The 45,316-nt window shown below is 42.9% G+C and carries 41 protein-coding genes (1 of these 41 running past the window's edge); 26 read left to right on the top strand and 15 right to left on the bottom strand.

The window, feature by feature from the left end; all coding sequences use genetic code 11:
* Positions 1-112 precede the first annotated feature (112 nt).
* Genes gyrB through dnaA form a run of 4 tightly spaced genes read right to left on the bottom strand, consistent with a single transcriptional unit; the run spans position 113 to position 6,153 of the window.
* Positions 113-2,527, bottom strand: a complete 2,415-nt coding sequence (gene gyrB, locus ABR397_RS01670; protein ID WP_350304186.1) for a DNA topoisomerase (ATP-hydrolyzing) subunit B — start codon at positions 2,525-2,527, stop codon at positions 113-115.
* 19 nt (positions 2,528-2,546) lie between these two features.
* Positions 2,547-3,638: a DNA replication/repair protein RecF gene (gene recF, locus ABR397_RS01665; RefSeq protein ID WP_350304185.1), complete on the bottom strand. Its 1,092-nt coding sequence runs from the start codon at positions 3,636-3,638 to the stop codon at positions 2,547-2,549.
* A 21-nt stretch (positions 3,639-3,659) separates the two neighbouring features.
* Positions 3,660-4,760: a DNA polymerase III subunit beta gene (gene dnaN / locus ABR397_RS01660; protein ID WP_350304184.1), complete on the bottom strand. Its 1,101-nt coding sequence runs from the start codon at positions 4,758-4,760 to the stop codon at positions 3,660-3,662.
* A gap of 4 nt (positions 4,761-4,764) precedes the next feature.
* Complete coding sequence (gene dnaA / locus ABR397_RS01655; RefSeq protein WP_036845344.1) at positions 4,765-6,153, bottom strand: chromosomal replication initiator protein DnaA; 1,389 nt, start codon at positions 6,151-6,153, stop codon at positions 4,765-4,767.
* 641 nt (positions 6,154-6,794) lie between these two features.
* Between dnaA and rpmH the strand changes: the two genes are divergently transcribed.
* The 6 genes from rpmH to ABR397_RS01625 all read left to right on the top strand — a co-directional run bounded on the left by rpmH (position 6,795) and on the right by ABR397_RS01625 (position 11,005).
* Positions 6,795-6,935 (top strand): 50S ribosomal protein L34, encoded by a 141-nt coding sequence (gene rpmH / locus ABR397_RS01650; protein WP_000831330.1) that lies wholly within the window; start codon positions 6,795-6,797, stop codon positions 6,933-6,935.
* Between the two features lie 16 nt (positions 6,936-6,951).
* Entirely contained in the window at positions 6,952-7,311 is a 360-nt protein-coding gene (gene rnpA / locus ABR397_RS01645; RefSeq protein WP_071789434.1) for a ribonuclease P protein component, read from the top strand.
* Positions 7,275-7,535 (top strand): membrane protein insertion efficiency factor YidD, encoded by a 261-nt coding sequence (gene yidD / locus ABR397_RS01640; RefSeq protein WP_350304183.1) that lies wholly within the window; start codon positions 7,275-7,277, stop codon positions 7,533-7,535. The genes rnpA and yidD overlap by 37 nt, the downstream gene beginning before the upstream one ends.
* 2 nt (positions 7,536-7,537) lie before the next feature.
* Positions 7,538-9,181, top strand: a complete 1,644-nt coding sequence (gene yidC / locus ABR397_RS01635; protein ID WP_350304182.1) for a membrane protein insertase YidC — start codon at positions 7,538-7,540, stop codon at positions 9,179-9,181.
* 99 nt (positions 9,182-9,280) lie between these two features.
* On the top strand, positions 9,281-10,645 hold the full coding sequence (mnmE, locus tag ABR397_RS01630; RefSeq protein ID WP_350304181.1) for a tRNA uridine-5-carboxymethylaminomethyl(34) synthesis GTPase MnmE: 1,365 nt from the start codon (positions 9,281-9,283) through the stop codon (positions 10,643-10,645).
* A 78-nt stretch (positions 10,646-10,723) separates the two neighbouring features.
* The gene (locus tag ABR397_RS01625) at positions 10,724-11,005 is read left to right on the top strand and encodes a helix-turn-helix domain-containing protein (RefSeq protein ID WP_350304194.1); all 282 of its coding nucleotides are present in this window, start codon (positions 10,724-10,726) and stop codon (positions 11,003-11,005) included.
* Positions 11,006-11,067: 62 nt separating this feature from the next.
* Here the strand turns inward: ABR397_RS01625 and ABR397_RS01620 are convergent, their stop codons facing one another.
* Positions 11,068-11,586 carry a hypothetical protein gene (locus ABR397_RS01620; RefSeq protein ID WP_350304180.1) on the bottom strand — a complete coding sequence of 173 codons (519 nt, stop codon included), beginning with the start codon at positions 11,584-11,586 and terminating at the stop codon, positions 11,068-11,070.
* 322 nt (positions 11,587-11,908) lie between these two features.
* Between ABR397_RS01620 and ABR397_RS01615 the strand changes: the two genes are divergently transcribed.
* Complete coding sequence (locus tag ABR397_RS01615) at positions 11,909-12,676, top strand: transferase (protein WP_350304179.1); 768 nt, start codon at positions 11,909-11,911, stop codon at positions 12,674-12,676.
* Here ABR397_RS01615 and fdhD read toward each other — a convergent pair.
* Positions 12,673-13,503: a formate dehydrogenase accessory sulfurtransferase FdhD gene (gene fdhD / locus ABR397_RS01610; protein ID WP_350304178.1), complete on the bottom strand. Its 831-nt coding sequence runs from the start codon at positions 13,501-13,503 to the stop codon at positions 12,673-12,675. The two genes, ABR397_RS01615 and fdhD, sit on opposite strands and share 4 nt — an antisense overlap.
* A 184-nt stretch (positions 13,504-13,687) precedes the next feature.
* On the opposite strand from fdhD, the gene fdnG reads away from it, so the two are divergent.
* A complete protein-coding gene (gene fdnG / locus ABR397_RS01605) occupies positions 13,688-16,735 on the top strand; it encodes a formate dehydrogenase-N subunit alpha (protein ID WP_350304177.1) in 3,048 nt (1,015 codons plus the stop codon).
* A 296-nt stretch (positions 16,736-17,031) separates the two neighbouring features.
* Here fdnG and ABR397_RS01600 read toward each other — a convergent pair whose 3' ends face one another.
* From ABR397_RS01600 to ABR397_RS01590, 3 genes are all read right to left on the bottom strand, one after another.
* A complete protein-coding gene (locus tag ABR397_RS01600; RefSeq protein ID WP_350304176.1) occupies positions 17,032-17,985 on the bottom strand; it encodes a methyltransferase in 954 nt (317 codons plus the stop codon).
* 148 nt (positions 17,986-18,133) lie between these two features.
* The gene (locus ABR397_RS01595; protein WP_350304175.1) at positions 18,134-19,087 is read right to left on the bottom strand and encodes a methyltransferase; all 954 of its coding nucleotides are present in this window, start codon (positions 19,085-19,087) and stop codon (positions 18,134-18,136) included.
* Positions 19,088-19,505: 418 nt separating this feature from the next.
* On the bottom strand, positions 19,506-20,471 hold the full coding sequence (locus tag ABR397_RS01590) for a methyltransferase (protein WP_350304174.1): 966 nt from the start codon (positions 20,469-20,471) through the stop codon (positions 19,506-19,508).
* Between the two features lie 784 nt (positions 20,472-21,255).
* Here ABR397_RS01590 and fdhE point away from each other — a divergent pair.
* The 8 genes from fdhE (at position 21,256) to rhuM (ending at position 30,608) form a co-directional block, all read left to right on the top strand.
* Positions 21,256-22,185: a formate dehydrogenase accessory protein FdhE gene (fdhE, locus tag ABR397_RS01585; RefSeq protein ID WP_350304173.1), complete on the top strand. Its 930-nt coding sequence runs from the start codon at positions 21,256-21,258 to the stop codon at positions 22,183-22,185.
* Positions 22,186-22,206: 21 nt separating this feature from the next.
* A complete protein-coding gene (gene selA / locus ABR397_RS01580) occupies positions 22,207-23,598 on the top strand; it encodes an L-seryl-tRNA(Sec) selenium transferase (protein WP_350304172.1) in 1,392 nt (463 codons plus the stop codon).
* The gene (selB, locus tag ABR397_RS01575) at positions 23,598-25,457 is read left to right on the top strand and encodes a selenocysteine-specific translation elongation factor (protein WP_350304171.1); all 1,860 of its coding nucleotides are present in this window, start codon (positions 23,598-23,600) and stop codon (positions 25,455-25,457) included. The genes selA and selB overlap by 1 nt, the downstream gene beginning before the upstream one ends.
* Before the next feature lie 129 nt (positions 25,458-25,586).
* The gene (locus tag ABR397_RS01570; RefSeq protein ID WP_350304170.1) at positions 25,587-27,236 is read left to right on the top strand and encodes an LTA synthase family protein; all 1,650 of its coding nucleotides are present in this window, start codon (positions 25,587-25,589) and stop codon (positions 27,234-27,236) included.
* A 769-nt stretch (positions 27,237-28,005) separates the two neighbouring features.
* Positions 28,006-28,926, top strand: a complete 921-nt coding sequence (locus ABR397_RS01565) for a PfkB family carbohydrate kinase (protein WP_350304169.1) — start codon at positions 28,006-28,008, stop codon at positions 28,924-28,926.
* A gap of 47 nt (positions 28,927-28,973) precedes the next feature.
* Positions 28,974-30,191, top strand: a complete 1,218-nt coding sequence (locus ABR397_RS01560) for an MFS transporter (protein WP_350304168.1) — start codon at positions 28,974-28,976, stop codon at positions 30,189-30,191.
* 77 nt (positions 30,192-30,268) lie between these two features.
* A complete protein-coding gene (locus tag ABR397_RS01555) occupies positions 30,269-30,457 on the top strand; it encodes a hypothetical protein (RefSeq protein ID WP_350304167.1) in 189 nt (62 codons plus the stop codon).
* Positions 30,435-30,608: a RhuM family protein gene (rhuM, locus tag ABR397_RS01550; RefSeq protein ID WP_350304193.1), complete on the top strand. Its 174-nt coding sequence runs from the start codon at positions 30,435-30,437 to the stop codon at positions 30,606-30,608. The genes ABR397_RS01555 and rhuM overlap by 23 nt, the downstream gene beginning before the upstream one ends.
* Positions 30,609-30,703: 95 nt before the next feature.
* Here the strand turns inward: rhuM and ABR397_RS01545 are convergent, their stop codons facing one another.
* Together ABR397_RS01545 and ABR397_RS01540 are read right to left on the bottom strand one after the other, a co-directional pair.
* Positions 30,704-32,173, bottom strand: coding sequence for a DNA translocase FtsK (locus ABR397_RS01545; RefSeq protein ID WP_350304166.1), 1,470 nt, complete (start codon positions 32,171-32,173; stop codon positions 30,704-30,706).
* Between the two features lie 397 nt (positions 32,174-32,570).
* Positions 32,571-33,434: a YicC/YloC family endoribonuclease gene (locus ABR397_RS01540; protein ID WP_021324117.1), complete on the bottom strand. Its 864-nt coding sequence runs from the start codon at positions 33,432-33,434 to the stop codon at positions 32,571-32,573.
* 126 nt (positions 33,435-33,560) lie between these two features.
* On the opposite strand from ABR397_RS01540, the gene rph reads away from it, so the two are divergent.
* Both rph and pyrE read left to right on the top strand, forming a co-directional pair.
* Complete coding sequence (gene rph / locus ABR397_RS01535; protein ID WP_350304165.1) at positions 33,561-34,274, top strand: ribonuclease PH; 714 nt, start codon at positions 33,561-33,563, stop codon at positions 34,272-34,274.
* A gap of 88 nt (positions 34,275-34,362) precedes the next feature.
* Positions 34,363-35,004, top strand: a complete 642-nt coding sequence (gene pyrE, locus ABR397_RS01530; protein WP_021324115.1) for an orotate phosphoribosyltransferase — start codon at positions 34,363-34,365, stop codon at positions 35,002-35,004.
* Between the two features lie 59 nt (positions 35,005-35,063).
* On the opposite strand, the gene slmA is transcribed toward pyrE, so the two are convergent.
* The 3 genes from slmA to coaBC form a co-directional block, all read right to left on the bottom strand.
* A complete protein-coding gene (gene slmA, locus ABR397_RS01525) occupies positions 35,064-35,663 on the bottom strand; it encodes a nucleoid occlusion factor SlmA (protein WP_070974914.1) in 600 nt (199 codons plus the stop codon).
* Between the two features lie 116 nt (positions 35,664-35,779).
* Positions 35,780-36,238, bottom strand: coding sequence for a dUTP diphosphatase (dut, locus tag ABR397_RS01520; protein ID WP_036838854.1), 459 nt, complete (start codon positions 36,236-36,238; stop codon positions 35,780-35,782).
* A complete protein-coding gene (gene coaBC, locus ABR397_RS01515; RefSeq protein WP_350304164.1) occupies positions 36,216-37,430 on the bottom strand; it encodes a bifunctional phosphopantothenoylcysteine decarboxylase/phosphopantothenate--cysteine ligase CoaBC in 1,215 nt (404 codons plus the stop codon). Before coaBC ends, dut begins: the two co-directional genes overlap by 23 nt.
* Positions 37,431-37,631: 201 nt before the next feature.
* On the opposite strand from coaBC, the gene radC reads away from it, so the two are divergent.
* The 7 genes from radC (at position 37,632) to ABR397_RS01480 (ending at position 43,743) form a co-directional block, all read left to right on the top strand.
* The gene (gene radC, locus ABR397_RS01510; RefSeq protein ID WP_350304192.1) at positions 37,632-38,324 is read left to right on the top strand and encodes a RadC family protein; all 693 of its coding nucleotides are present in this window, start codon (positions 37,632-37,634) and stop codon (positions 38,322-38,324) included.
* Positions 38,325-38,563: 239 nt separating this feature from the next.
* The gene (rpmB, locus tag ABR397_RS01505; RefSeq protein WP_004265123.1) at positions 38,564-38,800 is read left to right on the top strand and encodes a 50S ribosomal protein L28; all 237 of its coding nucleotides are present in this window, start codon (positions 38,564-38,566) and stop codon (positions 38,798-38,800) included.
* An 11-nt stretch (positions 38,801-38,811) separates the two neighbouring features.
* Entirely contained in the window at positions 38,812-38,979 is a 168-nt protein-coding gene (gene rpmG / locus ABR397_RS01500) for a 50S ribosomal protein L33 (protein WP_010847629.1), read from the top strand.
* Positions 38,980-39,154: 175 nt separating this feature from the next.
* Positions 39,155-40,276, top strand: a complete 1,122-nt coding sequence (locus tag ABR397_RS01495) for a glycosyltransferase family 4 protein (RefSeq protein WP_350304163.1) — start codon at positions 39,155-39,157, stop codon at positions 40,274-40,276.
* Positions 40,277-40,462: 186 nt separating this feature from the next.
* Positions 40,463-41,461, top strand: coding sequence for a glycosyltransferase family 9 protein (locus ABR397_RS01490; RefSeq protein ID WP_350304162.1), 999 nt, complete (start codon positions 40,463-40,465; stop codon positions 41,459-41,461).
* Positions 41,462-41,468: 7 nt separating this feature from the next.
* Positions 41,469-42,587: a glycosyltransferase family 4 protein gene (locus tag ABR397_RS01485; RefSeq protein ID WP_350304161.1), complete on the top strand. Its 1,119-nt coding sequence runs from the start codon at positions 41,469-41,471 to the stop codon at positions 42,585-42,587.
* On the top strand, positions 42,568-43,743 hold the full coding sequence (locus ABR397_RS01480) for a glycosyltransferase (protein ID WP_350304160.1): 1,176 nt from the start codon (positions 42,568-42,570) through the stop codon (positions 43,741-43,743). The genes ABR397_RS01485 and ABR397_RS01480 overlap by 20 nt, the downstream gene beginning before the upstream one ends.
* 55 nt (positions 43,744-43,798) lie before the next feature.
* Here ABR397_RS01480 and rfaL read toward each other — a convergent pair whose 3' ends face one another.
* Positions 43,799-45,022, bottom strand: coding sequence for an O-antigen ligase RfaL (rfaL, locus tag ABR397_RS01475; RefSeq protein ID WP_350304159.1), 1,224 nt, complete (start codon positions 45,020-45,022; stop codon positions 43,799-43,801).
* Between the two features lie 115 nt (positions 45,023-45,137).
* On the opposite strand from rfaL, the gene mutM reads away from it, so the two are divergent.
* Positions 45,138-45,316, top strand: partial view of a bifunctional DNA-formamidopyrimidine glycosylase/DNA-(apurinic or apyrimidinic site) lyase gene (mutM, locus tag ABR397_RS01470; protein ID WP_350304158.1) — the 5' end (the start) only. It continues 631 nt past the right edge of the window; the window shows 179 of its 810 coding nt (coding positions 1-179); it begins with the start codon at positions 45,138-45,140; its stop codon lies beyond the right edge, outside the window.

Genomic DNA, 45,316 nt, shown 5'->3' with positions numbered 1-45,316 from the left:
AGTTCTTCTAAATTAAACATGCCTGAGGATCTCCACGATTTTGTTTTCTTTGACAAAAACTTTGATCGTGCCTCAGGCACTTAGTTCCCTTCTTAAGCAAACCTCAGGTTAATTAGATATCAATATTGGCCGCTTTCAGGGCATTCTCTTCAATAAATGCACGGCGAGGTTCAACTGCATCACCCATTAGGGTTGTGAACAGTTGATCAGTGGCAATAGCATCTTTTACTGTCACACGCATCATACGGCGGGTTTCTGGGTTCATGGTTGTTTCCCATAACTGCTCAGGGTTCATTTCTCCCAGACCTTTGTAACGCTGTATGGACAGGCCACGACGTGACTCTTTGGTCAGCCAGTTCAGAGCCTGCTCAAAATCAGAGACAGTTTGGCGGCGTTCACCACGTTCAATATAGGCGTCTTCTTCGATCAAATTGGCAAGTTTGTCGCCCAATTGGGTAATACGGTGATATTCACCACCGTGGACAAAATCGAAGTCCAGTAGATAGTCAGTATCAACACCATGTGTACGAACACACAGAATGGGTTCATACATTTGGCGCTCACGATTTTCATGGAGGCGATAGCTGTAGCTGCTACTGTTTTGTTCACGGTCATTCAGACGAGTAACCAGCGTTTTAATCCATTCTTCAACTTTGGCTTTATCAGACAGCTCTTCTTCAGTTAGCTTTGGATGATAAATAAGATTGTTCAACAGACTTAGTGGGTACAGGCGCTCCATACGTTTGATGATTTTCTGCACGCTATTGAATTCTGTCACCAGTTTTTCCAGTGGTTCCCCTTTCAGGGCGGGTGCGTGTTTGCTGGTGTAAAGTGATGCGCCATCCAATGCAATGGACAGTTGGTATTCATCCATCGCTTCATCATCTTTAATGTATTGTTCTTGTTTGCCTTTTTTCACTTTATACAGTGGCGGTTGCGCAATAAATACATGACCACGTTCAATGATTTCCGGCATTTGACGATAGAAGAAAGTCAACAACAGAGTACGGATATGAGAACCGTCAACATCCGCATCTGTCATGATAATAATACTGTGATAACGCAGCTTATCCGGGTTGTATTCGTCACGGCCAATACCGCAGCCCAACGCAGTGATCAGGGTTGCGACTTCCTGAGAAGAGAGCATTTTGTCGAAACGCGCTTTCTCAACGTTCAGGATTTTACCTTTCAGTGGCAAAATTGCCTGATTTTTACGATTACGCCCCTGTTTTGCGGAACCTCCCGCAGAGTCCCCTTCCACTAAGTAGAGTTCGGACAGTGCCGGATCACGCTCCTGGCAATCTGCTAGTTTACCGGGCAGACCCGCCAGATCAAGAGCCCCTTTGCGGCGTGTCATTTCGCGTGCTTTACGGGCGGCTTCACGGGCGCGGGCAGCGTCGATAATTTTCCCGACGACGGTTTTAGCGTCATTCGGGTTTTCCAGCAGGTATTCCACCAGCTTCTCGTTCATTAGTGTTTCAACCGCCGTTTTCACCTCGGAAGAAACCAGTTTGTCTTTGGTCTGAGAAGAGAATTTTGGATCAGGTACTTTAACGGAAATAACGGCGACCAGGCCTTCACGGGCATCATCACCGGTGGCGCTGACTTTGGATTTCTTGTTGTACCCTTCTTTGTCCATATAGCTGTTGAGGGTACGAGTCATCGCGGTACGGAAACCAACTAAGTGAGTACCGCCGTCACGTTGCGGGATGTTGTTGGTAAAGCAGTAAATATTTTCCTGGAAACCATCGTTCCATTGCAATGCGACTTCAACACCGATGCCATCTTTTTCTGTAGAGAAATAGAAAACATTGGGATGGATTGGTGTTTTGTTTTTATTTAAGAATTCGACAAACGCCTTAATACCACCTTCATAATGGAAATGGTCTTCAATATTGGTGCGTTTATCAAGCAGGCGGATAGATACACCTGAGTTCAGAAAGGACAATTCACGCAGACGTTTAGCCAGAATGTCGTGCTGGAATTCAGTGTTGTCACGGAAAGTATCCATGCTTGGCCAGAAGCGAACACGGGTACCTGTCTGTTCGGTTTCACCAACAACTTTTAGTGGGCTTTGCGGCACACCAAGGTGATAAGTCTGCTCATGAACTTTGCCGTCGCGGCGGATAATCAGTTCCAGCTTTTCAGACAAGGCGTTAACAACAGAAACCCCTACACCGTGCAGGCCGCCGGAAACTTTATAAGAGTTATCGTCGAATTTACCCCCCGCATGCAGCACAGTCATAATAACTTCAGCTGCTGAAACACCTTCTTCTTCGTGTATACCGGTAGGAATACCGCGGCCATCATCCTGTACAGAGACAGAGTTATCGGCATGGATAGTGACGATAACTTCACTACAGTGGCCTGCGAGGGCTTCGTCGATAGCGTTGTCGACAACCTCGAAGACCATGTGGTGTAAGCCGGTACCATCGTCTGTATCACCGATATACATGCCCGGACGTTTACGAACCGCATCCAGCCCTTTTAATACCTTGATACTTGAGGAGTCATATGTATTCGACATCAACGTTTCTCGCTCATCTTTAATTCTGTGGTTGAACCTCTATTTTGCCATTTTCCACGCGAAACATCCTGCTATTTCCATCAAGCATATCTGTTACCTGACCGGGACTTATCGCACTGACGAAGACCTGGGCTTGCGTGGATTTTAGACGTTCGGCCAATAACTGACGGCGGCCGGCATCCAGTTCGGAGGCAAAATCATCAAGCAGATACAGACATTGTTGTCCGCTCTGTCGGGTGAAATATTCACCCTGTGCTAGCCGCAGTGCACACATCAACAATTTTAATTGACCGCGGGATAGCATATCTTCTACTGGCGTTCCTTCTGCACGGATGCGCAGATCTGCCTTATGCGGGCCAGAAGCCGTGTAGGTTAACGCTCTGTCACGCTCAAACTGGCGTTCCAGCAATTCAGCATAATCACTCTCTTTGTCCCATCCCTGTTGAAAAGAGAAATTCAATATAAATTCGGGTAAGAACTGTTTACAGGTATCAGCAATATCTTGAGTGATGTTTGTAACATATTCAGCTCGCCACTGGTTTATCTGATTAGCCAAGGGGGCAAATTCTTGATCCCAGGGCCGTATCTGGCTGTAGCGGGTAACTTGTCGTAGTGCTGCATTGCGTTGTTTAAGCAGTCGTTTCAAGTTGACCCATGCAGAAAAAAAACGTGGCTCATTGTGGAAACAACCCCAATCAATAAAGGCTCGGCGATATTTTGGCCCGCCATTTAACAGGGTGAATCCTTCTGGGGTAATAAGCTGCATAGGCAGCATCTTGGCTAGCTCTGAAATTTTACGGCCATCATTGCCATCAATTCTGACTTTGCTATCGCCATGACGGTTTTTGCTCAGACCGATAGACAGTTCCCGCTCATTCTTCTGTTGTCCTAGTCGTCCATGTAAAATAAATTCATCACAGTTATGGCGGATAACCCGCCCAGCCTGAATGCTGCGGAAAGAGCGTCCGTGACCCAGAGTATAAATCGCTTCCAGTACACTGGTTTTGCCGCTGCCATTAGAGCCAACCAGAAAATTAAATCCGGTAGCCAGAGGCAAATCTGCGGCGGCGATATTACGAAAATCGCGGATAAGTAAACGCGTAAGAGTCATATACCTGAAATGTAGATCCTGTTACAGGCGCATTGGCATCACGACATAAGCCGCATTGCGGCTGGCGCAGTCTTCTATCTGAACACTGGAAATAGCGTCGGTCAGCAGTAAACGAACCTCTTCACATCTTAATGTGTTGAGTACGTCCAGAACATAACTGACATTAAAGCCTATTTCCATTTCAGTACCTTGATAGCTGACATCGACAATCTCTTCGGCTTCTTCCTGTTCAGGGTTATTTGCTGTGATTTTTAGCTGGTTCTCACTAAAATAGAGGCGAACTCCGCGGAATTTCTCATTAGAGAGGATTGCCGCGCGTGAAAAAGCCTGTTTCAACATATCGCAACTGGCTTCCAAGGTTTTATCCGGGCTCTTCGGTAATACGCGGCGATAATCAGGGAAACGCCCATCTACCAGTTTAGAGGTGAAAATAAAGTCGCCAACGTGGGCACGAATATTGTTACTGCCGATTTGTAACTGTAACGGCGTATCGCCGCCATCCAGCAATCTCATCAGTTCGATAACGCCTTTACGTGGCACGATCACCGAATGGGAAGGTAGATTTTGACCAATTCCCATAGAGCAGACTGCCAGACGGTGACCATCCGTTGCCACTGTCCGCAATTCTTCGCCTTCGGTTTCAAACAACATACCGTTGAGGTAATAGCGGACATCCTGATGAGCCATTGAGAATTGTGTCGATTCAATAAGACGTTTCAGTGTGGCTTGTGGCAGCGAAAATTCCACTTCACTTTGCCAGTCATCAAGATTTGGAAAATCAGCAGCGGGCAATGTAGAAAGCGAAAAACGGCTACGGCCGGAGCGTACCAGCAGGCGGTCTCCATCCAGTTCCACACTGATTTCAGCACCATCCGGCAAACCACGCCAGATATCAAAGAATTTACGTGCTGGTACAGTGGTTGCACCTTCTTCGTGTGGCAATGAAAGCGCGACACGCGCCATCATTTCCATTTCTAAATCTGTGCCGGTCAACAATAGAGAGCCTTCTGTGACCTGTAGTAATAAATTACCCAGAATCGGCAGAGTAGGGCGCCCACCTAGTGGGCTGCTGACTTGTTGCAGTGGTTTTAACAATTGCTCACGTTCGATGATAAATTTCATAGCGCTAGGAAGACAATGTTCTGATTAAGTTAGAAAAATCCTCTTTGATGTCATGACTTTCTTCGCGCAGTTGCTCGATTTTACGACAAGCGTGCAGCACGGTTGTATGGTCACGTCCACCAAAGGCATCCCCGATTTCAGGCAAGCTGTGATTGGTTAACTCTTTTGCCAGCGCCATTGCCATTTGCCTTGGTCGGGCAACGGAACGGGAGCGCCGTTTGGAAAGCAAATCGGCCACCTTGATTTTATAATACTCAGCGACTGTTTTCTGAATATTATCAATGGTAACCAGTTTTTCTTGCAGTGCTAACAAGTCACGTAATGCTTCACGTACAAAATCAATAGTAATCGCCCGGCCGGTAAAATTGGCATTCGCTATTACCCTGTTCAATGCGCCTTCAAGCTCGCGGACATTAGAACGCAGGCGTTTGGCGATAAAGAAAGCGACTTCTCCTGGCAACTGGATTTCGTTTTCGTCCGCTTTTTTCATCAAAATAGCGACACGAGTTTCCAGTTCCGGTGGTTCAATAGCAACGGTTAGCCCCCAGCCAAAACGGGATTTTAACCGATCTTCTACCCCATTAATCTCTTTTGGGTAGCGATCTGATGTCAGGATAATCTGTTGATTACCTTCCAGTAGTGCGTTGAACGTATGAAAGAACTCTTCTTGAGAGCGCTCTTTATTGGCAAAAAACTGAATATCATCGATTAGTAATGCATCGACAGAGCGGTAATAGCGTTTGAACTCTTCTATTGCATTGTTTTGTAATGCTTTGACCATATCCTGAACAAAACGTTCAGAATGCATATAAACCACCTTGGCGTTGGCCTTACGCGCCATAATACTGTTACCTACGGCATGTAATAAGTGGGTTTTACCCAAACCTGTACCGCCATAAAGGAATAGTGGATTGTAGGCGCCTCCGGGGTTATCGGCTACCTGTCTTGCGGCAGCGCGGGCAAGTTGGTTGGATTTACCTTCAACAAAGTTATCAAAGGTATGTTTGGGATTAACATTAGAGCGATAAGACAGCTCTGGTTGTACCGCAGTGTTATCCCAACTGGGACGTACTGATGCGTTCTGTGGTGCAGGTGTAACCGGTGTATGAGCAACAACCCTCTGTGGTGGGCTGTCGTTTTGGGAAACAGGTTTATTGCCAACTTCGAAACGTAATAACGGTACTTCTGCCCCACAAAAGTCATTCAGCAATCCATTGATATTGTTGATATACTTTTCTCTTACCCAATCCAGAACAAACCGATTTGGGGCATAAAGCGCCAGAGTGTTACCACTTAGCTCTGCCTGAAGGGGGCGTATCCACATACTGAATTCTGTGGCAGGTAATTCATCCTGCAATCGGGCAAGACATTGCTGCCAAAGCGAAAGTGACACGGCGGACTCCCCTAAAACAAGGCCAATTAACAATTAAAGAAATCGGAGTGGTTAGCTCATTAATATTGGGTACAAAACAACGATTCCTTCAGGGCAAGGAAGGATCAATTGTCATGTTTATGGCGATTTTTAATGTCATCGCTCACCCACGATCCGCAGATAAGATCCAGATCATGACTTGGGATCATAGCGCAAAAGACGATATAGATCTTCATTCTTTTACACAGTTTAAGCGCTTTTTATCCACAGGTTAAAATTGCCTGTGAAATAAAGGGCTGTAAAAGGTGCTTTAAGAAAACCGGGCCTATGATCATAATAGAAAACGAAGATCAGCGGGTGATCATTGCGCTTTGCTCAACAGTCCGTATAATATTGCACCCTGCGTGCAATGCTAGGGGTTTTTTGCCGGGTAGTAGCTGGTGAGGGGTTCCGGTGTAAGCACGGGCAGGTTGTTGGTAAACATTCAACTCAGTAGAAAAGCCGGCCGGCTTGTGTCATGTCAATTGACTCATAGCTGTACATTTTATTACAATCCCGCTTCTTTATATTGATGTTGCGATTGAGGCATCAGTGTCTACTTCTCACTGGTTGCCAACGCGTTTACTGAATCAGTAATAATTTTAAGTTAGGTAGAAATCGCTATGAAACGCACTTTCCAACCGTCCGTACTGAAGCGTAACCGTTCTCACGGCTTCCGCGCTCGTATGGCCACCAAAAATGGTCGTCAGGTTCTGGCTCGCCGTCGTGCAAAAGGCCGTGCTCGTCTGACCGTTTCTAAGTAATAAAGCTAACCATCTAGTGGTTACGCTCGCTTTTCCGAGGGAGTTACGCTTGTTAACTCCCAAGCATTTCACATATGTTTTCCAGCAACCCCAACGGGCAAGTTCACCAGAGATTACTATCCTTGGTCGCCTTAATGAGCTGGGGCATCCCCGCATCGGTCTTACTATAGCCAAAAAAAATGTTAAACGTGCTCATGAGCGTAACCGGATTAAGCGGTTGGCCCGTGAAAGTTTTCGTTTGAACCAACATAATTTGCCTCCTATGGATTTTGTGGTATTGGTTAAGAAAGGGGTTGCTGAGCTTGATAACCGTGAGTTAACGGAAGCTTTGGGTAAATTATGGCGTCGTCACTGTCGCTTGGCTCGCGCCTCCTGATTGCATTAATCCGGGGATACCAGTTAGTGATAAGTCCACTGCTGGGACCTCGTTGTCGTTTCAATCCTACGTGCTCTCAATATGGAATTGAGGCGTTATACAGGTTTGGGATGATAAAAGGCGGTTGGTTAGCGGTGAAACGCATATTAAAATGCCACCCTTTACACGAAGGTGGTGATGATCCTGTCCCACCTGAAAAAAACAACGATAACAGAGAACACTAACGATGGATTCGCAACGTAATCTTCTTCTCATCGCTTTGCTGTTCGTTTCTTTCTTGGTCTGGCAAGCATGGGAAGCAGATAAAAATCCGCAACCAACTACAGTACAGGCCACGCAACAAACGGATATGCCTAGCAGCAGTGAGAATCAGGCAGTGCCAGGCAGTGGAAAAGGTAAACTGATCACGGTTAAAACTGATGTGCTCTCTTTGACCATCAATACTCGTGGCGGTGATATTGAAGAGGCTGACCTGTTAGCCCATCCTGATACTCTGGGTTCAAGCAACCCATTCAAATTACTGGAAACAACATCTGCTTTCACTTATCAAGCGCAAAGTGGATTGACTGGTAAAGATGGCCCGGATAACCCGACAAATAGTGAGCGCCCGCTGTATACCGCAGCACAGGATAGCTATGTATTGGCTGATGGGCAGGATGAATTACGTATCCCAATGAATTTCGTCGCTAAAGATGGCGTTGTTTATGTCAAAACGTTTATTTTGAAACGTGGTACATACGCGATTAGTGTGGATTACCGCATTCATAACACGACAGAAAACCCGTTGCAGATGACCTTTTTTGGTCAACTGAAACAAAGTGTTGAATTGCCGAAACATCGTGATACCGGCAGCAATAACTTTGCATTGCATACTTACCGTGGTGCGGCTTACTCTTCAGACGAAACTAAATATAAAAAATACAGCTTTAGCGATATTGAAAGTGAACCGTTATCCGTCGCCACCAAAGGTGGTTGGATTGCAATGTTGCAGCAATATTTTGCTACGGCATGGGTTCCCGCGGCTAATGAAACCAGCACCTTCTATACTACCGCGTTAGGCAAAGAGATGGCTGCGATTGGTTATAAAAGTGCGCCAATCTCTATTGCGGCTAATAGTGAAAAAACGATCTCTTCTACGCTGTGGATTGGCCCAGAAATTCAAGATGAAATGGCCGCTGTAGCACCTCATCTGGATCTTTCTGTGGACTATGGCTGGTTGTGGTTTATTTCTCAGCCGTTATTTAAACTGTTGAAATTCCTGCATGGTTTCATCGGTAACTGGGGCTTCTCCATTATCGTTATTACCTTTATCGTGCGTGGTATCATGTACCCGCTGACCAAAGCGCAATACACTTCAATGGCGAAAATGCGCTTGTTGCAGCCTAAATTAGCGGCTATGCGTGAGCGTATTGGTGATGATAAACAGCGCATGAGCCAGGAAATGATGGCGTTGTATAAAGCAGAGAAAGTGAACCCATTGGGTGGTTGTTTGCCTCTGTTGATCCAGATGCCAATCTTTCTTGCTCTGTATTACATGCTGATGGGTTCTGTGGAATTGCGTCATGCGCCTTTCGCTGGCTGGATTAATGACTTGTCTGCACAAGATCCTTATTACATCCTGCCATTGCTGATGGGTGTGACGATGTTCGTCATCCAGAAAATGTCTCCGACAACCATTACTGACCCAATGCAGCAGAAGATTATGACCTACATGCCTGTCATGTTTACCATATTCTTCCTGTGGTTCCCGTCAGGTCTGGTTCTGTACTATATCGTCAGTAACCTGGTGACCATTATTCAGCAGCAACTGATTTATCGTGGGTTGGAAAAACGTGGTCTACATAGCCGTGAGAAAAAACCGGCGAAATAAAGTATAACTTCAGTCAGAATGTGTTCTGGCGGTTATAACAGAAAAGGCGGTCATTGGCCGCCTTAACTATTTGAGCTAAAAAGTAAAAGAGAGATAACCATGAATACCACTGATACGATTGTCGCTCAGGCTACCCCACCAGGAAGAGGCGGTGTTGGCATTTTGCGCGTTTCCGGCCAGAAAGCAGTACAAGTGGCTGAGGTGGTATTAGGGAAATTACCCAAACCCCGTTACGCAAATTATCTGCCATTTCTTGATGCAGATGGCAGTGTGCTTGATCAGGGGATTGCTCTTTATTTCCCTGGTCCCCATTCCTTTACTGGGGAAGATGTACTGGAGCTTCAAGGGCATGGTGGGCCGGTTATTCTCGATTTACTGCTGAAACGTATTCTGACTCTGCCTGGTGTGCGAATTGCTAATCCTGGTGAATTTTCTGAACGTGCTTTCCTTAATGACAAACTGGATTTGGCTCAGGCGGAAGCCATTGCTGACCTGATTGATGCGAGTTCGGAGCAGGCTGCCCGTTCAGCGATGAACTCCTTACAGGGTGCCTTTTCTGCTCAGATTCATCAGATGGTGGAAGCACTTACTCACTTGCGCATCTATGTGGAAGCCGCTATTGATTTTCCAGATGAAGAGATCGACTTTCTTTCTGATGGAAAAATCGAAGCCAATCTGGATGAAGTGATGGTTGAACTTGAGCGCGTACGTTCTCAGGCTCGCCAAGGTAGCCTTTTGCGTGAGGGGATGAAAGTCGTTATCGCTGGTCGCCCTAATGCAGGGAAATCCAGTCTGCTTAATGCACTGGCAGGCCGTGAAGCGGCAATTGTGACAGATATTGCGGGCACGACTCGTGATGTGTTGCGTGAACATATCCATATTGATGGTATGCCGTTACATATCATTGATACTGCGGGGTTGCGTGAAGCCAGTGACGAAGTGGAACGTATTGGTATTGAGCGAGCATGGCAGGAAATTATGCAGGCTGATCGCGTACTGTTTATGGTGGACAGTACGACAACTAATGCAGTTGAACCGGTGGAAATCTGGCCTGAATTTATGGCTCGTTTGCCTGAATCACTTCCTATCACCGTCATTCGTAATAAAACGGATATGACAGATGAAAAGGTGGATATTACTAAAGTAAGTGGTTACTCACTAATCCGTCTTTCCGCCCATAGTGGTGAAGGAATAGATTTACTGCGCGATCATCTGAAAGAAACGATGGGTTTCAACGGCAATACGGAAGGTGGTTTTCTGGCCCGTCGTCGCCATTTACAGGCATTAAATACTGCGGCAGAGCATCTACAACAAGGCCATGAACAGCTGGTGGTTGCCCGTTCAGGTGAATTGCTGGCGGAAGAGCTACGTTTGGCGCAACAGGCACTGAGTGAAATTACCGGTGAATTTACTTCCGATGATCTGCTAGGCAGGATTTTTTCGAGTTTTTGTATTGGGAAGTGAATGGGTAAAATAATATTTAATTTTAACGGTTTTAGCGTGTAACAATGAGGTTAATTGCTCAAATTGGTTGACCGCAATATGAAAGTGACTAACTCGAAACAGCTCAGCGCATATTTAAAAGATGTCAGGCTCACTAAAAAGCTTTCCCAAGGTAAAGTGGCAAGGGAAGTGGGTATTCGGCAGGACACGGTATCAAGCTTTGAGCAGCACCCGGATTCTACCAAGTTGGAGACCTTCTTTAAAATTCTGTCAGCGTTGAATTTAGAGCTCGATATTCGGCCAAGAAACTCTACTGAAATAAATTCATCATTGGAAGATGACCGCACAGTGTCAGGCCAAGTGTGGAAAGAGGAGTGGTAATGATGATGAAGCCCGGAAATAGTTATCCCCCAAAGAATATCACTCTGGGGGATAAGGTAACATCAACGCCCCAATGCTTTGTTTATTAACCCAGTAGCAATATTACAACCATTGGGTTTTGATATTTCTGAGTGGGCGCAATCTACCAATTCTACGGTTATTTTGTCAGAGCATTTTATCTTGTCGATAAAGTATTTTTCATCGTTGGAAAAAAACAACGATGTCGATTTTACTGGTTGCACATCCAGGTAATCGCGGATACGTGAACCAAAGATGCAAATAAAATGCTGAACGGGTAAATCTCTGTCATTAGAAAGTCTCCAGGCTACTGTCGCGCCGATACTGAATCCAACCAGTATCACCGGAGTGTTGATGTATGTAAGGGAATCCTTTACTTTGCATGTGTATTCATCTATTGATGAAACATGATGAAAATATTCGTACATCTCATCTTTATTCTTTGGAGTTTTATTTCCTTTTTCGTAAGGGGAAATGAGTGACACATCTCCACCTAAACGTTTTGCAATTAATTTTATGTGCTCTGAAATTCCATGAATATCCGTTAAAAATATAAATTTCATTTTATTATCATTGAGTTAGTTTTGTTTAATATTAAAATACATGAGTTAGTTATATAACTAATTTGATGTTTTGTGATTTGTTTAATAATAAATTATTGTGATTGACTCCATGTTGATATATTATTTTTTTGTTGTGAATTTAATTTAAGTGAGCGGTAGATTCACATAATAAGTGTAAAAAATTCTAAGTTGTTAATCGTTATTACCTTAATAACACCCGGCTTATCCATTGCCTAGCCATGAGGTTATTGCTGTTCTGCTTAACTGTCAACTAATGATTTTTTTATCAATCTTACAGACTATATTTACTGGAAATCGTACTTTGAAAGCACAAATTATTATTCAGTCCGCAGCACAACGACCTGATTTAAAAGATGCTGCTGATGAGGTTATTTATCATAATTGGCCTTTGTTTATGCAGAATTCTCCAATGGGATATGAATATTGGGACGAATTATTTAAGCCAGACTTTAGCCATTTTCAACAATTTGCTATTTTACAGCAGGGAGAAAAACAGCGGTTAATTGGTGTTGCTAATTCAGTGCCTTTCCCTTGGGAAAGCGGTTCATTAGAACAACTGCCGGATAATGGCTGGGATGAAGTTTTACGTCTGGGTATGCTTGCCCGAGGAAAAACGGGTACGAAAATGTTGTCGGCATTATCAGTAACGGTATCTCCTGAATTTCGGGGTAAGAATTTACCGGCATTGCTTATTGGTGGTTTAAAGCAAGTGGCTGTTGAGGCTGGATTAAAAGGGTTGGTTGTTCCTGTCAGACCAACGTTGAGGAAGTGCTATCCATTGCAGGATTTTGCACAATACTGTGAATGGAAAAATGACAAAAATGAACCTTTTGATCCTTGGATTCGGGCACATTGGCGGCTGGGAGCGAGAATTATTCAACCTGCTATGCGTTCAATGTATATATACGCTACTCTTGATAAATGGCAGGAGTGGACAGAAATGAAATTCCCACAAAGTGGGCAGTACGTTATTCCTGGTGGTTTAGTGCCATTGCTAGTGGATGTACAACAGCAAACAGGTTATTACATTGAACCCAATTTATGGATGTTTTACAGCCTGAATGATTAATCTATTAACCGTTCAGGATGAGTATAAACCGTTGCCCTGCCGGGTTTACAAAAACCAACCAGTGTCAGATTACATCGATCAGCGACTTCCACTGCCAGTGAAGTCGCTGCTGAAACAGCAAATAAAATCTCAACGCCACAGATAGCAGATTTTTGTACCATTTCATAGCTGGCGCGGCTGGATACCAGAGCAGCACCCTGTTGCCAACCTGTTTTGGCTCTCATTCCCAGTATTTTATCCAGCGCAACGTGGCGGCCTACATCTTCGCAGCCACCTAGTAACTTACCTTCTGGATTGATCCAGCCAGCTGCGTGAGTACAACCCGTCATTGCGCCAATATCCTGAATATTGGTCAATTGAGAGAGAGCATAGTCAAGATGGCTTAATGAAAAGGTTTGAGTGAAAGGTAATGGGGCAATTGGGCGGAAAATGTCAGAAAGTTGTTCTGTACCGCAGATCCCGCAGCCCGTCCGTCCGGCCATATTGCGCCTGCGCTCTTTCAACCCAGCAAAGCGGCGGCTGGAAAGCTCTATTTGCAGCTCAATTCCGTCACGACAATTGACTAAAATATCAATGCTACGAATTTCTTGTTGAGATTCAATAATGCCTTCAGAAAGCGAGAACCCAACAGCGAAATATTCGAGATCTTTAGGGCTGGTCATCATCACGACATGAGAAATGCCGTTGTAGACCAAAGCCACAGGAACTTCTTCTGCAACCCAATCGGCTTTGAGTGTATTGAGCTGATGCCTTTGTTGCACATTTGTTTGTTTTGCACCTTCAATTGCATCAAGTTGTAACAATTTCCCTGATCTTGTGTTATGCATATGTATTAGACGAAATATCTAATAATGTTGTTACATGATAATTATGTGGAAAAAAGAGTCTATACTATTTATCAGGCAATGAATCTGATCCCGCTATGGAAAGTGATTAAATAAAAGAGAACACATTCAAGATTTTTCCCGTGGGGGAATGGATGTTTAAACAATGTGAGTGAGGAGACTCCCCATGCAAGTCAGCAGAAGGCAGTTCTTTAAGATCTGCGCTGGCGGTATGGCGGGTACGACGGTAGCAGCGTTGGGCTTTGCTCCAACGGCAGCGCTTGCACAGACACGGCACTATAAATTGCTGCGTGCGCGTGAAACCCGAAATACCTGTACGTACTGCTCTGTCGGCTGTGGACTGTTGATGTACAGCCTTGGCGATGGCGCAAAAAATGCGAAAGAAAGTATTTTCCATATTGAGGGTGATCCTGATCATCCGGTGAATCGAGGCGCACTTTGTCCTAAAGGTGCAGGTTTGATTGACTTTATCCATAGTGAAAGTCGTCTGAAATATCCAGAATACCGTGCTGCGGGTTCTGACAAGTGGCAACGTATCTCTTGGGATGAGGCATTTGATCGCATTGCTAAGTTAATGAAAGCCGATCGTGATGCTCATTTTGTTAAAACCAACAAAGAGGGTGTCACAGTCAACCGGTGGCTGACGACGGGGATGCTATGTGCGTCCGCTTCCAGTAATGAAACAGGCTATTTGACCCAAAAGTTTAGTCGCGCTCTCGGTATGCTTGCCGTAGACAACCAGGCGCGTGTCTGACACGGACCAACGGTAGCAAGTCTTGCTCCAACATTTGGTCGCGGTGCGATGACCAACCACTGGGTTGATATTAAGAACGCGAATCTGATTGTCGTGATGGGAGGTAATGCAGCCGAAGCTCATCCGGTAGGATTCCGCTGGGCAATGGAAGCAAAAATCCATAATAACGCTAGGTTAATCGTGATCGATCCACGTTTTACCCGTACAGCATCTGTAGCGGATTTCTATACGCCAATTCGTTCCGGTACTGATATTGCTTTCTTGTCGGGTGTGATTTTATACCTGTTAACCAACAATAAGATTAATCGTGAATATGTTGAGGTGTACACCAACGCCAGTCTTATCGTGCGTGAAGATTACTCGTTCGATGATGGTTTATTCAGTGGTTATGATGCAGAAAACCGTAAATATGACAAAACCAGTTGGAACTATGCACTGGATGAAAACGGTTTTGCTAAACGTGATATCACGCTAAGCCATCCTCGCTGTGTATGGAACCTGTTAAAAGAGCACGTTAGCCGCTATACGCCTGATGTTGTCAGTGATATTTGTGGCACGCCAAAAGATGATTTCCTGAAAGTTTGTGAATATATTGCAGAGACTTGTGTTAAGGATAAGACCGCTTCCTTCTTGTACGCATTGGGCTGGACTCAACACTCAGTTGGTGCACAGAACATCCGAACTATGGCAATAATCCAACTGTTGCTGGGCAACATGGGTATGGCTGGTGGTGGGGTTAACGCATTGCGTGGTCACTCGAATATTCAGGGGTTGACTGATTTGGGGCTATTGTCGCAGAGCTTGCCGGGATACCTGACACTGCCGTCAGAGAAACAGGTCGATCTGCAAACTTACCTACAGGCAAATACACCGAAACCCCTGTTGCCAGGTCAGGTTAACTATTGGGGTAATTATCCGAAATTCTTTATCAGTCTGATGAAGAGCTTCTACGGTGATAACGCTCGTCAGGATAACGATTGGGGTTTTGACTGGTTGCCTAAGTGGGACAAAAGTTATGACGTTCTGCAATTTTTTGAAATGATGTCGAAAGGTGAGGTGAATGGCTATATTTGCCAGGGCTTTAACCCGGTTGCTTCATTCCCGGATAAAAATAAAGTGGTTGATGCATTGTCGAAATTGAAATTCCTGATCACCATTGACCCGCTTAATACTGAAACGTCAACTTTCTGGCAGAACCACGGTGAATTTAACGAAGTTGATTCATCCAAAATTCAGACAGCAGTTTTCCGCTTGCCGTGTTGCTGTTTCGCAGAAGAAAACGGTTCAATTGTTAATTCTGGCCGCTGGTTGCAATGGCACTGGAAAGGTGCCGATGCGCCTGGAGAAGCGATTGGTGATGGTGAAATCCTTTCTGGTATCTTCAAGCGTATGCGGGATATGTACCGAGCGGAAGGTGGTGTGTTACCTGAGCAGGTGCTAAATATGACTTGGAATTACTTCAACCCGGATAGTCCTACTTCGGAAGAGGTGGCTCAGGAGAGTAATGGTCAGGCACTGGTTGATCTGATTGATGCTGATGGCAAAGTTATGGTGAAGCAAGGCCAACAATTGACCTCTTTTGCTCAACTACGTGATGACGGCACTACCGCCAGTGGTTGTTGGATCTTTGCCGGAAGCTGGACGACAGAAGGCAACCAGATGGCCCGTCGTGATAATTCTGATCCGTCAGGTTTGGGTAATACGCTGGGTTGGGCCTGGGCGTGGCCGCTAAACCGTCGTATTTTGTATAACCGAGCATCGGCTGATCCGCAGGGTAAACCGTGGGATCCGAAACGTCAGTTATTGGCATGGAGTGGGGCTAATTGGCATGGGGCTGATATTCCTGATTACAGTGTGGCTGCCCCGGAAACCGATGTTGGTCCGTTTATCATGCAGCCTGAAGGTATGGGGCGTCTGTTTGCTATTGATAAGATGGCGGAAGGTCCGTTTCCTGAACACTACGAACCCTTTGAAACGCCGTTGGGTACCAATCCATTGCATCCGAATGTGGTATCCAACCCGGCTGCCCGTGTGTTCAAAAGTGACTTTGAGGCTATGGGTAAGGCAGATAAATTCCCCTATGTGGGAACCACTTACCGCCTGACTGAACATTTTCACTACTGGACAAAACATGCATTACTGAACTCAATTATTCAGCCTGAGCAGTTTGTGGAAATTGGTGAAAGGTTGGCAGAGAAGAAAGGTATCAAGCACGGTGATACTGTCAAAGTCAGTTCGAACCGTGGCTATATTAAGGCGAAAGCGGTTGTCACCAAGCGTATTCGTACCCTGAATGTACACGGACGTGAAGTGGACACTATCGGTATTCCCATTCACTGGGGCTTTGAAGGTGCCGCTAAAAAAGGCTTTATTGCTAATACGCTGACACCATTTGTTGGCGATGCCAACACACAAACGCCTGAATTCAAAGCGTTTCTGGTTAATGTGGAAAAGGTATAAGGGGAAAAGTTATGTCATTGCAAACTCAAGACATGGTTCGTCGCTCCGCCACTCACATGCTTATCCGGCATTTTGGGTGAAACGGGAACGACAGAAAGATAAATTCTGATATGTAATAATCAAGGCAGGGTAGTTATATTCTGCCTATTGCTAATTTAGTTTTAGCAATACAGGAGATTATTAAATATTTAAATAAAAATGGTATCAAATATTTCGATACCATTTATTATATATCAATTCTTAAAAACACAATATCCATATGATTATCTTTAAAGGTGTCCTGACTGACCTGTAGTTTATTTTACACCCAGTTCGATAATTGAATATAACTCATTTATATTTTTAGTGTTTTTAATAACGAGTCCTGCCTGGTCAGCCAGATATTCGAATTCAATCAAGTAACGTTCTTTTCCTGATAATAATACATCCATTGCGATATCCGTAGATTTCGTTCTTTCTGATTGTGGTTTTTTTATTAATCCTATTAATAAAATAGTTGCGCCATCATCCATCGCTTTTCGGCAATTTTTCAATATTAATATTGAATCATTATCAGGCCAATTATGGATAACATTTTTCAAAATATATAAATCATAACCTGACGGAATTGACTTAAAGAAATCTCCATTGATAAACTCTATATCTTCTGAAACAGGGACCTCATTGTACATATCCAATACAGCGTAATGTTTTCCTTTTACCTTTTCGCTAACTTTTACTAAAAGATTTCCTTCTCCTCCGCCAAGATCTAATATTTTGTTGTATTGATTAAAATCGTAAATATCGAGTAGTTTTCTAACTATTTTGTCTGAGTTTTTTGACATAAAGTGATCAAAGTTTGATTTAAGCGATTGATTATTTTCTAAGTAATCAAAGAATGGCTTTCCATGTACTATTTCAAATGCGGGTTTGCCATTATTTTCAAGTAAGGATTTTGAATACATTAACCAAGCGTGCCAAAATTCTGGGCTAATCTCACATTTTGTCATGAGTGATTCCATACTTTCAGGGTTGGCAAGTGCACTACATTCATCAGAAAGCGCGACTTTATTGTTATTGCTAACTAATACCCCTATTTCGATTAAGAAATCACATAATCGGTTAAGGCGAGAATGGTCAATACCAGATTTATGGGAAAGCTCGTTGATATCGATATAAGCTCCATCTTTAAAGTGAACCGATAATCCTGTATCAACAAAAGCATAAATTACGGCTGATTTTCTATATGATGTAATAAGATCGATTAGCATAGCGTTATCCTTATGTCTTCATATTATAGAGAAGCGAAATGTTTTCTCAGATATACCTTTCATCTTTCAAGTTGCTGCTTTGTTGGCTGCGTTCATTTGCCGCCGCGCTGCAACTTGAAATCTATTGGGTATATACATTATCTATAATTTATTTTATTCCTAGTTGGATAATTGAAGATGATTCGTCTATATCTTTAGTATCTTGAATGACAAGCCCGGCTTGGTTAGCCAAATACTCGAATTCATTCAAGAAACGTTCTTTTCCTGAAAATAGTACATCTATTAATATATCTAAAGATGTCACCATGCTGGGTTGTGACTTTTTCATGTAGTTTATCAATAAGATCGTTGCACCGTTATCCATCGCCTTTCGACAATTTTCCAAAATTAATATTGCGTCATTATCAGGCCAATCATGAATAATATTCTTTAAAATATATAAATCATAACCTGATGGAACTGACTTTAGAAAGTTTCCATTTATAAAATCTATATCTTCTGAAACAGGAATTTCATTATATCTGTCCAATACAGCGTAGCGTTTTCCTTTTACTTTTTCTCTGATTTTTATTAAAAGATTTCCCTCTCCACCTCCGACGTCTAATATTCTGTTATATTGACTAAAATCAAAAATATCAAGTAACTTTTCAATTATTCTATCTGAGGTTTTTGACATTGCCGAGTCAAAAATTGATCTGACTAATTTATTGTTATCAAAATATTCAAAGAATGGTCTTCCATGTGATATTTCAAATGCCGATTTGCCATTATTTTCAAGTAAGGATTTTGGGTACATTGACCAAACGTTCCAGCAATCTGGGCTGAGTTCCCACTTTATAAATAATGATTCCATACTTTCAGGATCAGCAAGTGCACGGCACTCATCAGAAAGTGAGACTTTATCGTTGTTGTTCACTAATACCCCTATTTCTATTAAGAAATCACATAATCGGCTAAGGCGAGAATGATCAATACCAGATTTATGAGAAAGCTCGCTGATATCGACATAGGCCCCATCTTTAAAATGGACCGATAATCCTGTATCAACAAAAGCATAAATTGCGGCTGATTTTCTATATGAGGTAATAAGTTCTACTAGCATTGAGTTATCCTTTATGTCTTTTATAAAGAAATGAAGTGTTCTATCTAAAGTCCAGGAAGTGCCATTATGATTGATTGGATATTTTCACTAAAACGTGATTATTAGCTTTGTTATTTTTTCCAGTGATATAGTGAAGATTTAATTCTATTTTCTTGATAATTGTTCAACTTAATTTGGTAATGTGTTTGAATTAGACTGTTAACTATCAGACTATCTTAAATCTGATAAAAAGAAATGATGAAGATCACAATTAGCAGAACATAACCCGCTATCTGAGTGTTATTTTAATATGTATATGTCAAGTTGATATAAAATGAAAATTGGCATCTAAAGTTATGATGCCAATTTGTATATGTATTTCTTAGTAATGCAATATCCATATAATTATCTTTGGAAGTAATCCACAACTACCTATAATTTATTTTACTTTTAGCTCAATAGTTGAATATATTTCATCTATATCTTTACTATCTTTAATGGTAAGACCTGCTTGATTAGCCAGATATTCGACTTCAGCCAAATAACGTTCTTTCGATAAGAAGATCATATCCATTAATATGCTCATAGAGTTAGCTATTGGGGATTGTGGTTTTTTCATCATGCTTATCAATAAGACAGTTGCATCATCATCCATTGCTTTTCGGCAATTATTTAAAATTGATATTACGCCATTATCATTCCAATTATGAATAATATTCATTAAGATATATAAATCATAACCTGATGGAATTGATTTCATAAAATCTCCATTTATGAAATCTATATCTTCTGAAACAGGAAGTTCATTATATAAGTCCAATACAGCATAATGTTTTTCTTTTCCTTTTTCTTTCCCTTTTTCATTAATGCTTTTCAGAAGATGTCCGCTTGCGCCTCCAAGATCTAACATTCTGTTATATTTATCAAAATCATAAATATTAAGCAAATTGTTAATTAATGTACTAGAGTTTTTTGTCATTAGAGCATCGAAATCTGCTCTGAGTGATTTATTATTCGCGAGATGTTCAAAAAATGTCTTTCCATATACCATTTCAAATGCTGATTTACCATTGTTTTCACGTAGAGATTTTGAATACATTACCCAAGAGCTCCAGTGTTCCTGGTTTGTTTCATATTTTATCATTAATGACTCTAGACTTTCTGGGTCGCTAAGTGCACTACATTCATCAGAAAGTGTTATTCCGTGATTGTTGCTAACCAATACTCCTATTTCAATTAGGTAATCAAATAGTTGATTAAGGCGAGAATTGTCAATACCGGATTTAAGGGAAAGCTCATCTATATCTATGCAGGCTCCATCTCTAAAATGAACAGATAATCCTGTATCAACAAAAGCGTAAATTGCGGCTGTTTTTCTATGTGATGTAATCAGGTCGATTAGCATTGAGTTATCCTTTATGTGATTATTTTATAAATAAAGTATTTTATCTGAAGTCTGGGAAATATCATTATGACTAATTGGATATCGTTGGAACATATTTTAACCAGAATGTAATTATTAACTTTGCTATTTTTTCCTTATTAGGTAATGAGGTTTTAATTTGGTTTGCTTCCCAATTGGTTAACTCAATTTGATTGATCATGGTTAATTTATTCAATATCAAGATAGCATAACATTTTGGATGTTAGAATTACATGAACAGAGCAGTAAATCAACAATGTATTATTAAAGTATTGCATTCATCACCTTAAATAACGTCTCATAATTCTGTTACACATGACTTCTTTCAACTCACTGTTATACATGGAATTATTAGTGGTATAAGATGTGGCGCTATTTTGGAATTTTATTTAATTACCCATTTTTAGGAGCGAATTGTTAACTAAAGATTATATGAAATAGAATAAAAATAAATGACTAAGATCACAATTAACTATTTTTTTACAATCAAATGGCAGGAAATAACATAGTGGGATATTTTTTTTAAAATTAATCTATGGGAAAAATGAATAATTATAAAACCTGAAAAATTATAGGTGTTTTTTCGAATATATTGGTTGTTGTTGAGTATGCAGCTTTCTATATCATTACTTGGATTTTTACTGTAATTTTCTAATTCTCTCTGTGGCTCAGAGCCCGCTTTTGATCTATGCTGAGTGCTAAAAACAGGCTTAAGATTATTATTAGTCTAAAAGCCGCAAAGCAGATAACAGGAAGATAGAGCTTAATGAGTATTCGCATCGTTCCTAAAGAACAATTGAGCAAAGATCGTACCAATGAAAAAGCAGCAGATTATATCCCACCACTGCTTTTTGCTAATCTGAAAAATCTCTATCAGCGCCGGGCTGAACGTCTGCAACAATTGGCAGAAGATAACCCATTTGCTGACTATCTTAACTTTGCAGCAGGAGTTGCTCAGGTTCAGCAAAAAGTGCTGCATGATAATCCATTGAAAATAGAGATCGTGGATATTCTGGAAAAATCTGCCGCTGAAGGTAAGCCACCTCTGGATTGCAAAACGTTTCCACGCACTAGGCATTGGCAAAAACTGTTTCACTCTCTGATAGCAGAATTACTGCCGGATGCACCGGAACACGTCAGTGTTGCTCTGGATAATCTGGAAAAAGCGTCGGAACAGGAGCTGGAACAGATGGCTGATGCTTTGCTGAAAAATGAATTCAGTAAAGTCAGTCCTGAAAAAGCACTCTTTATTTGGGCTGCACTTTCCCTGTATTGGGCACAAATGGCAAATCAAATTCCAGGAAAGGCGAGGGCAGAATATGGTGAGCATCGTCAGTTTTGCCCGGTTTGCAGCAGTATTCCCGTCGCCAGTGTCGTTCAGATTGGCACAACCAACGGGCTGCGTTACCTGCATTGCAGCTTGTGTGAAAGTGAATGGCATATGGTACGGGTGAAATGCAGTAACTGTGAGCAGACTCGTGATCTGAATTATTGGTCATTGAAGAGTGAGCAAGCTGCGGTGAAAGCGGAAAGTTGCGGTGATTGCGGCAGTTATCTGAAAATCTTCTATCAGGAAAAAGATCCAAAAGTTGAGGTTATTGCTGATGATCTGGCTTCGTTGATCCTTGATGCCAAAATGGAAGAGGAAGGTTTTGCCCGCAGTAGCATCAACCCATTCTTGTTTCCAAATGAGTAAGTGTTAATTGACGGAATTGCCATGACACAAAAACCGTGCCCGCTGTACAGCCAGATCCCCGCCATTGATCGCTTGTTGCATGAGCCACAGATAGCACCATTCGTGGAACAATATGGGCAGACATTAATCACTGCGACATTAAGAAGAATGCAGGAGCAGGTCAGAATAAATATCAAGCAGTATCAGGAATTGCCTGATTGGTGTGATAACTGGGCTGTGGCACTTGGTCAGCGATTGGAGCGGAAGCAAGCTTTGGCTTTAAAGCCGGTGTTTAATCTTAGCGGCACTGTGCTTCATACCAATCTTGGCCGGGCATTACTGGCCGAACCGGCTATTGAAGCGGTAACACAAGTGATGCGTTCACCGGTAACGTTAGAATATTCTCTCAATGGCGCCGGGCGTGGGCACCGTGATCGCGCTTTGGCGAATTTACTGTGTGAATTAACGGGGTCGGAAGATGCCTGTATCGTTAATAACAATGCAGCGGCTGTGTTGTTATTGTTGGCAACGGTGGCGTCAGGTAAGCAAGTTGTCGTTTCTCGGGGGGAGTTAGTGGAAATTGGTGGCGCATTCCGTATTCCTGATGTGATGGTTCAGGCCGGATGCCAGTTGGTTGAAGTCGGTACGACTAATCGTACTCACCTGAGAGATTATCAGCAGGCTATCAATGAAGAGACTGCCCTTCTGATGAAGGTGCATACCAGTAATTACAGCATCGAAGGTTTTACTGCGGAAGTATCTATTAGTGAGCTAGCCGCTTTGGGTGTGAAATCTCGAATTCCTACGGCAATTGATCTGGGTAGCGGCTCCATGACTAATATGGCGCAATATGGGTTGCCGGCTGAACCTATGCCCCGGGATTATCTGGACCAAGGCATTGATTTGGTGACTTTCTCTGGTGATAAATTACTGGGGGGGCCGCAGGCTGGAATTATTCTTGGTAGAAAACAATGGATAGAAGCTATCCAGCGTCATCCACTGAAACGTGCTTTGCGGGCAGACAAAATGACTTTAGCTGCTCTGGAGGCGACATTACGGCTGTATCAGCGCCCTGAACAACTCTGCCGGCAGTTGCCAACGTTGCGTTTATTAACCCGTCAACAGCAAGAAATGCATGATATGGCACAACAGTTATTACCTGAAGTTCAGGCATATTATGGCGGCCGGTTTATTGTTCGTAGTGAGCCATGTTATTCACAGATTGGCAGTGGTTCGCTGCCGGTTGATCGTTTGCCTAGTTGGGCTTTAACTTTCGCTGCTGCGGATGGTCAAGGGAGTACATTGGAACAGCTGGCCCGTTGTTGGCGTGGATTGGCGAAACCCGTTATTGGCCGTATCTCTGGAGGGCGCTTGTGGCTCGACTTACGTTGCCTTGAAGATGGAAAGGGATTATTGCAGGCACTATTACTATAATGATTTTTGCCACAGCAGGTCATGTTGACCATGGTAAAACCACACTGATTCAAGCTATTACCGGCGTTAATACGGCACATTTGCCGGAAGAGAAAAAACGGGGTATGACCATCGATCTCGGTTATGCCTATTGGCCGCAGTCGGATGGATCTTCGATTGGTTTTGTGGATGTGCCCGGACATGAGAAATTCCTCGCCAATATGCTGGCTGGGGTCGGTGGTATCGATCATATTTTATTAGTGGTCGCCTGTGACGATGGGGTAATGGCTCAGACTAGAGAACATTTAGTTATTCTGCGCTTGATTGGCCGCCCGGTGGTGACCGTTGCACTCACTAAAGCAGATCGGGTGGGGCCGCAACGGATAATTGACGTTCGCCAACAGATTGAATATGAGCTGGTAACTCAAGGTTGGATTGGTTCCCTTCTGTTTGTCACGGCTGTCACTGAGGAAGAAAGTGTTGTCCCTCTGAGGCAACATCTGTTGCAGTTACATCAGCAAAATAAGCAGCATGAAAAATTACATCAGCGTTTTCGTTTGGCAATCGATCGCGCTTTCAGTGTAAAAGGCGCGGGTCTGGTAGTGACGGGAACGGCATTGGCCGGCCAAGTTAGTGTAGGAGATATTCTCTGGCTGACCGGTAGTGATAAACAAATCAGAGTGCGTGGCCTGCACGCTCAGAATCAACAGACAAATATGGCTCAGGCTGGGCAGCGTATTGCACTGAATATCATCGGTGATGTGAGTAAAGAACAGGTTTCCCGCGGTGACTGGCTACTTTCCCAAAAACCTTTTGAAAATGTGGAGAGGGTACTGGTGGCGGTGGAAACTGATGAACCTTTGCGAAATTGGCAATCTCTGCATATTCATCATGCCGCCAGCCATATAACGGGTCGGATTTCATTATTGAATCAGCTTTCTGATACGCCTCGGTTGGCTGAATTGGTGCTTGATAGTCCATTATGGTTGGTTGAGCATGACCGACTGATATTGCGCGATATCAGCGCCAGAAAAACACTTGCCGGGGCACGGGTGATAAACCTCAATTCTCCCCGCCGTGGTAAACGCCAGCCAGAATTTTTGCATTGGCTCACCCAGCTTGCCAAAACGTCGGACCATGCGGCTAACTTAACACTCCATTTGCTGCGAGGTGCACTTTCTCTCAGCCATTTTTCCTGGGCGCGTCAGTTAACGGAAACGGATCTCTATCAGTTACTGGCTGATATGGATGTGATTATTGCCGATGGTATAGTGTTATCACAAAGCAATGCCAGATTGGCGGAACAGAAATTGTTACAGGTTTTGGCTGAATACCATCAGCAACATGCTGATCAACTGGGTTTGGGAAAGGCTCGTCTGAAACGGATGGCGTTGCCAACGCTGAATGAAGCGCTGGTTTATACTCTGATAAATCTCTTGCTCAGGAATGGACAATTAAAACAGTCGCATGGTTGGTTATATCTTCCTGAACATGGTTTGGCTTTCAGTGATGAACAGGCAAAACTGTGGCAACGAGTAGCTCCCTATTTTACCGATGATCCCTGGTGGGTGCGTGATTTGGCTTCTGATTTAAAGGAAGAAGAGGCGACCATTCGCAGTTTGTTGAAAAAATCAGCTCAATTGGGACATATTACCGCCATTGTTCCGGATCGCTATTACTGTAGCCAGCGAATTCAGCAGTTCGCGGAACTTATCCGCAAGTTTAATCAAAATCATGGTGCGATTACTGCCGCCGATTTTCGTGATGAATTAGGTATTGGTCGTAAATTGGCTATTCAGATCCTGGAATTCTTTGATCACAGTGGTTTTACCCGCCGTCAGGCTGAATCACATATTCTTAGGGATAATGGACTATTCTGATAATTATTTGCCTAAAATGTGGGCAATTTCAGCAGAATTACAGTTTTGTTTCTGTTGATTTAACCAGCCTGTGTTATTTTTGCTAACTGTTATCGGCGTGAGCTTTCTATTAACGGAATTTGGTGCGGTATGAAAAGAAAGGTAATATCGGGTGTTTATCTGGGATTATTGTTTATTGCAACTTTAATACTGGTTTTTGAAAAAAGTGAAGATATTTACCCAGCGCTGATAGCTGTCGGTGTGTTTGGTGTGATATTTGGTCTGGTGTTTTTTGTGTCAGCCCGGTTACTGTTTTCTGCTGCCTTTACCGGAACACTGTTTATTATCTTTAAATTCCTGAATCAGATAAAGGTTCATTACTACAAAGAACAGCTGATGTTCTCTGACCTTAACCTGATGTTTGATCCTTCTAATCAGGAAACATTGCGACACTATTGGCTGGCTGGCCTGGGAATTGTCGCTATGTTTATCTGGTTGATGTTTAATATGACTCTGAGCTGGAAAAAATCATCGCCTTTACGTAGTTTCAAATGGCGTACTGCCAGCCTGGTGCTGGTTGCGTTCTGTACATGGGAAGTGAGCGTTACCGCTAACGCGTTTAGAGATCAATGGGAATCTTCACTGCCAAAAGGGCGTGGTACAGTGACCAATATGGTGATGTCAGCTAAAGATGCCAAACATCGTGTGCCTCAGTTTGGGCAATCATCCGATTATTTCCTGCAACAGGCTAAAAATGTCACTCTGCCTGTGCCTCAGTCAGAAATCAAACCCGATGTGGTGGTGTTATTGCAGGAGTCTACTGTTACCCCGCATATCTATCAGTTGCCTGATGGTGCCCATCTGCCGGATCTTTATATGTTCCAGCGGGATCCCGGGGTCAGCGCACAAAGTCCAATGCGGGTACAAACTTTCGGTGGGGGTACCTGGTTATCTGAATTCTCTGTCCTGACGGGGTTGAATACCGATGATTTTGGCTCGCGCAAAAATGCTGTTTTTTATTTCATCGTTGATCACCTGAAATACAGCTTATTCCGCGAGATGAAACAGAATGGCTATTACACTGTTGTTCTGACACCATTTAATAAATCCTCCTATCATTCTGGTCATGCTTATCAGACACTGGGTGTTGACCGTATTATCCAGCCGCAGGAGTTAGGGTATCCCGCCAGCCCTGATGAAAATTTGTGGACCATCTCTACACAAGAGATGTTGAGTTATGTGAAAGAAATTTTGGCGCAGGAAACCGATAAGCCGGTGTTTATTTTCTCACTGACTATGTATGAACATGGCCCATATGATGGAGATCATTCAGATGATTACGGACTTTCCGGGCATGTGAAAAATTCACAGGCGGTTGGTAAATTCAGTCATTATATGGAGAAAATTAAGGCTTCTGACCCGGCAATCAAAGATTTCAGTGAGTTTGTCGCTAAACGGGAAAAGCCTACCATTTTTCTCTACTTTGGTGATCATCAACCCAATATTGAACTAGGTCAGTACAATAGCGTATTTTTAAATCCGGGTTATATCACTCAGTTCACTATGCGGGATAACCTAAAACAGGGAAACCCTGTTCATACTAATGAGCTGACGGATATTTCATTCCTTGGTGGAATGATTATGGAGAGGGCTAAACTGGATGCTTCACCTTTCTACCGGGCGAATATGACGATGCGTCACCTTTGTCGGGGAGCGCTGGATGATTGTCAGGATAAAGCGCTGGTGGATAGTTACAAACACTATATTTATCAGCAATTAGAAGTGGCAGGTAAAAAGTAAGCCATAAAAGAATAAGTGGGTGGGTGTCATATGAATATGGCGCTTGCCGCACTTCAGATGTCGGTAAACACTCTCCAATTTCAACTTTCTGCAACTGTTTTTCAATTTCACTCTCAATCATTTTTCTTATCGGACTGTTCGCATACCTATGTTAGACGTGTCAGAGGCGAGCAACAACGGATGAAGTAATCAGTCTGGTCCGATCTGACAGGGAGCAGTCACATTGATATCACATAATTATACAGGCCGACTTTTATTGAGGCTGATTGATGTTAAAGTATAAATATTTCTTATGCATTTTATTCGGATATTTAAAGATGACTAAATCCGTATCAGATACCACTCTAGGTTATTTCTATGGCTATGGTCAGGCAATTGGTGATGCGACAGGTATGTCTTCTGAACGATGGATCTTGCAATAAGTGGCTGCATTTTGGCTGGATAGACTGAAAGAACTTTATGACTTTATTGGTGCCGGAATGGACATCATGGAGTCTGTTCCTTGTGCTCTGGTCATGGTGGATTGAGTTGATGGTCATTCGGTTCGGTGTGTGATTTTTTGCGCCAACCTCGGGGGAGATGCGGATGCCATCGGTACCATGGCCGGGGCCATTTCTGGGAAGCGATCTTTATCTACCGTAAATAGGATTATCAACAGTGGGTTTATTGATGGTCTGTTGATGTGGATCCCAGTTCTGGATTATTTGCCTCTTTCTTTGTCAGTCTGATGGAATTATGGCTTATATTTTGCCAATAAAAGGAGGGACTAATGGGGGGGTTACTGCCGATTACCGTAATTGGTGCTGCCGCAGGTGATATTGTTCTTAGCTTACCAAGGCTTCCTCGCAGTGGTGAAGACCAGGAAGCAAAAGAAATTGATCAACAGATTGGCGGTTCAGGTTTTAATGTTGCCCGGGCTTTGGCTCGCCTGCAAATCCCTGTGGTTAATGGTATACCCGTTGGTAACGGGTATTGGGGGAGGCGGATAACTAAAGAGATGCAGGCTCTTGGGCTTGAGGTTACATTAACCAACTCATCGCTTGATAATGGCTGGTGTCTGGCAATGGTTGAACCGGATGGTGAAAGAAGTTTTGTCTCTGTTAGTGGTTGTGAGGTTGACTGGAGTTCGGCAATGCTCTCGGCTATTGCTTTGCCGGAAAGGGGATATATCTACTCCAGTGGTTATGTCATGGCGAGCAAAACAACGGCGATTTTGTGTGACTGGTTATTGGCGTCACCCCCAGGACAGACATTATTGCTGGATTTTGGTCCCCGTTTACCCAATATAGATTCCGCTTTCATTGATGCATTGCCTGTTGGCCGAACTATTTTGACACTGAATCGTGATGAAATGACTATGTTGTGTGGGGAAGGTGATCCTGTCGTTCAGGCCGGCAATTATTCCAGCAAAAGAAAAATCACTATTATCTGTCGGTTAGGTTTACAGGGGACATGGATATGTTTGCCTGATCGTGACCCAGAACATGTTGCTGCCTATAAAGTGAAAGTGGTGGATACCATCGGTGCGGGTGACGCTCATAGTAGTGGCATGCTGGCTGGTTTATCACAGGGAATGTCGCTGAAAGATGCTGTTGAACTTGGCAATCGCGTTGCTGCCATTGTTGTCAGTCGTTCTGGTGCTGCGGGTACGCCGACCATAAAAGAACTAAAGGAATTTGTGTTTGAATAATTATCAATCAAATACAAGGGATTCAGGTTTCTAAAGGTGTGATTAAAATGAATGCATTACATACAGGTTGGAAACGAAAAATAACTCTTTTTTTATTAGCTGAAACAATTTCTCTGCTTGGTTCTTCTATTGTCCAATTCTCGATTGTCTGGTATATCACCTTAAATACTTCATCAGGAGAAATGCTGGCTATTGCGGTACTTTGCGCATTTCTTCCACAGGTATTAATCTCTTTATTTGCCGGTGTTTGGGCTGATACTTACAACCGTAAGTTACTCTGTATTGCCTCTGATGCGCTGATTGCATTAGTGACTCTTGGTTTGGCGATCTCTTTTATGCTTGGATTTAAGAGTATTGAGCTGCTATTTGTGGCACTGATTATCCGCTCGTTTGGTACGGGCATTCAGGCTCCGGCGGCCAGTGCTATCATTCCACAACTGGTCCCGAAAGAGAAACTGTTGCGGGTTAATGGTCTTAATACTTCTCTGAATTCACTGACGATGCTGGCTTCTCCAGCCATTAGTGGTTTTTTGTATTCTCAGACTTCGATTGAAAATATTCTTTTAGTGGATGTTGTTACTGCTGTTATTGGCATCAGTATTGTTGCATTTATTCCTATTGCCAAAATCGCTTCTGATTCCATACCGGATAATAAATTTCAGGCGATGCTAGCGGGTTTTCGCTATCTGCAAGAGAATAAGCTAATCAGAAATATTTTGATTTTTCTGATTTGTGTTTGCTTCCTGATTAGTCCGGCTGCTTTTTTGACACCTCTATTGGTTAACAGGACATTTGGTGAAGAGTCATGGCGTTTAGCCGTTAACGAAATGACATTTAGTGCCGGAGCATTGTTAGGTGGATTGCTTATTTCTTTTTGGAGTGAATATAAAAATAAACTGCGTATAACGGGAATAGCTTGCACACTGTTCGGTATATTTATGATTGCTCTTGGTAATGCATATTGGTTTCCACTGTATCTGGCATTAAACATCTCTTTGGGCGCTATAACGCCTTGTTTTAACGCACCAATAATCTCTGTTATGCAGGAAAAAGTCGAGCCGGAGATGATGGGGCGAGTATTTAGTTTGGTTCAAATTGCTATGTCCTGCTCTCTGCCGTTAGGTATGGTGATATTTGGTCCAATTGCTGACTATATTAATATTCAACTCCTTTTAATGATATCCGGTGTATTGATATTACTGACTGGTGGGATATTTTTTATGTTTAATGGAGAAGAGAATATAGAAAGTAGCAGAGCAGTTTAATAAAGCGGGTATTGCCAAAGACATCGTGTTCATGGTTTGCTTTGTGCAATACCTGGTACTTGTTTGAAGAGAAAAAAATGGAAAACACAGATAATCATTCGCAGTTTATTATCTATCAAACCGAAGATGGGGAAACCCGATTGGACGTTCGTTTTCAGGATGAAACAGTTTGGCTAACGCAAGCATTGATGGCGGAATTGTTTCAGACAAGCCCGGAAAATGTACAAATGCATTTAAAGCCATATATTTATAGAAGGAGAGCTTGAGCGAAATTCAACAACTAAGGATTTCTTAGTTGTTCGAAAAGAAGGATTAAGGCGAGTCAGAAGAAGTCTTAAACATTATAATCTGGATGCTATTATCTCCGTTGGTTATCGGGTACAGGGCCATACTGCAACTCGTTTTCGCCAAATGTGATGGAGTCTATTACAGTTTTTACAGTGCTACTGGTATACATATACAACAAGAAAAAAGTTGAATGTGCTTTGCAGAAGTCACTTACTCTTTGTTTTTTATAATGGTCGAGCCAATACACTCCGGTTGCCATTATTATCAGGCATACTGATGATACCAGAGGTTTCCATTTGTTCAATAATACGCGCAGCCCTGTTATAGCCGATTCGAAATTGGCGTTGGACTCCAGATATTGATACCCGTTGTTTTTCTATGACGAAAATGACAGCCTGATCAAACAATGGATCAAACTCTTCATCTTCAAGCATTAGTGCTTTGTTATTATTCTCAGGGATAATTTCAATATATTGAGGTTGACCATATGTTTGCCAGGCTTGTATTACTGCGTATATTTCCTGCTCATGCACTAAAGCACCATGTAAACGAAGTGGCTCGACCAAGTTAGGGGCTATGTAAAGCATATCTCCTATGGGCAGTAATTCAGCGCCATTTTGGCCTGAGATAATACGTGAATCAGTTTTATCGAATACTGAAAAAGCAATTCGTGTAGGGATATTACTTTTAATCAGATTGGTAATGATATCAACTGAGATATATCGAGTAGCAAGTATTAGATGAATACCAGTAATATGAGCTTGCTGAACGAGAGATATTAGTAATGTTTCTACCTCCTCACCTGCTTTAAGTATCAAATCGGAAAACTCATCGATCACAATAACAATATTGGGTAATTGCATCAACATTGTCATATTTGCCCCATCAGCAGGGACCCAGAAAGGATTAGGGATAGGGTGTCTCAGATCTGCTGCTTGCTGTACACGCCGGTTATATTCAACCAGACTACGAACGCCAAGTACTGACAGTAGTTTATAACGCCGTTCCATCTCACTGATGCACCAATGTAGCGTATGAACAGCTTCTTCTGTATTGTTAATGATTCTTGTCAGTAAATGAGGTAGTTTTTTGTAAACAGAAAGTTCCAACATGTTCGTATCAATCATGATAAAGCGAACGTCTACCGGTGTAGCTTTATATAGTATGCTAAGAATCATGGAGTGAATAAACGTAGACTTACCAGATCCTGTCATTCCCCCGATTAGCAAGTGCTGCATATGAGTCAAAGTTGTGATGATGGGTTTTCCAGAAATATCTTTGCCCAAAGCTATCGCTAGATGAGAATCAACTTCTCTAAACTGAGCGCAATCCAGAACTGTACGTAGGTAAACGGTATCACGACTATTTTTAAGTACATCCAGGCCGATATATGGTGTACCCGGTATGACTGGCACAACTTGTATAGAAGATGCAGAAAGAGAGCGTGTTATATCGTGAGATAAATTAGCAATCTGGGAAACTTTAATGCCGGATGCTGGAAGCAGATCAAAATGAATATACATTGGCCCTGGAGATATATGCTCCACATTGGCCTCAATGCCATAAGCTGCTAAGCATGATTCTATTGATTCAGCCATTTTAGGCAGTTCTGAACTGGCTACCTGAGCCTCATTTACAGGAGGCAAGAGTAATAAATCAAATGCTGGTAGTTTATTTATCATAGAGTTAGACATAAATCCCTCGGCTTTGACATCTAGAAAGTTTTACTATAATCCAGAGCGTGTTCAGAATTCTGTGTTATCTAAAAACTCCTTAGTATAGCTATTTCGTCAAGATGATCGAATCTGAATATTGGCTGATGGTTTATTGCCTTTAATTTTATGTATTTTTTTGTAATTTGTCCGCTCAACTAGCAGCTCAAAATCCTCAGGATTAATCCTCATATACGGTTTCCTCTTCAACTAGATGCATAATCTTGTTGTTAACTGTGTTTCCATTGTTAAGACAGAGAATATTTCAACTTGCCGGTAATACCGTAGCGGCAAATTTCTACCCTTTTATTTGAATTGAAAGCCAGTAAAAACAGTATCTATACTGGCTTAGTGTAGTGATGTGGAATGCTATGAAAACTTACTCAATATTCTGAATCTGCTCCCGCATCTGCTCAATCAGCACCTTCAATTCAATAGCGGAATTGGTGATATCGGCATTAATAGATTTAGATGCCAGAGTATTAGACTCGCGGTTAAATTCCTGCATCATAAAATCCAGCCGACGGCCGACGGCTTCTTTTTTCTTCAGGATATTGTGGGTTTCTTTAACATGGGCATCGAGGCGATCTAATTCTTCCGCCACATCAAGGCGTTGAGCCAACAGGACCAGCTCCTGTTCAAGACGGTTATTTTCGAGCTGTACCTGAGCTTCTTCCAGTTTAGTTTGCAGGCGTTCCCGCTGCCATTGCATGATTTCAGGCATTTGCTGGCGAACTTTACTGACTTCTTCGGTGACAGCATCCAGACGCTGTTCAATCATGGTCTTAAGTGCAGTACCTTCGGTTTCACGGCTTTGAATGAAAGCGTCCAGTGTTTTCTCCAGCTCTTCCAGCAGTTGGGTACTGATAGCATCCAAATCCTGCTCTTCCGCTGCCATGACACCTGGCCAGCGGAGGATATCAACAGGATTGATTTTACCTTCATTACTCTGTTGTTTGACCCAATTCGCTGCATTTACCAGCTGTTTCGCCAAAGTTTCATTTAGAATGAGTTCGCCTTGAGTGCGTGAGTCCAGTTCGAAACGCAGGTTGCACTCAACTTTTCCGCGAGTCAGACGGGAACGAATGCGTTCACGGATCACTGGTTCCAAGCTTCTGAATTGTTCTGGCAGGCGGATATAAGTCTCTAAATAACGCTGATTAACGGAGCGCAGTTCCCAAGCCGCATTGCCCCATTCACTTTTGATATCTCGCCGTGCAAAAGCAGTCATACTACGAATCATGATTCGTTCCCAATTTAAATAAAAGATTAAGGGATTATAACGCTCGTTGTAGATGCAGGATAGGCATTAGCCCTGTTAGGCCGTATAATGCGCCCCCAATGATGATTTAACAACGGAGATAACACTATGCGCCCAGCAGGAAGAGCGGCAGAGCAAGTGCGCCCTATCACTATAACCCGTAATTACACTAAGCACGCTGAAGGTTCGGTTCTGGTGGAGTTTGGGGAGACTAAAGTGTTATGTAATGCATCCGTTGAAGAAGGGGTTCCCCGTTTCCTGAAAGGTCAGGGACAAGGTTGGGTTACGGCTGAATATGGCATGTTGCCGCGTTCTACTCATACCCGAAATGCCCGTGAAGCAGCCAGAGGAAAACAGGGGGGGCGTACTATGGAAATCCAGCGTTTAATCGCCCGTTCGCTGCGTGCCGCTGTTGATCTGAAAAAACTGGGTGAATATACCATTACCCTGGATTGTGATGTGATTCAAGCTGATGGCGGTACTCGCACAGCGTCTATAACGGGTGCTTGTGTAGCGCTGGTTGATGCGCTGAATAAAATAGTTGCAGCAGGCAAGTTAAAAGAAAGTCCTCTGAAATCAATGGTTGCTGCGGTCTCTGTCGGTATTGTGGATGGTGAAGGCCGTTGCGATCTGGAATATGTTGAAGATTCAGCAGCAGAAACTGATATGAACGTTGTGATGATGGAAGATGGCCGGATGATTGAAGTGCAAGGCACTGCGGAAGGCGAGCCGTTTAGTCATGATGAGTTGTTGTCCTTGTTGTCCCTTGCCAAGGGGGGATTAGAGGACATTTTTGAAGCGCAGAGAAATGCGTTAAAATAATAAGTTGATCAGGCGACATATTAGTCGCCTTTTTTGTGCCTGTTGTATGGCGGCGGATAACCATAACTAAGAGAGAGGAGAGACACCAATGAAAGCCTATCAGCGCGAATTTATTGAGCTTGCGCTAAAAAAACAGGTACTGAAGTTTGGGGAATTTACCCTGAAATCAGGACGTAAAAGCCCGTATTTTTTTAATGCCGGGCTGTTTAATACCGGGCGTGATTTGGCGTTAATCGGGCGTTTTTATGCGGCAGCATTGTTGGATAGCGGTACTCAGTGTGATTTGTTGTTCGGACCAGCTTATAAGGGGATTCCAATCGTAACAACAACGGCGGTTGCATTGGCAGATCACCATGATATTGATATGCCATATTGTTTTAATCGCAAGGAAGCTAAAGATCATGGCGAAGGTGGCACTTTGGTCGGTAGTCCACTTAAAGGAAATGTTGTTCTGGTTGATGATGTTATTACCGCAGGCACAGCTATCCGTGAATCCATGGAAATTATCAAGCAGCATAATGCGACTCTTGCCGGTGTGATGATTTGTCTTGATCGTCAGGAACGAGGGAAGGGTGAAATCTCAGCAATTCAGGAAATTGAAAGAGATTATGGTTGCAACGTGTTTTCCATTATTACCCTGAATGATTTGATTAGTTATTTAGATAGTCAGCCAGAGATGAAAGATCACCTGGATGCAGTGAAGGCATATCGTGAGCAGTACGGTATCTGACAGGTAAGCTTTAAAAAAAGCCCTCGCCCAATAACGGGCGGGGTGAGTAGTAGAATAGCTTATTGTAACTGGGCCAATAATAATGGCCAGCGTGCTTCAAATTCCTGTGTTGGGCGATAGTGGAATTCTGAGCGAACAAAGCGTGATAGCATTCCTTCACAAAACGCCAGTAACTGAGAAGCTAATAACGACTCATCATAACTGAAACCTTGCCCATCACGTAATTTTTTCTCTTTCAAAACTTGACGGATCTGTACTTCAATTCGTTCAAATAATTGATTTATGCGCCCTTGCAGCCGATTTTGTTCAAACATCAGAGCATGGCCTGTCATGATACGGGTCAGACCTGGATTTTTTTCTGAGAAGCCTAGAATCAGAACCAATATCAGGCGGATACGAGTAATAGTGTCTTTTTCGTCTTGCAGAATCAGGTTAATTCGTGAAATTAATGTGTCTTCAATAAACTCGATCAAGCTGTCAAACATCCGGGTTTTACTGGGAAAATGCCGGTACAGTGCAGCTTCGGAAACGCCTACGTTGGCGGCCAGTTTAGCGGTAGTTATCCGCTGGCTGCCATCACTGGATTGCAGCATATGCGCAAGGGCCTGCAAAATCTCCTCGCGCCTGTTTCTTTTCTTCGTATTTTCGTTTTCTGCCATGTCTGACAAGACCTCTGCTAAGAACAGTAAAATAAACAAATCAGCAATTCTTTGCCCAAGAGTATTTTGAGCAAAGAATATGATAATTGGTTAATGATATTAGGTTTTACAGAGATTTATTGGCGACCGGAATGACCAAAACCACCGTTGCCTCTTTCGCTGGTTTCAAAATCTTCTACCAGATTGAATTCAGCCTGAACGACGGGTACAAAAACCATCTGAGCGATACGTTCGCCTGGCTCGATAGTGAAAGTTTTATCACCACGGTTCCAGACCGAAACCATCAGCTGACCTTGGTAATCAGAATCAATCAAACCAACCAGATTACCCAGAACGACGCCATGTTTATGTCCAAGGCCTGAACGGGGCAGAATAACCGCTGCCAGTTGCTCATCGCCAATATGAATAGCAAGCCCGGTCGGAAGAAGTTCAGTTTGTCCTGGAGCCAGTTCGACCGCGTTGTCGAGGCAAGCCCGCAAATCTAAACCTGCGGAACCGGGAGTCGCGTAAGTTGGCAGAGGAAATTCCTGCCCGATACGTGGATCAAGGATTTTAACGTCGATTTTTTTCATCATAGCGTCTGACTATCTCGTCTAATAAATGGTGGCTGAGTAATAACTTATTACTATGAGGTAAGCGGATATTCCCCTCATGCCAGAACAAATGTAGTGCATTAGTATCACTGTTAAAGCCGTGGCCAGTAAGGGATACATCATTCGCACAAATCAGATCCAAATGTTTTTGGTCTAGTTTTTTACGTGCGTATTCTTCCACATTCTGGGTTTCAGCCGCAAATCCAACAACAAAAGGGCGATTTTCTTGCATTGTGGCTACATTGGCAACAATGTCTGGGTTTTTAATCAGAGTAAAAGTAATTTCTTCACCCTGTTTTTTAATTTTTTCTGGGGCAATTTGTTTAGCGCGGTAATCTGCAACCGCAGCACAACCAATAAAAATGTCCTGTGAACCGGCTACTGCCTGTACTTGTTGATTCATTTCCAAGGCGCTGGTTACGTCGATTCGTTTGATACCCGGTGGGGTCGGTAAATTAACGGGGCCTGTGATAAGGGTGACTTCTGCGCCACGTGCCGCTGCGGCCTGGGCGATGGCAAACCCCATTTTGCCGGAGCTGTGATTGCTGATAAAACGGATAGGATCCAGCGCTTCACGGGTTGGTCCGGCGGTAATAGCAAGTTTTAGGCGAGCTAAGTCGTGGCTTGCTTGAAAATGTTTTTCAGCCAGTTCAACAATCGCCATTGGCTCCAGCATTCTTCCAGGGCCAACGTCACCGCAAGCCTGATTGCCACTGTCCGGACCCCACAGGAGCACCCCTCGCTCTTCAAGAATTTTGAGATTATGTTGTGTTGCTTGAGCACGAAACATTTGTTGATTCATTGCAGGTAACACGGCAACGGGCGCCGGGGAAGCCAGACAGACAGTTGTCACCAGATCATTTGCCATACCAACTACCAGACGAGCCAGTAAATCAGCCGTAGCTGGGGCGAGAATAATGAGATCAGCCCATTTGCCAAGTTCTATATGCCCCATAGCAGCTTCCGCGGCCGGATCTAACAGGTCGTCGGAGACGGGGTAACCGGAAACTGCCTGCAACGTTAGCGGCGTAATAAACGCTTCTGCTGCCGGTGTCATCACTACACGTACCTGTGCGCCGTGATCACGCAGGCGGCGTACTAGTTCGGGTGTTTTGTAAGCGGCGATCCCTCCGCTAATACCGAGTACAATCTGTTTGCCGGAAAGTCCTGCCATCGTGGTTGTCCGAATATTAAGTTGCAAGGGTTCTGGATTTTATCACAAGAGATTACAGAGTTGAGGATAGTCTGAACTTTGATAGTGAAAAAGGGTAAGTTTGCGAGCGGCTACGCAGCTTATGAATATGACGTTCGTCCTTATTGTTAAGGCATGGAATACTGTTTGTATCAGATGAAACAGGGGCAGGGAGATGAATATATGGAAGTTGGCATTGCTGAAAATACAGAAGAAATATATTCAAATTTAGCGCCCAGAGAAAAATTACTGGCATATGGTTCAGTTTCTCTAACGGATGCGGAGCTACTGGCTATTTTTCTGCGCACCGGGACCAGAGGGCTTCCGGTTTTACGGATGGCTGAATTTTTGCTGAAAGAATTTGGGTCTCTGTACCATTTACTCTCTGCTGATTATGACACTTTCTGTTCTCATAAAGGGATGGGATTAGCCAAATATGCACAATTGCAGGCTATTGCAGAATTGGCAAAACGTTTTTTCTCTAGTCAGTTCGTTCATGAAGATATTATGAGCAGCCCAAGTGTGACTCAAGAGTATTTGCAAAACTTGTTATCAGGGCGTGACAGGGAAGTATTTGTTGTGTTGTTTCTCAATAATCAAAATAAAGTCATCTGTCATGAGGAAATGTTTAAAGGCACAATCAATAAAGTTGAAGTTCATCCTCGTGAAATTGTCAGATCGGCGATAAAGGTAAATGCTTCATCTATTATTTTGGCGCATAATCACCCATCAGGTCATGCGGAGCCTAGCCTGGCGGATAAAATTGTTACAGACAAAGTCATTAATGCCTGCAATTTGGTTGGTGTACAAGTGTTGGATCATCTGGTTATTGGTCGGCAATGTTGCGTCTCATTTGCTGAACGAGGCTGGATTTAGCCAACTTTTTCAAGCTCCTTGGGGATCTTTAGTTGTGCGGGACTTGAGCGTCAGCGATTGAGGGCGTATACTACGCCACCTTTGAGGATCTTTGGTTTGGCGAGAAGAGCCTATCTCAGCACATTTTCTGAGTAAATGTGAGTCTTTTCAGTAGAATTTGCTGAGATGGGCTCCTAAGCCTGACGAGGCGGCCATACCCAATACAAAGCTCGAGCTGATTTGATTTTTGGAGAATAGACATGTCCCGAGTCTGCCAAGTTACTGGCAAACGCCCGATGAGTGGAAATAACCGCTCTCACGCATTGAATGCGACTAAGCGTCGTTTTTTGCCTAACCTGCATTCCCACCGTTTCTGGGTTGAGTCCGAGAAGCGCTTTGTAACTCTGCGTGTATCTGCTAAAGGTATGCGTGTGATTGATAAGAAGGGTATCGATGCAGTTTTGGCTGAACTTCGTACCCGTGGTGAGAAGTACTAAGGAGCTGAAAAATGGCTAAAGGTATTCGCGATAAAATCAAGCTTGTTTCTTCAGCTGGTACTGGTCACTTCTATACCACTACGAAGAATAAGCGCACTATGCCTGAGAAACTGGAAATGAAAAAGTTTGATCCAGTTGTTCGTCAGCATGTAATGTACAAAGAAGCTAAGATTAAATAACTTTGGCTGATTTGATAAAAAACCCGGCTCTTGGCCGGGTTTTTTGTTGCCTATAGGTTTTATAGTCGATATTCACTCATTCTTCTCAACGTTTCATATATATCCGGTTATTCATAGACGTAAGATGCTGTTTCGCTATACTAACATCTTCCGGCGGGCTGGATATGGAGCCGAAATGGCTAAAGAAAAACTAAATATTTTACATACAGAATCTTCTTGTGGTTGGGGAGGTCAGGAAATTCGTATTCTGACGGAATCCCAGGGAATGATAAAACGTGGGCACAAGGTGGTTATTGTTTGCTGTCCAAATTCTAACATCTACCGTGAAGCAAAATCTTATGGTGTGCCAGTTGTAGCCTTGCCTATTGAGAAAAAACGGTGGTCCAGCTTTCTTGCTATGCGTAACTGGTTGAAAAAAGAAGGCCGTCAGTTTGACGTTATTAATACACACAGCTCGACAGATTCATGGTTGGTTGCTTTGGCTTGTGCAACGTTGAGGCATATGCCGCCGATGGTCAGAACCCGGCATGTATCAACCCAGGTTTCTAATTCAATGACAACCCGTTGGTTGTATCTGAAAGCGTGCCGGCATATTGCGACTACCGGTGAAAAATTACGCCAGCATTTGCATGCCAATAATCGTTATCCATTACAACATATGACATCAGTACCCACCGGTATCAACTTGGATCGTTTCCGGCCGGAAGATAAGAAAGTTTGCCGTCAGCGGATTGGTATTAAGGATAAACCGACATTAGGTGTCGTTGCGACGATGAGAACCTGGAAAGGGCATCGTTATCTGTTAGAAAGTTGGAAGGTTTTACACCAGAAATATCCTGACTGGCAGCTTTTGTTTGTTGGTGATGGCCCACAACGTAAGTCACTGGAACCGTTGGTGAAGCGAGAAGGTTTGTCGGATAGCGTCATTTTTTTAGGTAACCGTCAGGATGTTCCTGATTGCTTGAATGCGATGGATTTATTTGCATTACCTTCTTTTGGTAATGAAGGCGTGCCGCAAGGGATTATGCAGGCAATGGCGTGTGGGATACCTGTTGTATCAACCTCGGTTGGCGCGATTACCGAAGCGGTAGTTGATGGTGAAACGGGTTATATCGTGGAACCCAGAAATGTAGAGCTATTGACAGAAAGTTTAGAGTTGTTGATTCATAGTAATGAACTGCGCTTGCAATTCAGTCATTCTTCATTAGCGCGGGCAATTGCTTTATTTGGAATGGATAATATGCTGGATAAAATGGAAAAGATCTTTTTTCACAGCATTAAAGGTAAGAATCATTAACACTCTTTAAGATTATTCTCGGTGCTATCCTTTGACTTATGGTTCTGGACGAAAAGTAATTTATTGATATTAAATGGCTATAAAGTTGATTGTGGTTTAATTATCCTACCCCGAACGATAGCATATAAAAAAGCTTTGTTGTATATTTTGTTGAATTTTATAGCAGATTAATCAGATAATTGTCTTATGCAAATCCAAAATATTCTGGTCATTGTCATAGCGCGTTTCGGTGATACCTTACTGGTGACACCGGTACTTCGTGCTTTAAAACAGAAGTGGCCTGGTGCGAATATTGATGTTATGGCGCATAAAAGAACTAAACAGATTCTTGAAAATATAAGTGATATCAATAGATTGACTGCTTTTTCAAAAGGCAAGGCAAAATGGTGTGGTTGGTTTACCGGTAAACATTATGATTTGGCTTTAGTATATAGCGACGATAAACCATTATTACAGTATGCAAAACGCAAATCATGCTTAACAGTTTCATTTTCAGATGAATCTTCGTTGCAATCGGGTTGGATAGCAGTGAAAAAGCCAGAAGTATTGATGCCAGCTCAACAAGAACGGGCGATGCTTGCTAATGCGGTAGATGTTGAGGTGAGTGATTGGCGGTTGAATTATTGTGTTAGTGAAGGGGAGCTACGTTTTGCCGATGATTTTATGCGGCAGCGTCATTTGGATAATAAGCTCCTGATTGGTTTGCAGTTACAAAGCTTCCCGGCAAAAGCTTATCGTGACTGGCCGGTTGAACATTTTTATAAATTAGCGCAATGCATTTATCGCGGTTATCCACATTCGCATATTATGTTATTAGGTAGCACTGATGGTGAAATTGTTGCTCAATCACTGGCAGAAAGACTCGGTGCTGAAAAATGTACTTCTCTGGTGGGGAGGCTGACAATGCGACAAAATGCTGCAATGATGAGCAAACTTGATTTGTACGTTGGTGTTGATACTGGGCCGACACATTTAGCCGGCGCATTAGGTATCCCGATGGTTGCGATGTATCACAGTTTTCACCCGGGCCGTTTTTTAGCGCCTCAACAGCATGCACATTTGGTGGTTATTGAGCATCCCGTTCATTATATGCAAGCCACACGTGAAGATCCGATGTCTGCTATATCTGTTGAGCAAGTCTGGCAGGCAACTCAGAAATTATTGGCAACCAGGTCAGCAGGGTAATAGACAGATGAAAATAGGTTTAATTGATGTCACTGTGACTATGTCTTACGGTGGCATTCAGACGGCAGTCTGGGAACTTGCGAAAGCGCTGACTGATGCCGGTCATGAGATCCATATTTTGGGTGGAACGGGTGATGTCCGGCCAGAACTAAATGGAAGAGCAATACGGATTCATACTTTTCCATTCACTCCCAGAGAGAAAGTGATTAATATCGGTCGGCGTTTTCAGCGTATTATTGAACGTTACTCGTTTGCTCGCCATGCCCGTAATACGGTTATTACTGAAGATTTTGACTGGATTATTCTGACTAAACCATTTGATTTTTTCTGGCCGCGAATGATGCCGAAAGGGAGTCGTACTAAGTTTTGTTATATGAGCGGCGGTACCAGTTTCTTCAAGGGTGACAGGACGCTGAGTAAACGAATTTCAGCTTGGGTAGCATGCAGTCATTTTAATGCCTGGCAGATTCAGCACCATTTTAAACAATTCCCAAAGGTTATTTACAATGGCGTTGATATTAATAAATTCAGGCCGGCTGACTCTGCCGTCAGAACTCGTCTTGGAATTAGCGATAAAACATTTTTGCTGACCTTTGCTGGGCGTTTGGTTGGTTGGAAAGGTATGCATGTGGCGATTGATGCAATGGCTCAGCTACAGGATAAAGATGTTAAATTACTGATTATCGGGGTGGGTGAAGATCTGAAACGTTTGGAAAAACGGGTTGCGGCGCTGCGACTGGCAAAACAGGTAATTTTTCACCCGCCTGTAGGACATGATCAATTGCCTGAATATTATGCTGCTGGTGATGCGGGGATCTTCCCAAGTATTGGTGATGAAGCGTTTGGAATAACAATCGCGGAAGCTATGGCGTGTGGCAGACCTGTTATTGCCAGTTATATCGGAGGCATACCGGAAGTTGTCGGTAACGAGAATAAGTCAGGTATTTTGGTCACGCCAGGGGATGCTTCAGCCATTGTCGATGCAGTTAATTTTTTATTGTCTCAGCCAGACAGAGGGCTAATAATGGGAAAAGAAGCTCGCCAGCGGATTGAAACAATGTATACCTGGGAACATTCAGCCAATCGTTTACTGAAAGCAATAAACAATGAAGATTGCCTATATTGATCCTTATCCGGTTCCTGATTATCGGGTTGCATCATTACAAATTTTGCAGAATGTTGATGCGTTTGCTCGACAGGGAGCTGATGTCTATCTGGTTACGCCTGAAGGTAAAAATACCGCAGAGGAGATTCTTGGACGCTCATTATCATCATCGGCTACATTGATATCATTACGCAATATCCGGCGTAAATGGTATTTTCCGTTTAATACCCAAAAGATGTTCTATTTTCAGGTTTCCAGTTGGTTGAAAAAGAACAGAATAGATGCCGCTTTTACCCGTAATCTGAAAATGGCGAAGTATCTCTTATGTAAACATCCAGAAATTCCTCTTTTTTTCGAAAGTCATGAAGTTTTTGCTCAGTCGTTTAAAGAGTCACATGATTTGAGTAAAAATAGAGATCAGCATAAATATCAGAAGTTAAGAGAAACTGAACATCTTGTTTATAGTCAGTCTAAGGTTGTTTTTGTTCTGACTTCGCTACTGCGTGATGACATTATCAATGAATATAATGTCGAGACATCCATTGTTGTTACGCCAGATGGTGTAGATATGCTGGCAGTAGAGTCGATATCATCAAATAAACTCGCATCAATTAACAGCAAATTACCAACCCAAATTCTTTATCTGGGAAGTTTGCATCATTGGAAGGGGGTTCCGACGGCGATTAAGGCGATGAGTTATCTTGAAAATGCAGTACTGAATATTGCGGGTGGTGAACCAGAACAGATTCAACAGTTACGGCAAATTGCTCAGCAGATTGGTGTTTGTGGCCGAGTCAATTTTCTTGGATTTATTCAGCCTAAATTGCGTTTCCAGATAATTGCAGATAATGATATTTGTCTGTTGCCATTAACTAAAACCAGTATTGGCAGCCGCTATACCTCACCACTGAAGCTATTTGAGTATATGGCGATGGGGAAACCCGTGGTTATTTCCGATTTTCCTTCTATTCGTGATGTGGTTGATGAAAACGCGGTCAGTTTTGCTGACAGTGAAAATGCGGCAAGTTTTGCTCAGCAAATCCAGTTATTGAGAGACAATCCAGGGAGAGTTAAAGCACAGGTCGGTTATGCAAAAATATTGGTAACAGAGAGTTTTAACTGGGATAAGCGGGCCAGGCTTATTATGCAGACGATATCAAAGGATATTTCTGCATAATAATCGGTGTGGAGAAGTCATATACAGCCACTGATGATATGGCTGGGATATTTTGCTAGTCACTTTTCTTTTTATACAGCGCAATCATCAAGCCAAATAAAATACCTATTTCATTGATATAGGTATTTTCAAAGGCGCCACGGACAATAAATAGTCCGATAAACCCGGTCAGTAGAATGATACCTGCCTGCTTTATCCTTCCGCTGTTACGGGTGATAATATGACTACCGGTGTACAGCGCTGAGATAGTCATCAATAAAGTTGTGATCAGGCCGATGATTCCACCTGCAAACCAGAGCGCCAGAAAGATATTATGGGGGCCGATAGACGTGCGAAATATCCAGTTTGGATAGTCAGCAGCTCGTTCGTTGTAGACTTTATGGTAGACTTTATTGCCATAACCATAGCCTTTGATAGGGTTTTCCATGATTAAAGCCAGAGCAGAGCTTTGTACGCCATTGGTATATCGATGTGTACTGTCTGTTTGTGTGAGCTTATAAACTAATAGTTTGGTAGTTCCATTATCTATAGTGGTTAAGTGTGTTGTGACTGCTAATAAACCTAAACATATTGCTGCTGCAAGTGCCAGTTTCCATTCCCGGTTAATAACGATGATAAAGGCCGTTATAACAACAGCAGCTACCCAGGCACCACGGGTTAAGGTGCCTAACAACAGAAACAGGCTGATAGCCGAAGCAACAGCCAATATCAGCCAGCTAACTAAGGTATGCTTTTTCCACGATGCCCAAGTACAAAGTAAAATTGGGAAATAGAAAATGAAACCGTAGGAAAATTCCCGGTGGCTATAGCCGGTGAAAGGCATTTCACCCTGATTGTAGTTAATAATGTATCTACCGATATCGGTCAGGCATATTGCCAGCATCCCAATGGCGAATGAGAACAGAATCATCTTGGCAATGCTTTCTTTATTCTCTTTGTACAATACAACCGGAAAAGTAAAACTGAACAGCAGCAATCCATTCAGAATAGGTTTATTCATCTCTTGAAAACTCAATGCGGGATCGACTGAAATCGCGACTGAATAGAACATTGCTAAGATGAATAACAGAATAGACAGAAATAGGGAATTACGCATAGAGTGCATTACCTGACGAAAATCTGTTACCAGATAGGTCAGTGCGGTAATGCCAATCAGGATAATAACCAGGTTTTTATATCTTGTTATATCAGGCAGATAAACCAGGGCTATATAGATCCCAATAAGGGATAAATTCCATAATGATTTTTTATTACAATTTCTAAAATTAAACATATTCATTAATCTGTTTTCATTTCGGTTGAACTTGGTTGGAAATGATACATGAAAAGATTATCTTAATCTGCTGAGATGCAATAGAGTTGAAACAGACATACATAATACAGGAGCTATTATCATGCCAGAACTACCAGAGGTAGAAACCAGCCGGAGAGGGATAGAACCACATCTGGTAGGGAACGTGATCCAACATGCGGTAGTCCGGAATGGGAGGTTACGCTGGCCGGTAGCGGAAGAAATTATGAAGCTGAGTGATCAGTTTGTGCTCAGTGTTCAACGCCGGGCCAAATATTTGCT

It is taken from the genome of Photorhabdus viridis, from assembly GCF_040256935.1.
In the GTDB taxonomy this organism is placed as follows: Bacteria; Pseudomonadota; Gammaproteobacteria; order Enterobacterales; family Enterobacteriaceae; genus Photorhabdus; species Photorhabdus viridis.
The sequence above is the reverse complement of the archived record's forward strand: the minus strand, read 5'-3'. Positions and strand labels throughout refer to the sequence as shown.

Coding starts and splice junctions, on each gene's coding strand:
- gyrB (WP_350304186.1), bottom strand. CDS start 2,527: ATGTCGAATACATATGACTCCTCAAGTATCAAGGTATTAAAAGGGCTG.
- recF (WP_350304185.1), bottom strand. CDS start 3,638: ATGACTCTTACGCGTTTACTTATCCGCGATTTTCGTAATATCGCCGCC.
- dnaN (WP_350304184.1), bottom strand. CDS start 4,760: ATGAAATTTATCATCGAACGTGAGCAATTGTTAAAACCACTGCAACAA.
- rpmH (WP_000831330.1), top strand. CDS start 6,795: ATGAAACGCACTTTCCAACCGTCCGTACTGAAGCGTAACCGTTCTCAC.
- yidD (WP_350304183.1), top strand. CDS start 7,275: ATGGCGTCGTCACTGTCGCTTGGCTCGCGCCTCCTGATTGCATTAATC.
- yidC (WP_350304182.1), top strand. CDS start 7,538: ATGGATTCGCAACGTAATCTTCTTCTCATCGCTTTGCTGTTCGTTTCT.
- mnmE (WP_350304181.1), top strand. CDS start 9,281: ATGAATACCACTGATACGATTGTCGCTCAGGCTACCCCACCAGGAAGA.
- ABR397_RS01625 (WP_350304194.1), top strand. CDS start 10,724: ATGAAAGTGACTAACTCGAAACAGCTCAGCGCATATTTAAAAGATGTC.
- ABR397_RS01620 (WP_350304180.1), bottom strand. CDS start 11,586: ATGAAATTTATATTTTTAACGGATATTCATGGAATTTCAGAGCACATA.
- fdhD (WP_350304178.1), bottom strand. CDS start 13,503: ATGCATAACACAAGATCAGGGAAATTGTTACAACTTGATGCAATTGAA.
- ABR397_RS01600 (WP_350304176.1), bottom strand. CDS start 17,985: ATGCTAATCGATCTTATTACATCATATAGAAAATCAGCCGTAATTTAT.
- ABR397_RS01595 (WP_350304175.1), bottom strand. CDS start 19,087: ATGCTAGTAGAACTTATTACCTCATATAGAAAATCAGCCGCAATTTAT.
- ABR397_RS01590 (WP_350304174.1), bottom strand. CDS start 20,471: ATGCTAATCGACCTGATTACATCACATAGAAAAACAGCCGCAATTTAC.
- fdhE (WP_350304173.1), top strand. CDS start 21,256: ATGAGTATTCGCATCGTTCCTAAAGAACAATTGAGCAAAGATCGTACC.
- selA (WP_350304172.1), top strand. CDS start 22,207: ATGACACAAAAACCGTGCCCGCTGTACAGCCAGATCCCCGCCATTGAT.
- selB (WP_350304171.1), top strand. CDS start 23,598: ATGATTTTTGCCACAGCAGGTCATGTTGACCATGGTAAAACCACACTG.
- ABR397_RS01570 (WP_350304170.1), top strand. CDS start 25,587: ATGAAAAGAAAGGTAATATCGGGTGTTTATCTGGGATTATTGTTTATT.
- ABR397_RS01565 (WP_350304169.1), top strand. CDS start 28,006: ATGGGGGGGTTACTGCCGATTACCGTAATTGGTGCTGCCGCAGGTGAT.
- ABR397_RS01560 (WP_350304168.1), top strand. CDS start 28,974: ATGAATGCATTACATACAGGTTGGAAACGAAAAATAACTCTTTTTTTA.
- ABR397_RS01555 (WP_350304167.1), top strand. CDS start 30,269: ATGGAAAACACAGATAATCATTCGCAGTTTATTATCTATCAAACCGAA.
- ABR397_RS01545 (WP_350304166.1), bottom strand. CDS start 32,173: ATGTCTAACTCTATGATAAATAAACTACCAGCATTTGATTTATTACTC.
- ABR397_RS01540 (WP_021324117.1), bottom strand. CDS start 33,434: ATGATTCGTAGTATGACTGCTTTTGCACGGCGAGATATCAAAAGTGAA.
- rph (WP_350304165.1), top strand. CDS start 33,561: ATGCGCCCAGCAGGAAGAGCGGCAGAGCAAGTGCGCCCTATCACTATA.
- pyrE (WP_021324115.1), top strand. CDS start 34,363: ATGAAAGCCTATCAGCGCGAATTTATTGAGCTTGCGCTAAAAAAACAG.
- slmA (WP_070974914.1), bottom strand. CDS start 35,663: ATGGCAGAAAACGAAAATACGAAGAAAAGAAACAGGCGCGAGGAGATT.
- dut (WP_036838854.1), bottom strand. CDS start 36,238: ATGATGAAAAAAATCGACGTTAAAATCCTTGATCCACGTATCGGGCAG.
- coaBC (WP_350304164.1), bottom strand. CDS start 37,430: ATGGCAGGACTTTCCGGCAAACAGATTGTACTCGGTATTAGCGGAGGG.
- radC (WP_350304192.1), top strand. CDS start 37,632: ATGGAAGTTGGCATTGCTGAAAATACAGAAGAAATATATTCAAATTTA.
- rpmB (WP_004265123.1), top strand. CDS start 38,564: ATGTCCCGAGTCTGCCAAGTTACTGGCAAACGCCCGATGAGTGGAAAT.
- rpmG (WP_010847629.1), top strand. CDS start 38,812: ATGGCTAAAGGTATTCGCGATAAAATCAAGCTTGTTTCTTCAGCTGGT.
- ABR397_RS01495 (WP_350304163.1), top strand. CDS start 39,155: ATGGCTAAAGAAAAACTAAATATTTTACATACAGAATCTTCTTGTGGT.
- ABR397_RS01490 (WP_350304162.1), top strand. CDS start 40,463: ATGCAAATCCAAAATATTCTGGTCATTGTCATAGCGCGTTTCGGTGAT.
- ABR397_RS01485 (WP_350304161.1), top strand. CDS start 41,469: ATGAAAATAGGTTTAATTGATGTCACTGTGACTATGTCTTACGGTGGC.
- ABR397_RS01480 (WP_350304160.1), top strand. CDS start 42,568: ATGAAGATTGCCTATATTGATCCTTATCCGGTTCCTGATTATCGGGTT.
- rfaL (WP_350304159.1), bottom strand. CDS start 45,022: ATGAATATGTTTAATTTTAGAAATTGTAATAAAAAATCATTATGGAAT.